The sequence below is a fragment of the Janthinobacterium psychrotolerans genome (assembly GCF_001677885.1).
GTDB classification, from domain to species: Bacteria; Pseudomonadota; Gammaproteobacteria; order Burkholderiales; family Burkholderiaceae_D; genus Janthinobacterium; species Janthinobacterium psychrotolerans.
The window spans coordinates 1-56,926 of the sequence record NZ_LOCQ01000051.1; the positions used below are offsets into that span (position 1 = coordinate 1).

A 56,926-nucleotide genomic window follows, 5' to 3' on the forward strand; every position below is an offset into this window, starting at 1 on the left:
AGCGCAGCTGGCCCGCGCCCAACGCCACAGGCCGGGCCGCAGCCGATACCGCCACCGCGCCGCATGGAGCTGATCGAGCAGCAGCCAGTACCGGGCACGAACCCGCCCGCGTACACGGAGGTGGTGACGCCTGGCGACACCGATGCCGAGTGGGCGGCTAAACAGGCCGCCTATGCCGCCGCACTGGCCAGCCATGCCGCCGCTGCGCAGCAGGATGACCAGGCCATGGCCATGTTCGACGCCGCCCTGGAGGTCGAGCGCCAGAAAGTCGACCGCATCGCCATCGCCGGCCGCGTGCCGGTCAATGTGCTGGGCGCCCAGCCTGGCGATTACATTGTGCCGGTGCAGGATGGTGACGGCATTGCCGGCATCGCCGTGCATGCGGACGATATCACCATGCCGCAGTACCTGCGCGCGGTCGGGCGTGTGATCTCGATCGAGCCGGATGGTCGGGCGTATGTGATGGTCAAGGCTGTTTAACGAATTCAACGCTCCACCACAAACCCGCGTACACGGGCTTCCTTTCCACTACCTGAAAGGCCAATATGGCTGAACCCGCATCGTCCACCGTCGGCATCGCCATCGCCGCCGGCACCATCACCCTGACCGGGTCCATCCTGGGCGTGCAGTACGACGCGCTGCTGGCCGGCCTGGCTGGTGGCCTGGTCTCGCTGTCCTACCTGCCACCCATGCGCTGGTCGCGGATTGCCAGCAGCGTGGCCGGATCGGCCCTGATCGCAGGCTGGTTCGCACCGGTGGCCAGCGTCACTGCTGGCAATTATTTTCCATTCATCAGTGCTGCCGGTGAGTCGGGCATTCGCATCGCCGCCGCCGCAGGGCTGGGCCTGTGCGCCCAGGTCATTATCCCGGCGGCCTTCGCGTGGTTGCGCAAGAAGGGAGACCTGCCATGAATATTCTGTACACCATCGACATGGCTGCGGCCGCCATCGTGCTGGCGCGCGGCCTGTTCGCCGAGCTCAATCACATGCAGCCCTGCACCAGCACCGCGATCCGCATTACCTGGATCGCGCTGACGGCCGGTGCCGCCGCAGTGCTGCTGTACGGCGTTGCGCCGGCCTGGCCCGAGGTGCTGCTCCATTGCGGCATCGCCGCGCTGGTCTGTGTCGACAGGCGCGCCTCATTCTGGAAAGGACCACCATGCAACTGAGCAAAAATTTCACCTTGGCCGAGCTGGTCGAGTCGCAGACCGCAACCCGCAAAAATATCGACAACACGCCGGCGCCGGCCGTCATCGCCAACCTCGCGCGCATCGCCGCATTGCTCGAGCAGGTGCGCGCGCTGGTCGGTGCGCCGCTCACGGTGTCGAGCGGCTACCGCTCGCCGGCCCTCAACCGCGCTATCGGCGGCGCCGCGTCGAGCGCGCACGTGCTGGGCCTGGCCGCCGATATCAGCACGCCCAAACTGTCGCCGCGCGCGCTGGCCATGCTGATACGCCAGTCTGGCCTCGTGTTCGATCAGCTGATCTACGAGGGCACGTGGGTACACATTGGCCTGTCGACGGGCGCACCCCGCAACCAGGTGCTGACGGCCAGATTCGGCGCCGGCGGCACTACCTACGTGACGGGCATCGTATGAGCGCGCTCGACACGTTGGCGGCGGGCGGCGTCAGCGGCATCTGGAAACTGGCGGCCGTCGTGATGGCCAGCCTGATGCTGGCGGTGGCCAGCGCCGCCGGCACCGGCTGGTGGCTGGCCGCTGGCGACCGCGACCAGGCGCTGGACGACCTGAAGGCAGAGCAGGGTGTCAGCGCCGAGCTGCGCGCATCGATCGCCGAGCAGAACCTGGCCGTAGACGGCATGGCCCGGGCGACGCTGTTTGCCCAGCAGCGCGGCGAGGCAGCGAAGGCCGCTGCGGCTACTGCTGGCAAGAAGTATCAGGCGGCGCAGGCGCAGCTGGCCGGCGTGCGCGCCACGACCTGCGACGAGGCGATGCCGGTCGTCAGGCATATGCTGGAGGGCGTGCGATGAAACACCATATAGCGCGACAAATTATTCCAAAAATTATTTCCACCGTGCTGCTGACCGGCTGCGCCAGCGCGCCGTCGGCGCCGGTTCGTGTCGAGGTGCCGGTGATGGTGCCGTGCATCGGCGAGCTGCCGCCGCGCCCGGCCTACGAGTTCGACAAGTTGCCGGCGACAGCAACTGATGGCGAGATCATCCTGGCGCTGGCGCGGGATTGGTCGCGTGGGCGGATTTACGAGGTGGTGCTAGAGGCTGCCATTACCGGATGTAGACTGAACGATCTGCCTACGAAGATTAATTGATGCCTATTGGAATAAATTTTCTGGTGTGATTCCTTTTTCTTTAAATAAAGACGATAGCTCGTCATATTCCTCTGTGTCCATATTCGGCAATGCATTAGGATTGTTGAGGTCTGATAATTGTTGAAATTCCTTTGGTTTTTTGTAATCTATATCAAAACTTAAAATTTTGATTATCAGTAATGCAGCTTCAAATGCCTCAATAAAAAGAAATTTAAAATTTGACGATGGGATATCAATTTTTTTGCTTGATATCGTTACACGGCTTGTTGTTTCGTGAGGTATGTTTATATGATTTATATCTTTGAAGCTCGCGGTTGCCTCATGAATTTTTATCATATTTTGACTAAGGAGGATTGAATTTTTTGTTAAAATTTCAGAATGGATTTCAAAAATTTTAAATATAAAAGAATTAAGCCTTTCTTGATATATGGGTGAGCAATCAAAATCTCCTGCTTTTGAATTTGGGTAGATGTCAGCGTAGATATCGCGATATCGATCAATATCCATATGAGGCCCAATTAAGGCAGATTTTTCTAATCCTGAAAAAAGTTTATTGCTTGCAAAAAATTTCTTCCTATTTTCTAAATATGTCACTTCATTGTCATGAAGTCTTTTAAGAAATTTTTCGAATTCTTCACGATGTTTATAGTGATTAGAGAAAATATTTTGTTTTTTTGTTAGGGCAATCTGATCGTTTGAGAGGGTGATTTGCAGGGACGTTCTTTCAATCTGTCTTTTTGTCTGCTCAGAACGATGATTCGCTGCACACAAACCCACTAAAGTAAAACCGATGGCCAAAAATGCGGCAGGGACTTTATAAAGTTCTGCAAATTTGTTGAAGCCAGTCCCGCTAAAATCAAATGGATAAGCCGTCATATTGCAAGCAATAACGACCGCGATGCTAATTGCAAAAACGGCAAATACCCCAGCACACCAGCGCACGACGGGTAAGGAAAACAAACTTTTTTCAGGCGAGAAGTCAATGTTCACAATGTTCAGAATTTAGCTATCAATAGTGCAACATACGTTGAACATTACTAATTGTCAACACCAAGCAAAATTTGTTTGCTGTACAACACGCATCAAATTGATATGCTGTATTTATGTACAGTATTTCATTATTGATCATGAGCAATTTTCGAAAGGCCCTAACTACAGTCGAGCTGGTGGAGATCCGGCTCAGCAGCGACTCGGCCGACATGCGCGCCGTGCTGTGGGAAATCAAGCGCCTGCGCGCAATCGTATCCAGGGCTGATAAGTTGGAGCGCAGCTTGGGCCCGCGTGTAGGCGCGCCCGGACTTCTCCGCGCCACATTGCGCGAGAAGCTGGACGGCTAGGCCTGGTTCGTAATGATGTCGCCACCCGAATAGATGCTCGATCATCGGATCGGCCGTGCCTGGCCGGCACTGGCAATTCGATTCCTGATCGCGGAACCTTGCAATTTTTCCGCTAAGAAATTTCTTGGCAGGAAAGTGGTATTAATTGTTTTAACTTATTGATTTAATTGAAATTGCGATTCCGGCAAGCGGCACCAAGATTCATCAGAAAGCCCGTTTATCTGCAAAGGTAAGCGGGTTTTTTGTTGTCCGTTCAAAGTTCGCCGTCTGGCCTGATGCTGCTTTCGGCCGTTTTCAAGGAGCATGACATGGCTAGAATTGCCGTTCTGGCGGGCGTCGCCCACGACATCGCCCATCATGCAGCCAGCGCGCTCAGTTACCTGTCGCCCCACCTCGCCTTGGCGCTACGCGCGGCACACCAGCCCACGACGCAGATGGACCTGCTCGATCCTGCGCCTTACCCCCGCGCTGGTCGCCGAACATCCGCCCTTGCGCAGTGCGCTGGCGGCACTGCATGTCACCGCACTACGCATATTGCAGACCCACGGTTTGCAGGTAGCCGATCTGAGGTCCATGGTGTTTCATGCCACGCCGGCGCCGTGGGACGAGCAGGGTTATGGCCTGCATACACGCATGGTTATCGTTGCGCGTAGTGGCAAGGTGTTTGATTCGGGGTGGTTGTCGTAGTGGATGCTGTCCTTCGAAGATTTTGGTGAACCGTCAGTTCAAACAGTTATGAGGATGGTTTGGTAACTTTTAGAAATTTGGTATGTAAGTGATGGTTTAAAAAACTTCTCAGTTGGAGGTGCTCCTACGGTAGCTAATGGAGCAGTTCGTGTCTAGACTGGCAGGTTGACTTTGTTGAGACGATAAAGGAAGCTTGTTGGGTTGCCGGGTTCACTCCGTCAGGTGGGTTTCACCGTCAGCGTTACGCTTAACTAAATTAAACACAGGTATATCACCATGCCCCTCCAAGAACCACTTCGCACCGAAATTGATTTGTATTGTAAGCGTGACCTTGCTGGCGATCTTCAATGGCACATAGATCAATTCTCCTTTATTGAGAACGAAGAACTCCGTAAGCGATTGGGGCGAGCATTTTATTCTGCGCGTTATGTGGCAAAATTGATGGAGGCACTGCTAGCGTCGGGCGACGAAGTTCACCCATTCATTAAATTCCAAATAATGCAATATGCCTCAATCTATGAGGCGGTCGTTGTAAATGTACTGTGGAAAAATTACGCTAATCATCCGGAAGTAATACAGTTGCAAACGCACAAGGCATACAAACCTGTTGCTGCCTTCGGGAGCCTGGCATCAATGAAATATGGGGACGAAGACATTCATACTTGCGTATATCGCAATGCTAAGACGCCAAGGAGCAGCATTCCTTTCAGAGACAAACTCGACTGTGCAGTTCGCATTGGTTTCGTCGAAGAAGCGTATGTCGAAGATATCAAGAAAACTTATGAGTTGCGAAATCTTGCTCACATTGAGACTGAGGCAGAAAAGCAAATCGAAGTTGAGATCGCTCAGGCAAAAACTGGCTACTGGCGAATCAAACCATTTTTAGAGAAAATTAACTCAGTTTTGGCTGAAGCAGAAGCGGGCTTACCCTAAGATAAAAGTCTTAGGTTGGCTTCTCGCTGGTGCTGCGTTGTTCTTCAGATTGGCTGTGCGAGGTGTTTAAGCTTTTTTTTGCGCAGTTTTTCCCAAAGGCCGAGGAATTAAATGGTCCCGCGGCTGCGCATTCAGTTGTTGATGATGGAGAAGGCTCTTGCGCATCGCAGCGCAACCATGATCCCCGCACAAATCGGGATGTGCCAAGCACCTCGCAACGCTTGTAGCCCCGCGCCAAATGACCCTATAATAATGAGAATTATTCTCAACTATGGTGACCACGCATGGCGGCATCTTCCTCCGGGCAGCCACACTTGCACACGCTGTACGCCGAGCACCACGACTGGTTGCAGGCTTGGCTGCGCAACAAGCTCGGATGCCTGTTTACCGCGCAGGACCTGGCGCAGGATACGTTCTTGCGGCTGGTGGTGCGTCCGCGCGAGCTCGATGCCGGGCAAAATCCGCGCGCGTATCTCACCACCATCGCCAAGGGGCTGGTGGTGGATCATTGGCGCCGGGCGGAGATCGAACGGGTGTGGGTGGCCGCCATGCTGGAGCGTCCGGAAGCGACCCAGCCGTCGGCCGAGTACCAGGCCATCGTGCTTGAAACGCTGGTCGAGGTCGATCGCATCCTGGCCACGCTGGCCGACAAGCCGCGCCAGGCCTTTTTGCTGGCGCAGCTGCACGAGCTGACCTATGCCGAGATCGGCATGCGGCTGGGCGTGTCCGAGCGGATGGTCAAGAAATACATGGCGCAGGCCATGTTGCACTGCCTGTCGGCCGGCGCCGACTTCCGCGCCGCGCTGGCCTGATGTCCATGCAACGCCGCCACGAGCAGGAGATACCCTACGCCACACTGGAGCAGGCCGCCGAATGGTTTGCTGTCTTCCGCTCGGGGCGGGTCGAGGACGACGAACGGCGCCGCTGGCAGGACTGGCTGGCGGCCGACGCCGGTCATCGCCAGGCCTGGGCCAGGGTGGAGGCGATCAGCGACGGCGTGGCCATCGCGCGCGAGGCGCCGCAGGCTGCCAGCGCGGCCCTGCACGCGGCCAGCCAGCTCGGTTACCGAGTCCAGCGGCGCAAGCTGCTCAAGGCCATGGCGCTGGCGGCGGTTACTGTGGGCGCGGGCTGGCAGGTGGCGCGCCAGGACGGCGTGCAGGCGCTGGTGGCGGGCCTGGGCGCTTCGCACCGCACCGGCGTGGGCGAGAGCCGCCAGGCGCTGCTGGCCGACGGCACCCGGCTCTGGCTCGATACCGATACCGTGCTCGATGTCCGCTACGACGGCAGTCAGCGCCTGCTGGTGCTGCACCAGGGCGTGATTATGGTGGAAACCCATGCCGATACTGTCTACCCGCCGCGCCCCTTGATCGTGCGCAGCCGCCAGGGCGCCATGCGTGCGCTGGGCACGCGCTTCGCGGTGCGCCAGTTCGACGGCCATACCCGGCTGGACGTGAGCGAGGGCAGGGTGGAAATCACGCCGCTCGACGCACCGGCGTCAGTGTCGGCGCGGGTAGTGGCCGCCGGCGAACAAACCAGTTTTACCCGCCACGCCATCGCCGCCGGCGGCGCGCTGGACCCGGCGCGCCAGGCCTGGACCCAGGGCATGCTGATCGCCCAGGATATGCCGCTGGCGCAGTTCCTGGCGGAGCTGTCGCGCTACCGGCCGGGCCACCTCGGTTGCGATCCGGCGATTGCCGGCCTGCGCGTGGTGGGCGCCTTTCCCCTGCGCGATACCGGCCAGGCGCTGGCCATGCTGGCGGCGGCGCTGCCGGTGCGGGTGCGATTTACCCTGCCATGGTGGGTGACGGTGGCGCCGACATAATTATTTACAAAAAGCGGTTCCCTTTTTGCCGCCTGCTTCGGAAAGCTCTGTGAAGACCGACATCCTCCTTTTCCGAAAGCCTGCCCGACTCCTATGACGCATTTCGCCTCCCGCACCCTGATCGGCCTGCTGGCCGCCACCGCCAGCCTGGCCTGCGCCGCCGACGCCGTGCCGCGCACCTATGACATTCCCGCCGGCCCGCTGAACGCGGTGATCGCCCGCTTCTCGGTGGAGTCCGGCGTGTACGTGGCCGCCGACGGCGCCCTCACCGGCAACAAGAGCAGCCCCGGCGTGCAGGCGACCCTGGCGCCGCACGAGGCCCTGGCGCGCCTCCTGGCCGGCAGCGGTCTGGAAGCGGTGCCGCAGGGCGCCGGGCGCTTCATCCTGCGCCAGGGCGCGGCGCCGCAGGCGGCAGTGCGCCCTGGCGCGGCCGCGGCCGCCGCCGCGTTGCCAACCTTGCCGGCGGTGAGCATAAGCGGCATGCGCGAAACGGCGCTCGGCCACGTGGACGGCTATGTGGCCCGCCGCAGCGCCACCGCCACCAAGACCGACAGCCGCCTGATCGACAATCCGCAGTCGGTCTCGGTGGTCACCGCCGACGAGCTGGCCGACCGCAAGGTGGAAACCCTGGACGAGGCGCTGCGCTACACGGCCGGCGTCACGCCCAACATGAAACCGTGGGCGGTCGATGAATTTTCGATGCTGCGCGGCTTCGAACTGGGCACGGCCGGCATTTTTCGCGACGGCCTGCTGACCTCGGGCCGCGCCTATGCCTCGCCGATCGAGCCGTATGGCCTGGAGCGGCTCGAAGTGTTGCGCGGCCCGGCCTCGGTGCTGTACGGCCAGTCGCCGCCGGGTGGCATGATCAATGCGGTGTCGAAGCGGCCATCGGCCAGCGCGATGCGCGAGATGGGCGTCGAATACGGCACCTACGACCGCAAGCAGATCAAGGCCGACCTGGGCGGCGTCATCGACGACCAGGGCGTCTGGACCTGGCGCGTGACGATGCTGGCGCGCGAATCGGGCACCCGGCTCGATCTCGACCGCGACGACCGCGTGTTCTTCGCGCCGGCCCTGACCTGGCAACCCGACGACAACACCCGCCTGACCCTGCTGGCCCACTACCAGCAGGACAACCAGGCCTACGCCTGGCCGAACCAGCTGCAAAACCCGGGCCTGCGCGGCCAGCCAGCGCCCAGCCTGAACATGGGCGGGCGCGACAACCGCTGGAAGCGCGAGAACTATGCCATCGGCTACGAGTTCGAGCACCGCTTCAACGACACCTGGAGCGTGCAGCAGAGCGTGCGTTATACCAAACTCGATCGCGACGAGACCAATGTGTTCCCGCGCGTGCTGCAGGCCGATGGCACCATCACGCGCCTGTTCTATCCGCGCAGCTCGCACTGGCGCGGCCTGCAGGCCGACACCCGCGTGCAGGCGGCGTTTCGCACCGGCGCGCTGGCGCACAATGTGCTCGCCGGCGTGGACTACGCCGACAACAAGACCATCGACCGCTTCCCGTATGCGATCTCGCCGATGTCCAACCTGGACGTGTACCACCCGGTCTATGGCGAGCGCCAGGCGCCGGTGGCCTCGGCCAACCCGCGCAACGAGCGCTACCCGCTCAAGCAGCTTGGCCTGTACCTGCAGGACCAGGTCAAGTGGGACCAGTTCGTGGTGACGGCCGGCCTGCGCCGCGACCGCGCCGAAAACTCGAACACCCAGGAGCTGCCGCTGGCCGGCACCTCGAAACAGACCTACGAGCAGAGCGCCAGCAAGACCACCGGCCGCGTGGGCGCGGTGTACCTGATGCCGTCGGGCTGGGCGCCGTACGTAAGCTGGTCGACCTCGTTCTCGCCGGAGATCGGCCGCGACATCAACAACAATATGCTCAAGCCGTCGAGCGGCCGCCAGCTCGAAGCGGGCCTGCGCTACCAGCCCGACCAGGGCAATGTCAGCTACACGGCGTCGGTGTTCAAGCTGCTGCGCAAGAACGTCACCACCGCCGCTTCGCAAGACCCGGATTCGCTGGTGCAGAGCGGCGAAGTGCGCTCGCGCGGACTGGAACTGGAGGCGCGCGCCGATCTGGCGCGCAACCTGAGCGTGGTGGCGCAGTACACCTATCTCGACACCGAAATCACCGAGAGCAACAACGGTGACCGCGGCCTGCCGCAGCAGAGCGCGGTCAAGCACAGCGCTTCGGTCTGGACCAGGTACCAGCACAAACTGAACGAGCGCTGGCTGGCCAACGCCGGCCTGGGCCTGCGCTACTACGGCAAGGCGCGCTCGTCGCTCGATTACGGCAACGTCAATCTCTCGAATCCCTCGTTCGGCATGATGGACCTGGCGTTCGGGCTGGAACAGGCTTCGTGGCGCTATTCGCTCAACTTCAACAATGTGCTCGACAAGCAGGTGCTGCTCGATTGCGACGGCAAGTTTTGCTACCGTAACGCCGAGCGCACCGTCAACGTGAGCGCCAGCTACCGCTTCTGATGGAGAGCAAGGCGCCCGGCCTGCGCCAGCGCATGGCCGGCCTGCACGTGTGGGCCGGCGTGCTGGCCGGCTGGCTGCTGTACGCGATCTTCATCACCGGCGGCATCAGCTACTTTCGCGAAGAGCTGACCCAGTGGCTGCGCCCGGAACTGCCGGCGCGCCCGGCCGCGCTCGACCAGGCGGCGGCAGCGCGGCAGGCGCTTGCCACCCTGGCGCGCGAGGCGGCCGGCGCCGACCGCTGGCAGTTCGACCTGCCTGGGCCGCGCAACAACGTGATCGAGGCGTCGTGGGAGCACGGCGCTGACGGCGACCGCGAACGGGTGTTGCTGTCGCCCGTAGACGGCGCCGTGCTGCACCCGCGCGCCACCCATGGCGGCGAATTCTTTTATTACTTTCACTTCTCGCTGCACTACCTGCCCGGCACGCTGGGGCGCTGGATCGTCGGGCTGTGCGCGATGATGGCGCTGGTGGTGCTGGTGAGCGGCGTGATCGTCCACCGGCGCATCTTCAGCGACTTTTTCACCTTCCGGCCCGGCAAAGGGCAGCGCTCCTGGCTCGACGCGCATAACGTCAGTTCGGTGCTGGGCCTGCCGTTTTACGTGATGATCATGTACACCGGGCTGGTGACGCTGATGCTCACCTACCTGCCGTGGGGCGCGCTGGCCGTGTTCGGCCAGCAGCAGGCCAGGCCCGCCATGGCGCAGGCGATGCAGGCGCGCTTCGACACGCCGGCGCGCAGCGGCGTGGCGGCACCGCCCGCTGCCCTGGCGCCGTTGATGGCGCAGGCCGGCGCGCGCTGGGGCGCCGGCAATATTGGCCGCGTGATCGTCACCCATCCCGGCGACGCGGCATCGCGCGTGGCGATCGTGCGGGGCGATGGCGGGCGCATCTCGGTCGCGCCGGCCTACCTGCTGTTCGATGGCGCGAACGGCGCGCTGCTGGCCGAGCGCGCGCACAGCAGCCCGGCCCTCGCCACCTGGGGCACGGCTTACGGCCTGCATCTCGGGCGCTATGCCGATCCGGCCTTGCGCTGGCTGTACTTTTTCAGCAGCATGCTGGGCGCGGCCATGGTCGCCACCGGGCTGGTGCTGTGGACGGTCAAGCGCCGCACCCGGCCCGGCGCCTCGCTGGCCTGGCTGCGATTCACGCAGGCCGGCAATGCGGCCTGCGTGGCGGGGCTCATCACGGCGGTGGCCGGCTTCCTGCTGGCCAACCGGCTGCTGCCGCCGGGCCTGGCCGAACGCGCGCAGTGGGAGGTGCACGGCTTCTTCCTGTGCTGGGCCGCCACCGCCTTGTACGCGGCGTGGCGTGGCGGCGCGGCGGCCTGGCGCGCGCTGTGGTGGCTGGCGGCGGCGCTGTGGTGCGTGCTGCCGGTGCTTGACGCCTGCCTGGCCGGCCTGCCGCAGCGCGCGCTGTTTGTCGGCTTCGACAGCGCGTTTGCCGCCACCGGCCTGCTGTGCCTTTACCTGGGCTATCGCATGCCGGTGGCCACACGCCAGTAGCGACTTGTCGCTTGCGTACGCTAGCGCCCACAGCCCGCAGCACTTTTCACGTTACGATATGTGCACGCACCGCCCCGGTGACGATGATCAAGCGACCCTGCCATGCCAACGACCACTGTTGCACCCGACGCCACGTTTTTCATCGCCCTCAATGCCGGCTCCGGCCATGACGAGACCGAGGAGCGGCGTTCGACCATCGAATCAGTGCTGGGGGCCGCCGGGCGGCGGTTTCAGCTGACGATGATCGACCAGCCCGACACCATCGACGAAGTCGCCGCCCAGCTGGCGCGGCAAGCTGCGGACGCTGGCGGGGTGCTGGTGGCGGCCGGCGGCGATGGCACCATCAACGCCGTGGCGCGCCAGGCGATCAATCATGGCTGTGCCTTCGGCGTACTGCCGCAAGGCACCTTCAATTATTTTGGCCGCACCCACGGCATCCCCGAGGATTTGAGCGAGGCGGTGCACGCGCTGCTCGCCTCGCGCTTGCATCCGGTGCAGGTGGGCATGGTCAACGAGCGCGTGTTCCTGGTCAATGCCAGCATCGGCCTGTACCCGAAGATGCTGGAAGAGCGCGAAGTGGACAAGAAACAGTTTGGCCGCAGCCGTTTTGTCGCGGCATTGTCGGCCCTGAAAACCATCCTCAGCCCGCATCGCCGCCTGCGCCTGGTATTGAATCTGGACGGAAAATTGCAGCGCATGCGCACCGCCACGTTTTTTGTCGGTAACAACCGCCTGCAGATGGAGCAGGTCGGCATTCCACCGCTCAGCGCCGCGCTGGAAGATGGCCACCTGGCCGCCGTGGCGCCGCGCACCAAAGGCAAGCTGGGCATGCTGTGGCTGATGCTGCATGGCGCGCTGGGGCAATTGGGGCGGCTGAACCAGGCCGACCAGCTGGCCACCTTCAGTTTCAAGCGCATGCAGGTGAAGGTAAAAACCTTGTCGCGGCGCCGCAAGATCAAGGTGGCCACCGATGGCGAGGTGAGCTACATGAGCAATCCGCTGGAGTTTCGCGTGCTCGACGAGCAGTTGCTGCTGTTGAAGCCCGATCCGGCGCCGGTGTCCGCGCCCCAAACTGGTCCGCTGCCTGCCTGCGCACCGGGGCTGGTCGATATTCGCTAGCGGCTTATCGACACGTCAGCAGCGGCGCCCAGCTGCAATGCTGCTTGTACCATGCACCATAAAAGACCATTGCATACTGCTTTTCGGGCAATGGCGGCAGGTGCGCTATCTGTACGTCCAGCAGCTTTCCCGTTTCAAGCTCGATCATTCCCATATTGAAAGCCGGCAGGCCGGGAGCATGCGCCACCATGTTGTCGCGCCGCCAGTAGATGGCAAGATGGCGGCCATCGGGACTTTGCCCCATGACCGAGTAGTCGATGCCGCGCAGCTCGGGCAGCATGAAAACATCGGCTGTTTTCGTATCGACCACGACATCGGCGTCATAATATAGCCGGTCATCCGACAGGCGCCGCTGCGCGCCACGCACTTCGCCCACAAAACGCGATTTCCATGCCGAACTGTCGCCACTGACGATAAACCAGCCAGCACGGTTGTCCTTCAGGTCCGCGGTGACCAGCCACCCGGCGTTCTTGCCGAGCAAATCGAGCGCCTGGAATTCGTCGATATACCCGGGCACGTCCTGCTGCCGGTATTTCTTCTCGTAGCGCAAGGCCACCTGGCCACTGTGGTGCATCAGGATCGGGTAGCTGATCTTGTCCGTGCCGCCATCTTCGAGCCGTAGCCGGCTGTATGTTGCGGTGCTGCGCCGCAGGCCGCTCGCCATGCCTGGCCGCAAGGGGGGCAAGGCGACCGCTTGTGCGCAGGAGAGCTTGCTGCGGTCCTGGCGGGCGCGGGCCAGCTCTTCGCTGTCCGTGCCTGGCCGGATATCGGCGATCAGGCTGGCGCAGATGAAGTGGTCAGGGCGCATGTAAATCTCGACCATCTTGCCACCGGCCTGTTCGACCTTCACCGGCAAGCTCACGCTGTACCAGGTGGCGCGGCCTTCGCCGGCGATCCATTCGAGCGTGATGGAACCTTCCTTTTTGAACGATCCCACGCTGCCAAAGACGCCGATTTTTTGATCCGCAATACGATCCCTGGAGACGGCATGATTGCCACTGCTCCCCAGCACGTTAGCCGAGATGACCGGCTTGCCGGAATAGTTGTAGATGGCGTAGGAGCCTTGCGTATCCGGCTTGCAGGCAGCCAGTCCCGCCGCGGCGCACAGCAACAGACCGGTGGATCGCCGGCGAACCAGGTACTTCTTGCCTGCGCCAAGGCAGCTTGAAATCACGTTCACCATAGGGCCTTTTATATGATAGGTTCAGGTATCGGCACGCGCAGCCTGGCCGGCGCGCGACAGCCCGGGGCCACCGTAACATAACTTATTCCGATGCGAGCCATCTGAAATAATTATTCGAATTTGAGTTTATTCAAGGATCAGCAGATGAACCGATGCCCAGTTTGTAACGCCGCCAATGCCGTGGATGGCGGCCCATGTGACGCATGCTCGAAGACGGCCAGCACCGCGACGGTGCAAGCGCATGCAAAGCCAGCGAAACCGGGGAACGGCGTTTTTGTCTGGGTGATTTTATTTCTGCTCATTCTGCTTGGCGTCGCCTTGTGGCCCTACATTATGTGGACACTCGCCGGTCCGATGCCATCGCTCGGATAAACGCTGTTTTCTCCAGAACGCAGGCTCTGCAAGCCAAGCACGTCTTGGGTGCGTGCGCTCACATACGCCATTGCCGTCGCCGGTTAAGGTAAGCCCTTACGGCATGCCGCTTCGCGCATGCCCCACCAGCAAAGGAGCTCACCATGGCAGCAAACCTACCAGACACCCCCCTCGACGCCAAACGCATCGCGGTATTGATGACGGACGGTTTTGAACAGGTCGAATTCACCGGACCGCGCGATTTCCTGCAGGAGCATGGCGCGGTGATCACCATCGTCTCGCCCAAGGCCAAGGGCAAGCAGGTGGTCGGCATGCATCACAAGGATGAGGGCGATTCCTTCGATATCGATCTCACCGTGGCCGAGGCGCAGGCGCGCGATTATGATGCGCTGCTGCTGCCGGGCGGCGTGGCCAATCCCGATGAACTGCGCATCGACCCGGCGTCGGTGGCGTTCGTCAAGGAATTTGCCGATGCGGGCAAACCGATTGCGGCGATCTGCCACGGCCCGTGGACGCTGATCGACGCGCAAGCCGTGCAGGGCAAGCAGATGACCAGCTGGCCCAGCCTGCAGGCGGACCTGCGCAATGCCGGTGCCGTGTGGCGCGACGAGGAAGTCGTGGTTGATGGTAATCTGGTCACCAGCCGCAAGCCGGACGATATCCCGGCGTTCAATGAGGCCTTCCTGAGCGTGCTGACGCAAGCCAGGGTGGCATAACCACGTGTGTCCGACTTTATCCAGGCCAGCGATTCCATGAGCATCTCTCCCGACCTTGAGCGCCCACGCAAAGCGGCATCGCGCAGGCTGTGGCCGGTGCTGGCCATGGCGGCGGGCGCCGTGCTGGCGTGCGCCATGGGCGTGCGAGCCTGGAGCCATTGGCTGGCGCAGCCGCTGATGGTCAAAGCCTGCAGCACCGCGCGCGGCGAGCAGTCGGAGGTGCAGCTGGACGATGGCAGCCGGCTGCGGCTCGATGGCGCCACCCGGCTCGAAGTGCGCTATTACCCGACGCACCGCGAAGTGACGCTGTTCGATGGCCAGGCCCTGTTTGCGGTTCAGGACGACGACGATCGTCCTTTCCAGGTGCGGGCCGGTCCACTGCGCGCCATGGCGCATGGCGCGCGCTTTGCCGTGCGCCATGCGCCCGATGCCGCGCACCATGAACAGGTGCGCGTCGCCGTCGAGCAGGGCAGGGTACGGGTGGACAACGTCACGGCCAAGTCCGCCGACCATGCGGTGCAGCTGGCCGCCGGCCAGCAGGTGTGGGGCAAGGCGCATGGCGTGTCGGCCGTGTCGCAGCTGGGCGCGGCCGATCTTTCCCCTTGGCTGGCCCCGCTCTTGCCTTGAATCCGAAGGGAGTTCCATCCATGTCAGAATTTTCCGCCAGCGCAAGACGTCCATATCCTGAGCAACGCTCCCGAGCCCTCGCCTGGCTACATGGTGTTTTCCGTGTGCTGGGATTGAAGCCGGCTCAGAAATAATCCCGCATCGAGCAGCACATCAGAACGCAAAACAGCTGCATCCCAAAGCGCCCCAGAAACCGGAGTGGCTCGATACCGGCACCGAGCTCTTGCGCGCCACGTCGTGCGCATGGGCATGCACGCCGCAGGCGCCCTGGCACTGGTGCTGCTGCAGCACGCCGGTCTTTTGCGGCGGCGCGTTGCGGTAGTGGCCGGCCACGTTTTTCACCGGCGACCAGTCCGGCAGCACGGGAATCGCTGGCGGCGCCAGGGTGGTGAATTCGGACTGGCCGTAGACGATCTTGCCGCCAACGATGGTCAGCACCGATTCGACCGACTTGATCGCTTCTTCGTCGATGCTGAAAAAATCCGCGCTCAAGACAGCCAGGTCGGCCAGCATGCCTTCCTGGATGCGGCCTTTTTTGTCTTTCTCGTTCGAGAACCAGGCGCTGCCGGTGGTCCACAGTTCCAGCGCCGTGTCGCGCGACAAACGCGAACCTGCGTCGTACAGGCGCAAGCCGCCGACGGTACGGCCCGACACCAGCCAGTACAGCGCCGTCCACGGGTTGTAGCTGGCCACGCGGGTGGCGTCGGTGCCGGCGCCGACCGGCACGCCCGAGGCCAGCATGCGCTGGATTGGTGGCGTCAGCTTGGCCGCTTGCGCGCCGTAGCGGTCGACAAAGTATTCGCCCTGGAAGGCCATGCGGTGCTGGATGGCGATGCCGCCGCCCAGCGCCTTGACGCGGTCGATATTGCGCGGCGTGATGGTTTCGCAGTGGTCGAACATCCAGGTCAGGCCGTCGAACGGCATGTCGCGGTTGACCTTTTCAAACACAGTGAGCATGCGGTCGATCGACTCGTCATAGGTGGCGTGCAGGCGGAACGGCCAGCGTTTCGATACCAGGTGGCGCACGACTTTTTCCAGCTCGTCGTCCATGCCGGGCGCCAGGTCGGGGCGCGGCTCCAGGAAGTCTTCGAAGTCGGCCGCCGAGAACACCAGCATTTCGCCGGCGCCGTTATGGCGGTAGTAATCATCGCCCTGGCCCGGCGTGACAATCTCGGTCCACTGCTGGAAGTCTTCCAGTTCGCGGCCCTTGTTCTGCGTGAACAGGTTGTAGGCGATGCGGATGGTCAGCTGGTTATCCTTGGCCAGCTGGTCGACCACGGCGTAGTCTTCCGGGTAGTTCTGGAAGCCGCCGCCGGCGTCAATCGCGCTGGTCAGGCCCAGGCGGTTCAGTTCGCGCATGAACTGGCGCGTGGAGTTCACCTGCAGTTCGCGCGGCAGGGTCGGGCCCTTGGCCAGGGTGGCGTACAAAATCATCGCGTTCGGTCGGGCGATCAGCATGCCGGTCGGGTTGCCCGAGGCGTCGCGCACGATTTCGCCGCCCGGCGGGTTCGGTGTGTTCTTGTCGTAGCCGACCACGCGCAAGGCGGCGCGGTTGAGCAGGGCGCGGTCGTACAGGTGCAGAATGAAGACCGGGGTGTCCGGTGCGGCCGCGTTGATTTCTTCCAGCGTCGGCATGCGTTTTTCGGCGAACTGGAATTCGTTCCAGCCGCCCACCACGCGCACCCACTGCGGGTTCGGCGTGCGCAAGGCTTGCTCTTTCAGCATGCGCAGCGCGTCGGCCAGCGACGGCACGCCTTCCCAGCGCAGTTCCAGGTTGTAGTTCAGGCCGCCACGGATCAGGTGCAGGTGCGAGTCGTTCAGGCCGGGAATGGCGGTGCGGCCATTCAGGTCGATCACGCGGCTGTCGGCTGTGCGGTGGCGCATGACTTCATCGGCGTCGCCGACGGCCAGGAACCTGCCATCGGCAATCGCCACGGCGCTCGCTTGCGGGCGGCTCTTGTCGACCGTGTGGAAGCGGCCGTTGAACAGGATCAGCGGCGCTTCTTTCGATGGCGCGCCGGGGGAAGACGGGGTGGTGTGTGCGGTCATGGTGCAGCTCCATGGTAGGTGAGGAAGGGCCGGCGCAGGCAGGAAGCGCAAGCGCGGCAGGCGATAATCTCGTTCCTCAGTGTAGCCGCGCGGGCCAGCTTGCGCACGGGCCAAAAGATCAGTTGGCCGGCCCTTTACCGGAGGCATGAACTGGACTAATGGGTGGTGCGATAGCGCGTCGCCTGTTTTACCATGCAGGCATGCCGCGCCGGGCCCGTTTTTTCAGTGCCGGCGCTTTTTTCAGCCGTTCAAAAATGCAGGGAGCATCACCATGGATCTACCACCACACAGCCGCTTGTTCGGCGCCAGCCTGGGCTTTTTGGCCGGCTATGTCGACACCCTGGGCTTTATCGCCCTGTTCGGCCTGTTTACCGCCCATGTCACGGGCAACTTCGTGCTGATCGGCGCGGCCCTGGCGGACCCGTCGCGCGTGTCGATCCTGTTGAAATTTCTCGCTTTCCCGGCCTTTGTGATCGGCGTGGCCGTCACGCGCCTGATGGTGCTGGCGATCGACCGCCGCGGCGGCGCGTCGCTGGTGCCGGCGCTGGTGCTGCAATGGGCGCTGCTGGCCGCCTTCATGGTTGTTGGCTGCCTGGCCGAACCGATCGGCAAGGATGTCAGCGACATGGCGATGATCGCCGGCCTGCTGGGCACGGCCGCGATGGGCGTGCACAGCGCCACCAGCCGGCTGCTGCTGGCGCACCTGGCGCCGACCTCGATGATGACCGGTAACGTCACGCAGATCGTGCTCGATACGGTCGATGTGCTGCGCGGCGCGGCCGACGCCACCACCACCGCGCGCTGCGTAAAAACCCTGTGGCCGCTGGTGGCGTTCGCGGTGGGGGCGATTGCCGCCGCGTTTGCCTACCTGTCGTTCGGCTTTGTCGCGCTGGCCGTGCCCCTGATCGTGCTGGGCGTGGTGATCCTGGTGCAGCGCAGCGTGCGTCCGGCCTTGCCGGCGGCTTGATCTATGTAGGGTTCGTTTCCATGCGCCGGTTCCTGTGGTGGCTAATCCTGATGCTGGCCAGTCCCTGCGGACTGGCGATCGACGCCGCGCGCGGCCTTCATCAATTGCAGCACAGCAGCTGGACCGCCAGGGACGGCGCGCCGGACGATATCTCCGTCATGACGCAGGGCCATGACGGCTTTTTGTGGCTGGGCACGCATGCCGGCCTGATCCGCTTTGACGGCTTGCGCTTCGAGCCCGTGATCGCGCGCCAGGGCAGCTACCCCGATACCGTGGTGCTGGGCATCAAGCGCGCCCGCGATGGCGGCATGTGGGTCGGCTGGCAGGTGGGCGGCATCAGCCACGTGAAAGACGGCGTGGTGCGCAATTTCGGCGAAGCGCAGGGCGTGCGCATCGGCACCGTGTGGGGCTTTGCCATCGATGGCACGGGCGCCGTCTGGGCCGCCGGCGCGGGCGGCGTGGCGCGTTTCGACGGCAAGCGCTGGCAGACCATGGGCCCTGCCCAGGGTTTTACGGCCAGCAAGGGCTCGGCGGTGTTTGCCGACCGCGATGGCCAGCTGGGCGTGTTTACCGAACGAGGGCTGTTCCTGTGGCAGCCAGGCCAGGCACGCTTCGCGCCGCCGGTCGGCAAGCTCGATCTGCGCGCCCCGCCGCAACAGGGGCCCGATGGCCGCATCTATCTGCTGGAACTGCGCGGCATCCGCATCATCGACTCGCTGGCGCAATACGAACAAGTGAATCATCCCTGGATCTACCGTGATACCAGCGGCACCAGCGGCAGCATGCTGGTCGACCGCCAGGGCACCCTGTGGTTCGACAGCCAGTACGGCCTGCACCGCACGCGCAGCAGCGGCACGCTGGCGCCGGGCGCGCTGGGCATCAGCGGCGACACCGAATCGTTTTTACCGAAAGATGGCCTCAGCAATTCCCTGGTCGCCACCCTGTGCGAAGACAATGAAGGCAATCTGTGGGTCGCCACCTATGCGGGCCTGGACCGCTTTCGCCAGGCCGCGCCGGTGGTGCTGCGCACGCGCGGCGAACCAGGCCAGCCCGAAGCGTTTCGCGAGCAGGAGCTGCTGCCCGGGCCAGATGGCGCAATGTGGCTGGCCAGGTCGGAACTGATGCCGCTGGCGCTGGTTGGCGCTGACGGCAAGGTGCTGCGTTCCTTCGAGCTGCCGTCCTTGTCGACCCTGATGATGTCGCCGCAGGGCTTGTGGGTGGCGTTGCCTGCGGGGCTGGCGCAGATCGATTCGGTCAGCGGTCGCGTGCTGCGCACGATCGCCTATCCACCCGAAGCCAGGCCGATCGGGCGCACGCGCCGCGCCGTCACTGCGCCCGACGGCAGCATCTGGGCCAGTTTCAGCGGCGGCGGCCTGTTCCAGTATCGCAATGGACAATGGCGGCGCGAACCTGCCTTGTCCTTGGAGGGACAGCGCAATCCGCTGGCGCTGCTGGTGGACGGCGCCGGGCGCGTGTGGCTGACGTATGCCGATGGCAGCGTGGCCGTGCTCGACAAGGGTGGCGTGCGGACTTACCCACTACAGTTGGGCAAGGTGCCCGCGCTGTTCGAGCAGGCGGGCCAGGTGTGGGTGGCTGGCGAGCATGGCCTGGCGCTGTGGCGCGATGGCCGTTTTACCACCTTGCGCAGTGCCGATGCCCATGCTTTTGAGGGCGTGGTCAGCCTGCTGCGCGCGCGCGACGGCAGCCTGTGGCTCAATGCCGCCGCCGGCGCCGTGCAGGTGGTGGCGAGCGAGGTGGCGCAGGCCCTGCGCGACCCCGCCTACCCGATGCGCACGCGTATTTACGACGCCAGCGATGGCGTGGCCGGCAAGATCGGCATGCTGCACAACCAGTCGATTGCCGAAGCCGGCGATGGCAAGCTCTGGTTCTCGCGCCAGAGCGTGACCTTCTGGATCGATCCGCGCCAGCCGCCCGCCACCTTGCCGGCGCCGCACGCTGAAATCAGCGCGCTGTCGGCCGAAGGCGTGCAGGTGGACGCCGGCCATGACCGCCTGCCGGCTGGCACGCGCGACCTGCAATTGACGTACAACGCCAGCAGCCTGGGTACGCCGTCGCGGCTGCGCTTTCATTATCTGCTCGACGGCTACGACCGCCACTGGCACGACGCGGGCAGCCTTCGCCATGCGCAATACACGGGCCTGGGTCCGGGCAGGTATCGTTTCAAGGTGATGGCGTTCAACGGCGACGGCGTGGCCAGCCCGGTGGCGGAACTGCCGTTCCGGGTGCTGCCCGCGTTTTACCAGACATGGTGGTTCCGGCTGTTGTGTGCACTGGCCTTGCTGGCGGCGCTGTACGCGGCGTTTCGCTGGCGCGTGCGCCGCCATGGCGCGCGGCTGCGGGCGCGGATGGAGGCGCAGCAGGCCGAGCGTGAACGTATCGCCCGCGAGCTGCACGACACCTTGTTGCAGGGCACGCAGGCGGTGATCCTGCATTTTCATAATGCCAGCATGGCCTTGCCGGCCAACGAGCCAGCGCGCGCGGCCATGCTGCGCGCGCTCGACGCGGCCGACCGCGTGCTGGAAGAGGGACGCGACCAGGTGCATCAATTGCGCACCGGTGACACTGATGATGAACCCTGGCCGGACGCCCTGCGGCGCGAAGGCGAACGCCTGGCGGCGCTGCATGGCGTCGCCTTCCGCTATCTTGAAAGCGGCAGGCCGCAGGCGCTGCCGGCCGCCGCCCGCCACGAGATCCGCCGCATCGCCGGCGAAGCGCTGCGCAACGCCTTTGTGCATGCGCGCGCCGCATTGATCGAGCTGGAGCTGCGCCATGCGCGCGCCATGGTGCAGCTCGACGTGCGCGACGATGGCAGCGGCTTGCCGCCGGCGCTGGCGTCTGGCGGCCAGGTGGCGGGCCACTGGGGCCTGCCCGGCATGCGCGAGCGCGCCGCGGCTATCGGCGCCGAGCTGGCGCTGATCACGCGCGAAGGCGGCGGCACGCACTGGCGCTTGCGCGTGCCGCTCGACTGGAAGCGGCGTTGGCTGCAGCGCTGGCGCCGCCGAAGCTGATCAGGTATCGAGGATGCCGCGCCGTAGCGCGATGGTGACCGCATGGGTGCGGTCCTTGGCGCCCAGCTTGGCCAGGATGGTGCTCATGTGGGCTTTGACGGTTTCTTCCTTGATGGACAGCAGGGCGCCCGTCTCGCGGTTGGAATTGCCCTGCGCGACCAGGCGCAGCACTTCCAGTTCGCGGTTTGACAGCACGTCGGCGCTGGCATAGCGCGCCATCTCGGCCTGGGCTTCGGGCGCGATATAACGGCGGCCCGCATGCACCGCCTGTATCGCCGCCAGCAGCTCATGGCGCAGCGAACTTTTCAGCAGATAGCCGCACGCGCCCGCCTGCACGGCGCGCCCGACCAGGGTATCGCCCTTGTAGGTGGTCAGCACGATGATGCGCGCCCGGGGGTGGTGTGCACGGATGGCGGTGATCGCGTCGAGGCCGGTCATCACCGGCATCTGCAGGTCCATCAGGGTGACGTCCGGCTGCAGCGCAAGGAACTGCTGCACCGCCTGCTGGCCATTGCTGGCCTGGCCCACCAGTTCCACTCCGGGAAACGACTGCAGCAGGGTGGCAATGCCGTCGAGCAGCAATTGATGGTCGTCAGCAATCAACACGCGTATCGCCTGGCTGTCGCTGTGCATCGTGCTGGCCGTCATGGAGGATAAATCGATCAAGAGTCGTTGGAAAATAGTGAGTGAAAGGCATTTTACATCAGCGCTTGCCGCGATGCAGCAGCGGCTTTCGGGCGCCGCTTTTGGTGCAGGAAAATCGTCCGCCTATAACTTTAGATAGTGGTGCGAAATGCTTGTCAGGCATACGATGGGCAGCAGTAACCCACCCCCACATTTTTTATTATGGATGCCATCATGACCAACCCGAAACTCGAAGTCCTTACCCCCGACAACTGCCAGATCATCTTTATCGACCAGCAGCCGCAAATGGCCTTCGGCGTGCAGTCGATGGACCGCCAGGCGTTGAAAAACAATACCGTGGGCCTGGCGAAAGCGGCCAAGGTATTCAACATTCCAACCATTATCACCACCGTTGAAACCGAAAGCTTCTCGGGCCACACCTACCCGGAACTGCTGGACGTGTTCCCGGGCAAGGACATCCTGGAACGCACCTCGATGAACTCGTGGGACGACCAGAAAGTGCGCGACGCGCTGGCCGCCAACGGCAAGAAAAAAGTCGTCGTGTCGGGCCTGTGGACGGAAGTGTGCAACAACAGCTTCGCCCTGTGCGCAATGCTCGAAGGCGACTACGAAATCTACATGGTCGCCGATGCCTCGGGTGGCACCTCGAAAGAAGCGCACGACTACGCCATGCAGCGCATGATCCAGGCTGGCGTGGTGCCGGTGACCTGGCAGCAAGTCCTGCTGGAATGGCAGCGCGACTGGGCGCACAAGGAAACCTATGATGCCGTCATGAAGATCGTCAAGGAACACTCGGGCGCTTACGGCATGGGCGTCGACTACGCCTACACCATGGTGCACAAGGCAGCACAGCGCACCACCACCGAGCATACCACCCTGGCGCCGGTTCCTGCCAACAAGTAATATCAAGCCACACGCATTACCCCCTGCTGTCTTTGCCGCCGCGCCCGATCCCGTGCGCGGCGGTTTTTTTTATCGAGAGGATTTCATCATGAAACTGTATGTGATTTCGCTGGCCGTCGGCCTGCTGGTCGGCATTATTTATGCCGTGTTGCAAGTACGCTCGCCGGCGCCGCCGGCGATCGCCCTGATCGGTTTGCTGGGCATGCTGATCGGCGAACAGATCGTGCCGAGCGTCAAGCGGCTGATGGAAGGCGAGAAGATCACCGTGTCGTGGCTGCGCAGCGAATGCGTGCCGAAGATCAGTGGCGTGGAGGCGAAGCCGACGCTGGCGGAAGTGCCAGCGCCGCAAAAGAAAGAAGATACCGCAGTTTGATCAGAAGGCGCCCAGCAAGCCCCGCTGGGACGCCACCGTCGCCGCCTCGGTGCGGCTCGAAACATTCAGTTTCGACAGGATATTATTGACGTGAAATTTCACCGTGCCCACTTCGATGCCGGCGCTGCGCGCGATCATCTTGTTGCTTTTTCCCGCCGATAAATGTTGCAGGATGTCGAGTTCGCGCCTGGACAGGCGGTTGGCGTCGATGCGCTCGGCCAGCTGGGCCGCCAGTTCGGCCGGCAGGTATTGCTTGCCGGCCGCCACCGTGGTGATGCAGTCGGTCAGCTGGTTGAAGCCCGAGGCCTTGAGCAGATAGCCGCGCGCGCCGGCGCGCAGGCCGCGGTGCACGTTTTCCTCGCCCTGGTAGGTGGTCAGGATGACGATGCGGGCGTCGGCGTCGAAAGCGCAGATATGTTCGATCGCCTGCACGCCATTCATCTCCGGCATGTTCAGGTCCATCAGCACCACGTCCGGGCGCAGGCGCTGGTATAGCTCCAGGGCCTGCTGGCCGGTGGAGGCCTGGCCCAGCAGGCGAAAGCCGGACATGGAATTGATCAGCGAGGCCAGGCCCGCCAGGATCAGCGGATGGTCGTCGGCGATCAGGATGGAGATCGGCGTATCGGTCTCTGCTTCGGTATCGTAATTGTTTTGCATGATGGTGCTTTCCTTCAGGGTGCGCCTTTGACGGCGCCGTGCGGATCGGCGCGGGGTCAGGGCGCCGGCACGGTAAAGTGGAAGATGGCGCCGCGCGTCCTGGCCGCTTCGTGCCACAGCTGGCCGCCATGGGCTTCGACGATGGCGCGGCAAATCGCCAGGCCCAGGCCCATGCCGTCCGGCCGGGTCGAATACAGGGCCTCGTAGATGCGCTGCTGCGCCTCGGGCGCGACGCCGCTGCCGCTGTCGGCCACGCTGAAATGCAGCATGGCGCCGTCGCGCCGCGACGATAGCCGCAAGGTGCGCGGATGCTCGCGATTGGCGCGCATGGCGTCGACCGCGTTCGTCGCCAGGTTCATCAGCACCTGCTGCACTTGCACGCGGTCGGCGCGCAGTGCCTGCTGGCCCAGGGTGAGCAGGCTTTCGATGGCGATGCCCTGCTGCTGCAGTTCTGTGTGCAGCAACAGCAGCACTTCCCTGGCGGGTTCGTCCGCCGGAAAGGTGGTGGGCGTGCCGGTATGCTTGCAAGCCAGGCAGCGCAGGCTGCGTATCATGTCGCTGGCGTGGCTGCCGGCGCTGGCGATAATGTTCAGGGCGTCGCGCACATGGTCCAGGCGTGGCGGGTCCTGCTCCAGCCAGCGCAGTGCGGCGCTGGCGTTCAGGGCGATGGCGGACAGTGGCTGGTTCACCTCATGCGCGATCGAGGCGGCGAACTGGCCCATGGTATTGATGCGCGCCGTGCGCGCCTGTTCGGCCTGGGCCGGTGCATGGGGCACGCTGGCATTGGCGGAGCGGGGCGTGGCCTGGTACAGGATGCTGGCCATGGTGTCAGGCAATACGACGGGTGGCGGTGCTGCGGCAGACTGAATGGGCGTTCATCGTGAAGGTCCTGTCGGTCGTTGCGGCGGATGCCGCGATCACACCGAGTATGCATGGACTTGCCGGTATCGCTGTTATACGAATGGGGGAACGGGGAGTTTTTTTGCAGCGCAGCAGAGGCGCAGGACATCGCCGGCGGGCGCCGGCGATGTTGTCAAGCAATGATCAGGACTTGATGAAGGCCAGCAGGTCTTCGTTCAGGCGATCCTTGTGGGTGGTCGGCAGGCCGTGCGGCGCGCCTTCATAGATGATCAGCCTGGCGTTCTTGATGATCCTGGCCGACGCCTTGCCCGCTGCGTCGATCGGCACGATCTGGTCGTCGCTGCCGTGTACCACCAGGGTCGGCACGGTGATTTTCTTCAGGTCGGCCGTGTAGTCGACTTCCGAGAATTCCTTGATGCAGTCGTAGGCATTCTTGATGCCGCACTGCATGCCTTGCAGCCAGAACGTGTCGCGCTGGCCCTGCGTGACTTTCGAACCGGGACGGTTGGCGCCATAGAAAGGACCCGACAGATCCTTGAAGAACTGCGAGCGGTCGGCCAGCACGCCGGCGCGGATGCCGTCGAAGACCGACATCGGCAGGCCACCCGGATTGGTTGGCGACTGCACCATTTGCGGCGGCACGGCGCCCACCAGCACGGCCTTGGCCACGCGTTTTTCGCCATGGCGGCCGATATAGCGCGCCACTTCGCCGCCACCGGTCGAGTGGCCGACCAGGGTTGCGCCCTTGATGTCGAGCGCGTCGAGCAGGGTTGCCAGGTCGTCGGCGTAGGTGTCCATGTCGTTGCCCTGCCAAGGCTGGCTCGACAGGCCATGGCCGCGGCGGTCATGCGCGATCACGCGGTAGCCGTGGCTGGCCAGGAACATCATCTGGTCTTCCCAGGCGTCGCCCTGCAGCGGCCAGCCGTGGCTGAACACCACTGGCGTGCCGGTGCCCCAGTCCTTGAAGTGAATCACGGTGCCGTCCTTGACGGTGATGCTGTTGACGGTCGGCTTGCCGGCTGCGGTGGCGGCGGGTTTGGCGGCAGCGGCGGCAGCGCCGCCGGTGGCCAGCAGGCCTGCGCCGGCGGCAACGCCAGCGACGCTGACCAGCAGTTTGCGGCGCGAGGTGATTTCTTCGGCTTCGATTTTCCTGGACATGATGTTTCCTTCAGTATGGGTTGGGGTGGGGACGGCATGAAGCAGTGTAGTGAGCGGCCTGCAAAAACACTCCTGCCAAAAGGCCAGTGGCCGCGCACTTTTTCGCCTGCCGCGCTGGCCTTTTGGCAGGCGCTGGGGGCAGGCGGGCTGCCTATGATGGAAAGTCATGGCGCGTGGCGCCTTTCCTTTCCTGGAGCAAGACAATGAAACCATCCCACTGGCTGTCAACGCTGATCGGCCCATTTACCCCCGATGCGGGCCTGCTGTTTGCGCGCGTGACGGGCGCGCTGCTGGTGCTGCATGTGCACGGCCTGCCCAAGCTGCTGCATTTTTCCGATGAACTGGCGCATATCGACGACCCGCTGCACATGGGCCGCGCGCTGACCCTGTATTGCGCGCTGTTCGCCGAACTGGTCTGCCCGGTGCTGGTGGCCGTCGGCCTGCTCACGCGCCTGGCCGCCTTGCCGTTTCTGTTCCTGCTGCTGGTGTCGATGTTCCTGGTGCACCCGGACTGGAGCATCGCCGACGGCCAGTTCGGCTGGCTGCTGATCATCGTCTTCGGCACCATCGCCGTCAGTGGCGCGGGCAAGTATTCGGTCGATGCGCACTGGCGCTCCTGAGGACGCCGGTGTCGTGCATGGCGTGACTCTTTCCATCAGGAATTTTGCTATCGCTCACTAGGTGAAGCACCGCACGGTTAGGGCTGCGCGACGCGGTTAAGGTAGCTACAACAGCTCGCTGTTGATGCTTATACCGAGACGCAGTTCTGTGTCCTCGACTGATATCCATCAACCTGGCAGCGTTTAGTCGCCTCCTGTTGCAGGAGGCGAGGAAAATCATGATTCGGTCAGGCATCGAGCATGGTTGGATTTTATTTACACTAAAAGGAAACCATCATGAACGCAAACGCAATCGACAAAGCCGCCAACGACATCAACAACACCGCCCAGGATGCCCGCAAGGACGTGCACAACGCCGTCGACAAAGCGGCCGAAAAAGCCCAGCCGATGGTCGACAAAGTCGCTGCCAGCGTACACAGCGGCGTGGACCAGGTCGGCGAAAAAATCAATGCCGTCACCGATTCCGTCAGCTCGGCATCGGAAAAGCTGATGGAACGCAGCAAGGAGTGGACCGCCGCCGCCCAGCGCGCCGGCGAAACGGGCCGCACCTACGTACGCGAACGCCCGGCCACCTCGCTGCTGGTCGCCCTGGCAGCCGGTTATGGCCTGTCGAAACTGCTCGGTGCACGCAGGTAATCACTGACGCTGTCCAGACAGTGTCTGCCATGGGCGCTGGCCCGGTTTGCCTTGATGGCGTACCGGTCCGGCGCCCATTGCTTTTGAGCCCGCAATTCCTACCCGCTTGAAACTGTTGGTCTTGTTCATTGTTTTATCCGAGTTCCCTTTGATGTCCACAGGAGATATATGGCTACCAAACAAACCCCCCCATCGGTCGATGGCGCAGGTTCCGTGTTAAGCAGCTCGGGCGGTCCGTCCGACACCACCCCGCCGCAAAGCCTGGGCAGCAGCAATGATGCGGCCGCCACCCTGCTGCGCAAGGTCGCCGCCAGCCAGGCGCTGGCCGACGCCATGCCCGGCAATCCGAATGTCGCCGGCCAGTACGGCGCGGCGGCGCGCACGCCGCAAGAGGGCGTGCATGTGTCGGCCAGCGACCCTGCCGCCACCGGCAGCACCACCGGCGAAACCACGGCCTCGCCGAAAACCGGCAATGGCCAGCCTGCGCTGGGCGCCAATGCCGGCACGGCGCCGCTGGACCGCGTGCGCGCCGACGACAGCGGCCGCGTGCTGACCACCAACCAGGGCGTGCCGGTCGGTGACAACCAGAATTCCCTGAAAGCGGGCCTGCGCGGCTACACGCTGATGGAAGACTTCATTTTGCGTGAAAAAATCACGCATTTCGACCATGAGCGCATTCCCGAGCGCGTGGTCCATGCGCGCGGTTCGGCCGCCCATGGCTACTTCGAATGCTACAAGGAACAAAGCGACCTGACGCGCGCCTCGCTGTTTGCCAAGGCCGGCAAGCGCACGCCCGTGTTCGTGCGGTTTTCCACCGTGGCCGGCGAACGCGGTTCGACCGATACGGCGCGCGACGTGCGCGGCTTTGCCGTCAAGTTCTACACGGACGAAGGCAACTGGGACCTGGTCGGCAATAATATGCCGGTCTTCTTTATCCAGGACGCGATGAAGTTCCCGGACCTGGTGCACGCCGTTAAGCCCGAGCCGCACAACGGCATCCCGCAGGCGGCCAGCGCGCATGATACCTTCTGGGATTTCGCCTCGTTGATGCCGGAAATTACCCATATGCTGATGTGGGCCATGTCCGACCGCGCGATTCCGCGCAGTTATCGCACCATGCAGGGTTTCGGCGTGCACACCTTCCGCCTGGTTAATGCCGAAGGCAAATCCGTGTTCTGTAAATTCCACTGGTCGCCGATGGCCGGCACGCATTCGCTGGTATGGGACGAGGCCGTCAAGATCAGTGGCGCCGATTCCGATTTCCACCGCCGCGACCTGTGGGAAGCGATCGAAGCGGGCGCCTATCCCGAGTGGGAACTGGCGTTGCAGGTGTTTACGGAAGAGCAGGCCGAAGCGTTCGAATTCGACGTGCTCGATCCGACCAAGCTGATTCCCGAAGAAATGGTGCCATTGACACCGGTCGGCAAGATGGTGCTCAACCGCAATCCTGATAATTTCTTTGCCGAAACCGAACAGGTGGCGTTCTGTACCGCCCATATCGTGCCCGGCATCGATTTTTCCAACGATCCGCTGCTGCAAGGGCGTATCCACTCCTATGTGGACACGCAGATCAGCCGGCTCGGTGGCGCCAATTTCCACGAGATCCCGATCAATTCGCCGATCGCACCCCTGCACAACAACCAGCGCGACGGCATGCACCGCCAGGCCATCAACCGTGGCCGCGTGGCGTATGAGCCGAACTCGCTGGCCGGCGGCGCGCCGTTCCAGGCTGGCGGCCGCGGCTTCAACAGCTTTCCGCAAGCCGCGGATGGCGACAAGGTGCGCGGCAAGCCCGAGAAATTTGCCGAGCATTATGGCCAGGCGCGCCTGTTCTTTATCAGCCAGACGCCGCCCGAGCAGGACCATATTGTCAACGCCTTCCGCTTCGAGCTGACCAAGGTGCAGACCGTGGCCATTCGCAAGCGCATCGTGGCCATGCTGCGCAATGTCGATGAGACGCTGGCGCAGCGCGTGGCCGATGGGCTGGGCCTGGCCTTGCCGCCAGCCATGCCGACGCTGGACCTGGTGCCGATTCCCGACTACGCGCCGGCGCCGTCGCTGTCGCTGACACACCGTCCGGGCAGCACCGGCATCCATACCAGGCGCGTGGCCATCCTGGTCGGCCCTGGCGTGGACGCGGCGCAGGTGCGCGACATCTACGGCGCGCTGCTGGCCGACGGCGCCGTGCCGCGCCTGGTGGGCAGCGCCCTGGGCCCGGTCGACACCCAGGCCGGCGCACCGCTGGCTGTCGAAGTGACGCTGGAAACGGCACCGGGCGTGCTGTTCGACGCCGTCGTCATCCCCGACGGCGCAGCGGCCATCGAACAACTGAGCCTGGACGCCAACGCGCTCGACTTCGTGCGCCAGCAGTACCGCCACTGCAAGCCGCTGCTGGTGATCGACGCCGGCAAGGCCCTGCTCGACAAGGCCGGCGTGCCCTTGACCTTGCCGGACGGTAGCGCCGACCCGGCCATCATCATCGCCGCCGCCGGCGATGCAAAGGCGGTGGCGGCGTTCAAGCAGGCGCTGGCCGGGCAGCGTGCATATGCGCGCGAAACGGATCCGCCGCGTGTCTGATGATGGTTTGATCATTGTGTAGATGCAGCACCAGGGGCAGATCCATCGGATCTGCCCTTTTTCTTGCCTGGTTCGGCGTTTATACATTGAAAACAATAAAAATTCCCGGCGGTGATATGCTGCTGACTGTAGCGATTGGTGCCTCCGTGCAGCAATGAAACGCGCCAGCAACCCGATCACGATAGCCGCATGGACAAGTACACACCACGAACCTGGAATCCGGGAGAACGCCCGACCTTGCCCGGTTCGCCATCGACGCCCGAACATTCGACGCCGAAGCGCGTCGCGTACTTTATCGTCGGCCTGATCGTGGCGCTGACCGGTGGCCTGGGCAATGGCCTGGTGACGGCCAACATCCTCAATCTGCAAGGCGCGCTGGGCGCCTACGCCTACCAGATGCAGTGGCTGCCGGCCGCCTATGTGATGACGATAGTGTCGATGAATCTGCTGCTGGTGAAGTTTCGCCAGCAGTTCGGCCTGCGCCTGTTTACGGAAGCGTTCCTGATCCTGTACGCGCTGGTCACCTTTGCCCACCTGTATGCGAACACCCTGTCGTCGGCGATCGCGGTGCGCGCCGCGCATGGCATGGTCGGTGGCGCGCTGGGCGTGCTGGGCCTGTACTACACCTTGCAGGCCTTTCCTGCAAAGCACCGTTTGAAAGGCGTGGTGCTGGGCCTGGGCTTTGCCCAGCTGGCGCTGCCGCTGGCGCGCATCTTTACTTCGGAACTGCTGGAACTGGGCGAGTGGCATGGCCTGTACCTGTTCGAGCTGGGCATGTGTTTGCTGGCGCTGGGCTGCGTGCTGGCCCTGAAACTGCCGCCGGGCGACCGCATGCAGACGTTCGAGCCGCTCGACTTTCTGACCTTCATTTTGTTCGCGCCGGGGGTGGCGCTGCTGTGCGCGGTGCTGGCCCAGGGCCGCACGGCATGGTGGATGGACTCGCAGTGGGTGGGCGTGTGCCTGGCCGCGTCGATACTGCTGATCGTCACCGCGCTGGCCATCGAGCATAACCGCACGCGGCCGCTGCTCAATACGCGCTGGCTGTCGACCGGCAAGATCGCCAAGCTGTTCCTGTCGGTGCTGCTGTTTCGCATCGTGCTGTCCGAGTCGACCGGCGCGGTGGGCTTCCTGCAGGCGCTGGGCCTCAATACCGACCAGATGCAGAACCTGTTCGTTGTCGTGCTGCTGGGCAGCGTGGCGGGCCTGGTGGTCAGCGCCATCACCATCAATCCGGCCACCATCCACCGCTCGCTGATGTTCGCGCTGCTGCTGATCGCCGCCGGCGCCCTGATCGACGCGCACGCCACCAGCCAGACGCGGCCCGCCAATATGTACGTGAGCCAGTTTCTGCTGGCGTTTGGCGGCACGTATTTTCTCGGTCCCACCATGGTGGCCGGCATGGGCGCCGTGATCGCCGAGCCGCGCAACCTGGTCAGCTTTTCCGTGATGTTTACCATGACGCAGAACCTCGGCGGCCTGCTCGGTGCAGCCATCGTCGGCACCATCCAGACGGCGCGCGAAAAATACCATTCCAGCTACCTGGTCGAGCACCTGACCCTGCTCGACCCGAACGTGGCCGCGCGCGTGCAGTCCGGCGCCAATGCCTATGGCGGCGTGCTGACCGACCCGGTGCTGCGCAGCGCCGCCGGCGTGGCCCGCCTGGGCGCGGCCGCCACGCGCGAAGCCAATGTGCTGGCCTATAACGATGTGTTTTTGATGATCGCCGTGGTTGCCATCGTGACCTTCCTGTGGATGCTGGTCAGCCAATGCTGGACCAGCATCACCACCGGCGCGCGGCGCCTGGTCGGTCCCGTGCACGACGCGCAGACCGCCATGTCCATCGTCCCCATTACCAATTCGGAACCGAGCAATGACAGAAAATAACAACACGCCGCCACCCGCCACGACTGTGCCAACGCCGGCTCCCGCTCCAGCCCCTGCGCCTGCCGCCGCGCCGCCCGAGCGGCGCCTGCAATGGCTCTCGACCCTGGCCTTTGCCGCCGTCGCTTTGGTGGGCGTGCTGATCGTGCTGTATGCCTGGCGCTTGCCGCCCTTTACCAGCCCCATCGTCACCACCGAAAACGCCACCGTGCGCGGCCAGGTGACGGTGATCGGCACGCAGTTGTCGGGCTATGTGGTGGAAGTGAATGTACAGGACTTCATGGACGTGAAGGCAGGCCAGCTGCTGGTGCGCATCGACGACCGCATCTACCAGCAGCGCTACGAGCAGGCGCAGGCCCAGCTGGCCGCGCAGGAGGCGGCGCTGTCGAACTGGGCGCAGCAGCGCGCCAGCTCCGAAGCGGGCATCGCGGTCAGCCGCGCCGCGCTGGCGAACGCCGAAGCGCAGGCAAAAAAGGCCAGCGCCGACCTCAATCGCGTGGAACAGCTGGTGGCCGACGGCTCGCTGTCGCAGCGCGAGTTCGACCAGTCGCGCGCCACCCAGGCGCAGATGGCGGCGGCGCTGGCGCAGGCCAAGGCCAATGTCGACATTTCGCAGCAGAGCGTGCAATCGGTGGTGGTCAACAAGCAGGCGCTGGCCGCCGCCGTGGCCAATGCCGAAGCGGCCGTCAAGGCGGCCAAGATCGATCTCGATAACACGCGCATCGTCGCGCCATCGGACGGCCAGCTGGGCCAGGTGGCGGTGCGCCAGGGCGCGTTCGTCAACTCCGGCTCGCAGCTGATGGCCGTGGTGCCGCGCCAGCTGTGGGTGATCGCCAACTTCAAGGAAACGCAGATGAACGGCGTGCAGGAAGGGCAGAGCGCCACCTTCCACGTCGATGCGCTGGACGGCGCCGTGCTGACGGGCCAGGTCGAGCGCATTTCGCCGGCCACCGGTTCCGAGTTTTCCGTGCTGCCGGCAGATAACGCCACCGGCAACTACCTGAAGATCGCCCAGCGCATCCCCGTGCGCATCCGCATCGATGCGGGCCAGGCCAACGCGCGCCGGCTGGTGCCGGGCATGTCGGTGGTGGTCAGCGTCGACACCTCGGCCGTGCTGAACGATTCGGCCGACAATCCGGCGCCGCCGCCACCGCCGAAGAAAGCCAGGCCATGATGCGTCCGTCCCTCATCGTCACGGCTTTCGCCATGGCGCTGGCCGGTTGCGCGGCCAAGGCGCCGCCGCAACCGGCGTCAAACCTGCAGCTGCCGTCAAACTGGCGCGCGCAGGCCGCCGGCGTCGGCAGCGCCCCGGTCGAGCAGCTGTGGTGGCAGGCCTTTGGCGACCCGGTATTGAGCAATCTGGTGGCCAGCGCGCTGGCCCGCAATGGCGACCTGCGCGTGGCGCGCGCCCGCGTCGAGGAATACCGCGCGCGCCTGGCGCAGGCCGGCGCCAACCATGCGCCCACCCTGTCGTTCGACGGCTCGCCGACGCGCACCCGCACCCTGGCTTCGAACGGCGCGCCGTATGTGACCAATGTTTTCCAGGCCGAGCTGCAGGCCAGCTATGAAATCGATGTGTGGGGCCGGCTGGCCAAGCTGACCGACGCGGCCGGCGAGAGCTTTCGCGCCGAACAGGCCAGCGTCGATGCGGCGGCCCTGTCGATCGCCGCCAGCGTGGCCACGGCCTATCTGAACCTGCGCGGCCTGGACGCCCAGCTGGCGCTCACGCAGGCGACCCTGGCGCTGCGCGCGCAGTCGCGCGAGCTGGCCCGCAAGCAGTTCGAAGTGGGCTACAGCTCGCAGCTGGAGTGGCAGCAGGCGCAATCGGAATACCATGCGGCGGCCGAACTGGTGCCGCAGCTGCAGCGGCAGATCTTTGAACAGGAAAACGCGCTGGCGCTGCTGGTTGGCGGCAACCCCGGCCCGATCGCGCGCGGCCTGCCGCTGCAGGACTTGAGCGCGCCAGCGGTGCCGGCCGGCCTGCCGTCGGAACTGCTGCGCCGCCGCCCCGATATCGCGCGCGCCGAGCATAACCTGGCGGCCGCCAACGCCAGCCTGGCCGCCACCCGCGACCAGCTGCTGCCGTCGTTCAAGCTGACCGCCACCGGCGGCGGCCAGGCCACCACCCTGAGCGACTTTCTGCATGCGCCGACGGCCCTGTGGCGCCTGACGGCGCTGGCGGCCGGCCCGCTGTTCGACGGCGGCCGGGTGCAGGCGCAGACCGATATCGCCGGCGCCCAGCGCGACCAGTTGGTCTACACCTATGAAAACGTGGTGCGCAACGCCTTTGCCGAAACCGAGAACAGCCTGGGGGCCATCTACCGCTTGCGCCAGCAGGCGGTGGAAAACGCCGCGCGCCGCGCCACTTCCGCCGAAACACTGCGCATCGCCCACAACCGCTACCGCAACGGCTATGCGTCCTACCTGGAAGAACTCGATGCGCAGCGCAGCTTGTACAGCGCCGACGTCGGCTTGCTGCAGCTCAAGACGCGCATCCTGGTCGCCTCGGTCGACTTGTATCGTGCGATGGGTGGCGGCTGGCAGCCTGTTCCTTAAGTCTGCGGCCATGGCTGGCCGGCAACTGCCGGTGTAAGATCGGCTTTATTGATGACCAACGGAGAAAAAAGGGCATGGAAATTTTTGGCGTAGGCTTGCATATTCTGGTCGCACTATTTTTTGCGGTCCATGCGGTGCGCAATGGGCAACCGATCTACTGGCTGCTGATACTGTTCCTGTTCCCGCTGCTGGGCAGCCTGGTGTATTTCGTCGCCATCTTCCTGCCCAATTCGCGCCTGCCGCAAGGCGCGCGCAAGGTGGCATCAAAGGCGGTGCAGGTGCTCGATCCGCACCGCGAACTGCGCGAAGCGCGCGCCGCCTACGACTACACGCCGACGGCGCAAAACCAGATGCGCCTGGCCAGCGCGCAGCTGGAAGCAGGCGACCCGCAGGCGGCGGCCGGCACCTATGAAGCATGCCTGCAGGGCGCCTTTGCCTCGGACCTGGAAATTCGCATGGGCGCCGCGCGCGCTTACCTGGAATGCGAGCGCGGTGCGGAAGCGTTGACGCACCTGGAATTCATCCGCCGCAGCGATATTCACTTCCGTCCCGAGATCGTGTCCTTGCTGACGGCGCGCGCGCTGGCGCAAAGTGGACGCCAGGCCGAAGCCAAGGCGCAATTCGATGACGCGCTGACGCGCCACGGCAGCTTCGAGGCGCGCGCCGAATACGCGATCTGGGCGCTGCAGCAGGGCGATGCCATCTTGTCGGAACGCCTGTGCCAGGATATCGACAGCGCCATGCAGCGCTGGAACAGCCACACGCGCGAGATGTATGCGCCGTTGCTGGCGCGGCTGGAGGCAGCGCGGAAATGAACCCATGACCCCAGGCGCAAGGGCTGGGGTCAGACCCGGCGGGTCTGGCCCCGGTATTTGCCGTTGACGGTGTTTTATACCCCCGGCACGATATTCTTTCCCTCGACCAGCTTGTAGGTCTTGCCATCAAACGCATACCGCGCGCGTCCATTGAGCTGGGTGATCACGCGGGGCGGATCTTCGTTTTCCTTCACTTGTACACCGGGCTTGATTTTCTGCGAGGCGCCCGTGAAGTCGACCAGCAGGTCGTCATAGGCGCCGCCATCGCGTGCGGCCGCAAAATGCCAGTTGCCGTCGACTAACCAGCAATCCTGGGTCTCGGGGCCGCATGCGCCGTCATTGTCCGAGTGCAGGTCGATGCTGCCAGCGAGCTCGGTGACGGTGTCGGCGCCAAGCTCGAACAGCGCCAGCTGGGTAATGGTGTAGCCCTGGCCCGTGTAGCCGTTGCGGATTGCCATGCCCTGCTTGCCGGCGCCCAGCATCACCCAGTGCACATCGCCCAGCTGTCCGGACGAACCCAGGGCGGTGATATTTTCCAGCCGCGTCACCACCTGCCAGGCTTCGTCGCCAGGCTTGCCCTTGGGCGCCAGGTAGAACACATTGAGCAGGCCCGGCGAGGCGTGGCTGGACTCGGCCTGGCCTTCGGTATTGGCCGTTTCCGCATTGGCGACCAGGATGGCGCGCCCGTCCGGCAGCAGCTTGTGGCTGACGGCGCTGAGCACGTAACTGAGCTTGTCGGCCTTCGCTTCCTTGCTGTCCGGGTCGCGCAGGTCGGCCAGCGCGTCTTCGCTGCCGGGGCGGTAGTGCTTGCCGAAGATGGCCAGCATCATGGCCGCTTCGAGCTTCCTGTCGCGTGCGCGCGCTTCGGGCGTTCTCATCTCGTCGTTTTTGGCGACAGCCGGTGCGCTGGCGGCAGGCGCCTCGACCGGGGCGGCGGCCACAGGCGCTGGCACAGGAGCAGGCGCCGCCGGCGCGGTGGCGGTTTTATCGGAGCAGGCGCCCAGCAGCGAGCAGGCCAGCAGCAAGGCGAGGGGGGACGATACATTCATGGGTGGGGCCGATTGCGTCATTATCAATTGGCGCAGTATGCCAGATAGACAAAAGCGATGGCGCAGGGTCCAGGCCTGGCCATCGCTTCTCTTGACTTGCAGCGTCAACGATGTTGTCGGATTACGCGGCGCGGGGCGCCGCTAATGCGACCTACGCGTGTGGTTTATCGAGCGCCACCTTGCCTTCCATCTTCGGTGCCGGGTGGCGGCGCAGCTTGTCCCTGGCACGCTTGAGCAAGTGTTCCAGGTCGTCGATGTAGGTGAACACGGCCGGCACCACCAAGAGGCTCAACAAGGTCGAGGTGATCAGGCCGCCGATCACCGTGATCGCCATCGGCGAACGGAAGCTCGGGTCGGCCCCCCAGCCCAGCGCCAGCGGCATCATGCCGGCGCCCATCGCGATCGTCGTCATCAGGATCGGCCGGCTACGCTTGTGGCAGGCGTCGACCAGGGCGTCGAAACGGTCCATGCCCGCTTCGCGCGCCAGGATCGCATAGTCGACCAGCAGGATCGAGTTCTTGGTGACGATCCCCATCAGCATGATCAGGCCGATCATCGACGGCATCGACAGCGCGCTGCCGGTGATCAGCAGCGCGACAAAGGCGCCGCCGATCGACAGCGGCAGCGCCGCCAGAATCGTCACCGGCTGCATGAAGTCCTTGAACAGCAGCACCAGCACGCAGTAGATGCACAGCACGCCGATCAGCATGGCCAGGCCGAAGCTGGCAAACAGCGAGGCCATCTCCTGCGCGTCGCCCAGTTCGGCGATTTTGACGGACGCGGGCAGGTTCTTCATCGACGGCAGCGCGCGCGCTTCCTGGTTCAACTCCCCCAGGGTGCGCGAGCCGAGTTCCACGTCCAGGGTCACGTTGCGGCTGCGGTTCAAACGGTCGATCTGCGCCGGGCCGCTTTCCATGGTGACGGTGGCGACATTGGCCAGGCGCACCGGGCCGTTCTTGCCCGGTACCGTCAGGCGTTCGATGGCCGCCAGGTCGGCGCGCACGCTGTTGGGCAGCTTCACGCGGATCGGCACCTGGCGCTCGGGCAGGTTCATTTTCGTCAGGTCGGTGTCGTAGTCGCCGGCCGTGGCCACGCGCACGGTTTCGCCTATCGACGCCGCCGTCACGCCCAGGTCCGCCGCCTTCGCAAAGTCGGGCCGCACGATGATTTCCGGGCGCACCAGCGAGGCGCTGGAGTTGACGTTGCCGATGCCGTGCAGGCCGCGCAATTCGCGCTCGACCTTTTGCGCCGCCGCCATCAGGGCCACCGGGTCTTCCGAGCGCAGCACCAGCTGCATCTTGACGCCGGTGTCGGGCGGGCCGACCGTAAAGCGCGCGCCGGGGATGTTGTCGAGCTTGCTGCGCAGCTGCGACTCCAGGCCGGCCATCGATTCCTTGCGCTCGGTGCGGTGCACGGTGGTCAAGGTCAGCACGGCGCGCCGCGCTTCGGCCGCCGCGCCCGGCGCAAAGGCGTCGCCGCTGGAGCCGCCACCGATGGAGCTGAACACGCCCTTGATGCCGGGCACCTGCATGGCCGCATTGCGCGCCTGCGCCGCCACCGCCCGGGTTTCGGCCAGGGTGGAGCCGGGCGGCAGTTCCAGGTTGATCTGCGTTTGCGCGCGGTCGGCGGCCGGCACGAAGCCGGTCGGCAGCAGCGGCACGAGCATGATGGAGCCGACAAAGAACACCAGCGAGGCGATGGCCGTGATGCCGCGATGGTTCAAACACCAGCGCATGGTGTTCAGGTAGCGCGTCATCAGCCAGCCGTCCTGCTCTTCCTTGTGCGGCAGCGGTTTCAATATATACGCCGCCATCATGGGCGTGAGCAGCCGCGCCACCACCAGCGAGGCCAGCACCGCCAGCACGGCGGTCCAGCCGAACTGCTTGAAGAACAGGCCGGGGATGCCGCTCATGAAGGCCGTCGGCAGGAACACGGCCACCAGCGCGAACGTGGTGGCGATCACCGCCATGCCGATTTCATCGGCCGCCTCCATCGCCGCTTCCATCGGCGGCTTGCCCATGCGCAGGTGGCGCGAGATATTTTCGATTTCCACGATGGCGTCGTCGACCAGCACGCCGACCACCAGCGCCAGCGACAGCAGGGTCACGGTGTTGAGCGTATAGCCGAACCAGTAGATGCCGAGGAAAGCCGGCATCACCGACAGCGGCAGGGCGGCGGCGGCCACCAGGGTGGCGCGCCAGTCGCGCAGGAACCACCACACCACCAGCACGGCCAGCAGCGCGCCTTCGTACAGCAGCTCCATCGAACCGTCGAAGTTTTCCTCGACCGGGAAGGCGTTGTCGATCGACTGCCGGATCACCACGCTGGGGTTTTCCTTTTGCAGGTCGGCCACCGCGGCGCGCGCGCCATCGGCCACCGCCACTTCGCTGGCGCCCTTGGTGCGGAACACTTCAAAGGCGACCACGGTCTTGCCATCCTGCTCGGCCAGTGCGCGCGGCTCGGCGATCGTGTCGCGCACGTTCGCCACCTGGTCGAGGCGCACATGGCGCCCGTCCGGCAGCGGGATATCGACGCGCGACAGTTCCTCCGCCGTCTTCACGGTGGCGATGGTGCGCACCGACTGCTCGGCGCCGCTGACGTCGCCGCGTCCGCCCGGCGCCTCGCGCTGCACCAGGCGCAGCTGGCGCGACACGTCCAGCGCCGACACTTTCAGCGCCGCCATGCGCGCATCATCGAGCTCCACCTGGATCTCGCGGTACACGCCGCCCAGGCGCGTGACGGCGCCCACGCCGGGCACCGTCAGCAGCCGCTTGGCGACCGTGTTGTCGACATACCAGGACAGGTCGGGCGCGTCGAGCGGATTGTCGACGCCAGCCTTCGACATGGCGATAAAGGTCAGCACCACGCGCCCGGCGGTGGAGGCCTTGGTGACGGTGGGGTCGCGCAATTCGGCAGGCATGTCGGCCTTGACCCTGGCGACGGCGTCGCGCACGTCGTTGACGGCTTCGGCGATCTGCTTTTCCAGCACGAATTCGACCGTGACGGTGGCCACGCCGTCGAGCACCTTGGTGTAGATGTTTTTCACGCCTTGCAAGGTGGCGACCGAGTCTTCGATCTTGCGCGCCACCTCGGTTTCCAGCTGGGCTGGCGCGGCGCCCGGCAGCGAGGCGCTGACGGTGACGATGGGCAGTTCGATATCCGGGAAATCCTGCACCGGATTGGCTTTGTACGCCAGCAACCCGGCCAGGGTCAGCAGCGCGAACAGCATGATGGCCGGGATCGGATTCTTGATCGACAGGGAAGAGAAATTCATGGCCCGTCCTTATTTTTTTGCCGGCGTGGTGGCCGCGGCCGGGGCGGCGGCCGGGGTGGCGACATTGCGAACCAGATCGCCGTCGTTCAGGAAGCCGGCGCCATTGACGACGATGGTGGTGTCGGCCGTGATGCCCGAGACGATCTCGATGCGGTCCGCCAGGCGCCGGCCCGGCTGCACCTTGATCTGGCTGACGCGCTGGTCGGCATTCAGGCGAAACACATAGCTGAAGCCGTCGCGCACGGCGATCGCCTGCTGCGGCACCGTCAATGCGCCCGAGGTGCCCAGTTCGAACGCGCCGCTGGCATACATGCCGGCCTTGAACGGCGCATTGCCGGCGGCGGACGCCGGCAGGTCCACATACACCAGGGCCGAGCGCGTTTGCGGGTCGACCGTCGGCGCGATCATGCGCACCTTGCCCGTCAATACGCTGCCATTGGCGGCCTTCACTTCGGCCAGCGTGCCCGGTTTCAGATTGAGCAGTTCGGCCGCCGTCACTTCGGCGCGCCACTCCAGGCGGCCCTGGCGGATCATGCGGAACAGCTCCGTGCCGGCGCCCACCACCGAGCCGACGGTGGCCGAGCGCGACGAGATCACGCCGCTGTCGGGCGCGGTGACCTGCGTGTATTTCAGGCGCAACCGCTGTGCCGCCAGTTGCGCCTTGGCTGATGCGATGCGGGCGTTGGCCGTCTGTTCGGCCGTCAGATACTGGCTGATCTGCTGGGCGCTGATGGCGCCCGTGGTTTGCAGCGAGCGGGCGCGCGCGGCGTTGGCCGACGCTTCGGCGGCATTCGCTTCGGCTTCCAGCACCGCCGCTTTCGTTTGCGCCAGGTCGGCGTTGACGGTGTCGCTGGAGAACACTGCCAGCACCTGGCCGGCGCGCACCGCCTCGCCGACATTGACGCGCACGTCCGTCAGGCGCAGGCCGTTCGACTCGCTGCCGATAAGGGCTTCCTGCCAGGCGGCCACGTTGCCGTTGGCGCTCAGCTTGATCGGCAATTTGCTCGTTTGCGGCCTGGTGGTGGTGACCGTCAGGGCCGGCTTTTGCACGGCGTTCTTGTCTTTTTCATCGGCGGCGGTGGAGGGCGCCGAATACAGCGCCACGCCGGCGCCGGCCAGGACGCAACAGGCCGCGATGGCCACGGCAAGCGGTTTGAATGTCAGTGTTTTCATGTTCTGGTCCGTCAGATGGTATGCGGGGTATCAGGGAGCAATGGCGGCCTGGCTGGCGTTCCAGCCGCCGCCGGCGGCGCGGTACAGCGCCACCCAGGCGGCGCTGCGTTCGCGCTGCAGATTGACCACGGTGTTTTCGGCGGCCAGGCGCGTACGGCGCGCGTCCTCCAGTTCGATCAGGCTGGCCAGGCCATTCTTGTAGCGCTCTTCGGTCGCCACGAACGACAGGCGATAGCCTTCGAGCGCCGTCTGCGCATGGCTGCTGCGAGCGTCCGTGCTTTGCAGGTTCAGCAGCGCTTCTTCCACTTCGCGCACGGCCTGTCGCACGCCGGCGCGGTACTTGACGACGGCTTCGTCATAGCGCGCCACGGCGGCGTCGACCTGGGCGCGGCGGCGCCCGCCGTCGAAGATGGGCAGGGTTACGGCCAGCGGGCCGATGCTCCAGGTGCTGCCGGTGATGCTCTGGCCGCCGGCGCGGATATTGCCCTTGCCGATGGACCCGGCCAGGCTCAAGCGCGGATAGCGCTGGGCTTTCGCGCCGCTCACTTCAAAGCTGGCGGCCGCCACTTCGCGCTCGGCGCTGAAGATGTCGGGCCGCTGCGCCAGCGTCTGTGCCGGCAAGTTACTGATTGCCACCGGCGCCGGCGCCACCAGCGGCGTGGCGGCCAGTCTGGCGCGCAAGGTGTCCTCCGGCATGGCCGACAGGGCCATCAGCGCCTGCACGCCCACGTCGCACACAGCCCGCTGTTCGATGGCGCGGCTGGCGCCTTCGGCGGCGCTGGCGCGCGCCAGCGCGGCATTGGCCGGCGCCTGGAAGCCGGCGTCGGCGCTCAGTTGCGTCAGGCGCGCCGAGTCGCTGCGCGAGGCGGCGTCCTGCTCGGCCACGCTTTGCAGTGCGCGGCAGGCGCGCAGGCTGTAGTACTGGTTCGCCACTTCGGCCGCCACCGACACGCGTGCGTCGTGCCAGCCGGCCTGCGCGCTGTCATAGCGCTCCTGGGCGGCGTCGCGGTTGGCGCGGTTGGCGCCAAACACGTCGATTTCCCACGAGGCCTGCAGCGCCGCCTGCGAGGTGGTGCCGCCCGGCTGGGCGGACTGCTGGCTGGTGCGCACCACGCTGCCGGTGGCGTCGAGCACGGGTCCGAGCGCCGCGCCGCTGGCCACGCGGTCGGCGCGCGACTGCACGATGCGGGTGCGGGCGGTGGCTATCGTCGGGCTCACCTGCTGGGCGTCGGTGATCAGTTCGGCCAGCAGGGCGTCGCCCTGCCGCTGCCACCAGCCGGCCAGGTCGGCCACATTGCCGTTGTGCGGCAGCGGCGCATGCCAGTTGGCGGGGGCGCTTGCCGCCACGGAGGCCGGCGGCCCCTGCACGGCGCAGCCGGCCAGCGCCAGCATCATGCTGGCGGCCAGGGCGTATTCAGACTTCCTCATGCTGGTCCTTTTGCGGTATCGATGGTTGAAATGGAGTGACGGGGTGCAGGCGGGTGCGTTCGACTTCGGCCATGGCCAGCCCATAATCGACCATGCGCGATAGCCAGGTGTCGGCGGCCTGCGGCGTGGCCATCAGCTGCGGGCGCAGCACGTGGACCACTTCGGCGCCGACCATATGCTGCAGCGCAAGCGAGGCGATCGAAAAGGCCAGCCGGTGCATGTCGTCGCTATCGGCGTCGGCGCCCAGGTGGCGCGCCAGCACGCGCGCGAACGCCTCGTGTTCGGGGCGGATATTCTGCTCGATCTCGCGCGCCCACAAGCCGGTGGGTTCCAGCATTTCGCGGCACCACAGGCGCATGACGTCGCGCGCCCGTTCGCCCTGCTGCATCGGCGCGAGCATCTGCGCATAAAACCCCTGCAGCGTCTGGCGCAGGGTGAAGTGGGGCTGGTCGAACAGGGCGATATTGCCGAGCGGGTCGCTCGACTGTTCGGCAAAGGCGGCGCGGTACAGGCCGGCCTTGTCGCCAAAATAATAGCTGATGGCGGCCGCATTGGCGCCGGCCGCCTGCGCCAGTTCGCGCGTGGAGGTGCGGGCATAACCCTGTTCGGCAAACAGGCGGATGGCGCTGCGCAGCAGGCGCTCGCGCGACTGCTCGCCGTCGGAACGCGGCTTGCGCGCCACGCAATGGCCGAACAGATTGCGCCAGCCCGGCTGGCAGGGCGGCTCGTCATCGGCCGGCGCTGTGGATGCTGGCGGTGGGGAAGAAGGTTTTCTCATGCCGGGAATTTAATCACATAACTAAAACAAATGATATAACTTAATCGTTTGATTCACTTATGGAATTCCGGGCAAAAAAAAGCCCGCGAACCTTGCGGCGCGGGCTGAATCCAAATGTTCGGAGAACGACTTGGAGGAGACAAGTACACTATAGCGCTAAAAATGGTGCAGTGCAATACCGTAGAACTACGGTGACGATTCGACCATGTTATCGAAACGCTTGTATTGCGCTGCACACATGGGCGCCATCAGTTGCGCAGCGCCAGTGTAAAAGTGCTGCCTTGTCCATAGTCGCTGTTGAAGAACAGGGCGCCGCCGATGGCGTTGGCCAGGTTCTGGCACAGGTACAGGCCCAGGCCTGCGCCTTCGGCATGGCGGGTGGAGGTCGAATCGAGCTGCGAGAAGGCCTGGAACAGCTTGGCCTGGTCTTCCTCCTTGATGCCCGCGCCGCTGTCGGTGATGCTCATTTCGGTCACGCGCGCGCCGTCTTCCTCGCGCTGGGCCAGGCGGATGCGCACGCTGCCCTGTTCCGTGAACTTGATGGCGTTGTTGAGCAGGTTGATCAGGATTTGCGTCAGCGCGCGGCGGTCGGTGTCGATCACCACCGCATGCGCTCCCGCATCGACTTCCAGCGTCAGGCCCTTTTGCTGGGCCAGCGGACGCAGGGTTTCGGCCACTTCCGCGATCAGATCGTGGCAGGGCACGGGCTCGATCGACAAGGTCAGCTTGCCGGCCTCGATCTTGGCCACGTCGAGGATATCGTTGATCAATGACAGCAGATGGCGCGCGCTGGCGCGGATGGTGGTCAGCTGTTTGTCCTGGTCGACCGTCAGCGGCCCCGGCAGCTTCATCAGCAGCGCACCCGTGAAGCCGATGATGGCGTTGAGGGGCGTGCGCAGCTCGTGCGACATATTGGCGATAAAGGCCGACTTCATGCGGCTCGCTTCGGCCAGTTCCAGGTTCTTCAGGGCGATTTCGCGGTTGGTCGTTTCCAGTTCGGCCGCATGGTGGGCCAGACGCATGTTCAGTTCGATCACCTGGCGTTCGCGCGCCTGCAGCTCGCCATTGACCTGCACCGCCTGTTCATAGGTCGAGATCAACAGGTCGAGGATCTGCTGGCGCTCGGCATTGATGAAATGCTTCTGGTCGCCCAGGTACAGCGCGATGCCGATTTCGACGTTCTGGTTCTTGCGCAGCTTCTGGTTCATCAGCATGTGGCTGATGCGGTTGAGCAGATAGTCTTCCGCATACGGCTTGCGGATGAAATTGTCGGCGCCGCACTCGATGCCGCGGATGATGTCTTTCGGGTCGTTGAGCGAGGTGACCAGGATTACCGGGATATCGCGCAGGGTCGGATCGGCCTTGATGGCGCGGCACAGGTCGTAGCCGTTCATTTCAGGCATAACGATATCGGACAGCACCAGGTGCGGCTTGCGCTCGCGGATGGCGGCCAGGGCCAGCTGGCCGTTGGCGGCCACGCGCGCGTTGTAGTGCAGCGACTGTATCAGGCGGCGCAAGCGCTCGGCCTGGGTCGGGCTGTCTTCGACGATCAGGATTTCGATTTCGTCGGGCTTGATCTGGTTGTTGGAGTCCACGGACCTCTCCTCGCTTCTAGGTATTTGAATGCCGGACACGATCAGCGGCCAGTATGGATATCCTGTGACTATATCGGATTTGGCGGGTTAAAAGTAACTTCAAAGTAACTATTTTGGTCATCCGCGCAGGCTGTCCGTGTCTCAGTTTTCACCCTGGAATTGCCCGGCGCGGTAGGTCAGCACCAGCGTGTCGCGATGGCCCGCTTCGCCGACTGGCTGGATCGGCGTCGATTCGTGGATCACGGCAGCGTCGTCGAGCAGCAGCAGCGACCATGGTTCGCTGAGGGTAAATCGCTTGCCGTTGGGGCCATCGGCTTCGAAGATGCGCGTCTCGCCACCCTTGATGGACTGGCGGTTGATCAGCAGCACGGCGACGAAATCGACGCCGTCGCGGTGCGCGCCTTCCGGCGTGGGGCGGCCGATGCCGTCGGTGGTGTCGATGCGGAACTGGTGCGCCTCGATGTACCAGGGCTGGTCTCCCTTGACCTGCGAGCACACGCCGCCCAGAGCGACGATCAGCTGGCGCCAGGCCGGCTGCGCGGCAACGGCGGCGTCCACTGGCTCGAACAGGCGGTGCATGCCGCCATGCAGGGCGTTGTATTCGACCGGCTGCCAGTGCGCGCGGTGCGGCGTCTGCGCCAGCGCGGCGCCGTTCTGCACGAAGCAGGAATGGCGCCGGCGGCGATAGCGGCCGCCATCCTTCAGGTAGTTGTCGAGCGCGAGGTCATCCCAGCTCGGTTCGAGCGCGCGCAGTGCCGCCAGGGGGCAGCCGGCCAGCGCCGCCACGTCCTGCGGACGCAGCACGGCATAGCCATCGTTGCGCAGGGCGCTGGCAAGGTGGGACGGGTCGTTGAAGATCGGTGCGGCAGTGCTCATGTCGGTGCCGGCCGCGGGGCGGCCGTTATCAGGTTGTCCAGGCAGGCATTCTAATACCTGGACGCACATCGTGTGGCGGGTGAGAGGCATTTCTTGATATGGGGGAGAGCATGCGTAGGTCGGATTAGGCGGGGCCGCCGAGGCCGCAGGCCGTAATCCGACAACATTGTTGGCGCCGAAGGTGTTGTCGGATTACGCGCAAGCGCTAATCCGACCTACTTGACAGGCAATTCCACATTTTTCTGGTCAAAGAACAGCGTCTGTATCTTCGCGCCGTCCTGCACGTTGAGGGTGTTGCGCTGGCCGGGCAAGAAGTCGCTGAGCAGGGCGTTGTGGATGCGCGCGCCGCTGGCCAGGCGCGTGCGTTCGATTTCCTGGAAGATCACCACATTGTCGGCATTGACCTTGATGCCGACCCAGTCCAGGCGCAAGCGCCTGCCGTTGGCGCCGATAATATAAAACTGCTTTTCCACGTAGCGGCGCAGCGCCGCCTCGCTGTCCTTCTGGCCCAGGTCGACCTGGCGCTGGTAGAGCTGGGTCAGCAGCGCCTCGACGTCGTGGCCGGTGTAGGTGTGGACGATCTCCGTGCTGCCGCTGGACGGGTTGTAGCTGATGTCGGCGATGCCCATATGGTAGTTATGGGCGAAGGCGGCGCCGCTGGCCAGGGCCAGCAGCGCCGTCACGCAGTAACGCCGCAGCTTCATGCCTCGCCGTCCTTGCCGCCAGCCGCGCCCTTGTTTTTCAACGGCGTATTAAAGTCGCGCATCAGGTTTTCCCTGGGCGACTTCTCGCTCTTGAACAGCTCCAGGCGCGACGGCGTGATTCTGCGCGGCCAGCTGTTGTTGCTGGTGTCGATGTCGGCCGTTTCCCAGTACGGGTCCTGCACCAGGCCGACCATCGGCTCGTCCGTGATGACGACCTTGGTGATTCTCTTCGGCGAGTAGCGCCATACTTCGGCCGGCACGCGCTCGATGTATTTCCTGCCGCTTTTCAGTTCGATCTCGAGGATCAAGGGCATCACCATGCCGCCCAGGTTGGACAGGTCGACCAGGTACAAGTGCTTGCCCTGTTTCAGCAGTTCCTTTTCCCACGGTTCCAGGCCGGCGATCGCTTCGGCATAGGCGTTGCGGTCCTTGTTGGTGACGGTGTAGTCGTCGTGCTGGTTGTAGAAATCCCTCAGCTCCGGGTGCGCGTCGACCCGGCGCGCCATGCCCTTGTTGGCGCGCTCGGTCACGGACTCCGGCTGGGCCGCCTTCTGCGATTTTTTCCAGGCTTTTTCGGTTTCCGGATTCTTGCTGCTCACGCCATATTCGCTGATGCCGTCGATGCTGATGTCGACCGCATCGGTGGTGTAGAACCAGCCGCGCCAGAACCAGTCGAGATCCGTGCCGGAAGCGTCTTCCATGGTGCGGAAAAAGTCGGCCGGCGTGGGACGCTTGAACTTCCAGCGCTGCGCATATTCCTTGAAGGCGTAGTCGAACAGCTCGCGCCCCAGAATGGTTTCACGCAGGATGTTCAGGCCCGCCGCCGGCTTGGCGTAGGCGTTGTTGCCGAACTGCAGCAGGGACTCCGAATTGGTCATGATCGGCACCTGGTCGCGGCTACGCATGTAGTCGACGATCTCGCGCGGCTCGCCCCGCGAGGCCGGGTAGTTTTCTTCCCACGCCTGCTGCGCCAGGTATTGCACGAAGGTGTTCAGGCCTTCGTCCATCCAGGTCCACTGGCGCTCGTCCGAGTTGATGATCATCGGGTAGTAGTTGTGGCCCACTTCATGGATGATCACGCCGATCAGGCCATATTTGGTACGCTTCGAATAGGTCAGCTCGCCGGTCTTCTTGTCCTTCACCGGGCGCGGGCCGTTGAACGAGATCATCGGGTATTCCATGCCGCCCACCGGGCCATTGACGGAGATCGCCGTCGGATACGGGTAGTCGATGCTGTACTTGTTGTACTGCTCGATGGTGTGCACGATGGCTTGCGTGCTGTATTTTTCCCACAGCGGATTGCCTTCCTTCGGATAGTAGGACATGGCCATCACGTCGCTGCCGCCTTTTTTGTAGCCCTGCGCATCCCAGATGAACTTGCGGCTCGACGCCCAGGCAAAGTCGCGCACATTGGCCGCCTTGAAGTGCCAGGTCTTCTGCGCGCGGCTGACCGATTTTTCGGCCGCTTCGGCTTCCTTCTGCGTGACGATGATCACCGGCTTGTCGCTGCCGCGGGCCTGCTCCAGGCGCGCGCGCTGGGCCGGCGTGAGCACCTCCTGCGGATTTTGCAGTGCGCCCGTGGAAGCGACGATATGGTCGGCCGGCACGGTCAGCTGCACGTCGTAGTCGCCAAATTCCAGCGTGAATTCGCCCGAGCCCAGGAACTGCTTGTGCTGCCAGCCGGCCGCGTCGTAATAGGCGGCCATGCGCGGGAACCACTGCGCCACCTCGAACAGGGCGTTCTTGTCTTCTTCAAAATATTCAAAGCCGGCGCGCCCGCCCAGCACCTTCTGCTCGTTGATGCGGTAGTCCCACTCGATCTGGAAGACGAAATCCTGGCCCGGTTTCAAAGGCTGGGGCAGGTCGATGCGCATCATGGTGCGGTTGATGACGTGTTTCAGGCTCTGGCCGTCCGCGCCCTTCAATGCGCGGATATTGAAGCCGCCCTGGAAGTCGCCGCGCGCCAGGATGCCGCGCAGGCCTTCGAATTTCATGGTGTCTTCACCCATGGTTTTGGCCCAGGCCTGGCGCGAGGGCGCGGTGGCCATGCGGCGCGCGTCGGAGTCCGGCTTGTAGATGTTCTGGTCCAGCTGCACCCACAGGTAGCCGAGGGTGTCGGGCGACTGGTTATGGTAGGTGACGGTGCCGCTGCCGGTGATGGTGCGCCTGGCTTCGTCGAGCGTGGCGCGGATGGTGTAGTCGGCGCGCTGCTGCCAGTAGGCGTGGCCCGGCGCGCCGGAGGCGGTGCGGTAGGTGTTCGGGGTGGGCAGCACTTCTTCGAGCTGGCGGAACTTGTCGTCGAAGGGTTCGGCGGCCAAGGCGGAAACGGTAAAGCAAAAAGCCAGGCAGGCCGCGGAGCCGGAAAGAATGCGCATGTTCACCCTGATATTGTTGTAAAGAAATAGTGGCGACTATTCTATATCCGGGGCGGCCTGTTGCTTGTATCGATTTGTAATAAAAAAAGGCGAATATCGCGCCAGCTTTTGCCATGCGCGGTACTCGCCACGTTTCACTTTATTTTGCTCGGGAAAACCGGCGATTTACTAACTTTTCATCAGGCTGGCACGCAGCTGGTCCAGTTGTTGTTTCATATCTACAACTTGGGCCACGCTGCACTGGCTGGCCGTCAGGATGGCTTCGGGCAGCAACGCCGCCTGCTCGCGCAGTTCGCTGCCGGCCGGGGTCAGCGTAATGATGACCTGGCGCTCGTCGCTGACGGCGCGCGCGCGGTTCAGCAGGCTCGCCTGCTCCATGCGCTTGAGCAGGGGCGTGAGGGTGGCCGAGTCGAGGAACAGGCGCTCGCCCACCTCGGACACGCTGAGGCCGTCGCGTTCCCACAACACCATCATCACCAGGTATTGCGAATACGTCAGCCCCAGCTTGCGCAGCAGCTTGCGGTACAGCTTGTTCATGGCAAGCGAGGTCGAGTACAGCGCAAAGCATAGCTGGCTGTCCAGGCGTGGCACCTGGTGCAGGGGGTTGTTGGTATCCATGCACACAGTATATATAGTGCGCTACTTAGTTGCAATCGATTTACAAGCGATTTGCAAGCGACTCCAGTGCTGTCAAGGCTTGCGCATCGAGCCTGAGCGCGCCAGCCGCCACGTTTTCGCGCAAATGCGCCACCGACGAGGTGCCGGGAATCACCAGCACATTCGGTGCGCGCTGCAGCAGCCAGGCCAGCGCCACCTGCATCGGCGTCGCCTGCAGGCGGGCCGCCACCTGGTTCAGGGTATCGGACTGCAGCGGCGAAAAGCCGCCCAGGGGAAAGAACGGCACATAGGCGATGCCTTGCGCGGCCAGCGTGTCGATCATCGCGTCGTCGCCGCGGTGCGCCAGGTTGTACTGGTTCTGCACGCAGACGATAGTCGTGATGGCCTGCGCTTCGGCCACTTGCGCCGCATCGACATTGGACAGGCCGATATGGCGCAGCAGTCCTTCCCGCTGCAGCTGCACCAGCGCCGCCAGCGGTTCGGCCAGCGCGGAGCCGTCCGGGCCGGCGATGCCCGGTGCGCGCAGGTTGACCACGTCGAGCACATCGAGGCCCAGGTTGCGCAGGTTGTCGTGCACGGCGTCGCGCAGCTGCTGTGGCGAGGCGGCCGGCAGCCATGACTGGTCGGCGCCGCGCACGAAGCCGATCTTGGTGACGATGGCAAGACCATCGCGATAAGGGTGCAGCGCTTCGCGGATGATCTGGTTGGTGATGTGCGGGCCGTAAAAATCCGAAGTGTCGATATGGTTGATGCCGAGCTCAATCGCCTCGCGCAGCACCGCCAAGGCGCTGGCGCGGTCTTTTGGCGGCCCCCACACGTGCGGACCGGCCAGTTGCATGGCGCCGTAGCCGATCCGGTTGAAAACGAGGCCGCTTGCGGCGGGCGTGAACTGGTCATGCGATGGCTGGTAGGTGGTCATGGCGGCTCCTGTGGGGTGATGGGATGTGATGGCAACCATGGTAGCCCCGATGGCGCTGTGTGATAATCGGGGCAATCGCGCACAGGCTGTGCGCATTTACGCACAATCCATCATGACTCCCTCCACACCTTCCATGGCCGACCTGGCCACCTTTGCCCAGGTGGCCCAGCACCAGGGTTTTCGCCAGGCGGCGCGCCTGTCGGGCCAGTCGGCGTCGGCCATGAGCGAGGCGGTGCGCCGGCTGGAGCAGCAACTGGGCATCCGCCTGCTGCTGCGCACCACGCGCAGCGTCACGCCGACAGAAGCTGGTGCGCTGCTGCTGTCGCGCTTGCGGCCTGCCTTGAACGAGGTGGCCGGCGCGCTCGACGTGCTGAACGATTTGCGCGACAGCCCGCGCGGCAGCCTGCGCCTGAACGTGCCGGTCAACGCGGCGCGCTTCTTCTTGCAGCCGATGGTGGACCAGTTCCTGCGCGCCTACCCGCACATCGTGGTCGAACTGGTGGTCGATAATAATTTCGTCGATATCGTCGCCAGCGGCTGCGACGCCGGCATCCGCTACGGCGAGCGGCTGGAACAGGACATGATCGCCATTCCGATCGGCCCGCGCACCCAGCGTTTTGCGGTGGCGGGAGCGCCTTCCTACCTGGCGCGGCGCGGCGTGCCCACGCATCCGCGCGATCTGCTGCAACATGCCTGCCTGCTGGGGAAATTCCTGAGCGGCGCGATTCCGCCGTGGGAGTTCGAGCGCGACGGGCAGGCCATCAACGTGGCGCCCGGCGGTCCCCTGATCGTCACGCCGACGGCCGCCGACATGGCGGTCAGCATGGCCGTCGCCGGCCATGGCCTGGTGTATCTGTTTGAAGAATGGCTGCAGCCGTATATCGATGCGGGCCAATTGCAGCCGGTACTGCAGGACTGGGCGAAGCCGTTTCCCGGGCCGTTTATATACTATCCAGGCCGGCGCCATTTGCCGGCGCCGCTGCGCGCGTTTATCGATTTCGTGCAGGCCAATTTTGCTCAACCGATGGTTTAGAACACCTATCAAAACCGTAGCGAGCGGCAGTGAGTTGCGGCTGAGAAGCGGAGCTGTGCGAATGCACAGTGAGCATCGGAGGCCGCAAATCGCGACGCGCAGTAGGTTTTGTTAGGTGTTTGCGTAGCGCTGGCGCAGCAGATTGAGCATCGCCACGTTCTGCTGCCACGCGTCGGCCACCGGCTGCTGCGTCCAAGGCAGCGTTTGCAAGTACGGCGCCGGGCCGAATTCGGGCGTAAACGTCAGCAGCTCGGCACCGGCCGCGCGGCGCAGCGCCACCACCGTGTCCCACCAGGCCAGGTGGGCGTCGAGCGCCTCCTTCGCTTCCGGTGCGCGAAAGTGCGCCACCTGCGGGCCCTGCGCATGGCCCACGCGCGCATGGATATGGCGCACCCGGGGCAGGGTGCGCGCCAGCGTTACTGGCTGGTCCGCCAGCAAGGATTCGCAGGCGCAGCACCAGTGCGACAGGTCGGCCGTCAGCGCCAGCTCCGGGAACCGGTCGAGGTAGGGCAGCAGCAGCATCGGATGGCCGCTGAAACGGCTGCGGTGGATTTCATGGACGATGGGCACGCCATGTCTGGCCGAGATGTCCATCGCCAGTGCGATCAGGTCGGCGTTCTGGGCGACGCTGTAGTAATCCTTGCCCGTGTGCGTGTTGACCAGCAGCGGGCGCGCCAGGCAGGCGTTTTCCAGCAGTTCGGCCAGGGCCGCGCGGTGCTGCGCAAAATCCGTATGGAACACCGTTTCCCACTGCGCGGCGATCAGCGCCAGGCCGGCGTCGGCAATGCGGCCGGTCCATTCCTCGCGCAGGGCCGCATCGAGCGGCAGCGACATTTCGATGCCGTCAAACCCGGCGTCGAGCACCTTGTCGATAAATGCGGCGGCCGGCAGGGCGTTATTGCCCCACTGCGGCGCGAAAAATTGCAGGCGCATCAGACAAAGCCCCGTACCGGCAAGGACGCGTCGCGCTGTATCCAGTTGTGCTTCGCATACTCGGTCTGGCCGTCGGTGGCGTGCAGGGTGTAGGCGTGGCGCGACACGGGCGAGCGGTTCGGCGCGCTGTAGTGCGGCAGCAGGCCGTGGAAGCAGACCAGGGCGCCGGCCTTCACTTCCAGTGGCACGGCGGTGCTGTCGTCGGGCCAGGGCGTGGCGTCGAGTTTTTCCACGCGCACCTGGTCGCCGTTGCGGATAAAGCGCTCGCGCAGCGGGCCGCGGTGGCCGCCCGGTTCGGCCCACAGGCAGCCGTTTTCCAGGGTCGCGTCTTCGAGCGCGAACCAGAAGGTGGTCACGCTGATCGGCGTGGTTTCGAAATACGTGGCGTCCTGGTGCCAGCGCACTTCGCCGCCGATGCCGGGCTGCTTGAAGATATACATCGACTGCCATACCTGCGCCTCCATCAGGCCCAGGTCGTGCGCCACTTGCGCCAGTTCGGGGTCGGCCGAAAAGGCGCGGAACACCGGGTCCAGGTCATGCATGGCGTGGCCGATCTTGTTGATCGACAGCGACTTGGCCTGTTTCAGCTGGCCGTCCGGGCCGAACGCTTCTTCTTCAAAAAAGCAGCGGATGGTGTTGTCGGAGGCGAGGAAATAATCGTTGGTGTTTTTCGCCTGGTCGCGCGTGGTAAAGATCGACTGGCTGACCGTGGGGTCGAATTCGTTGACAATCTGCTCGGCGCGCGCACGCAGGGCGGCGATTTCTTCCAGGCTTTTGAAACCGGGCAGCACCAGATAGCCGTCGCGTTGGTATTGTTCTTGTTGTGCGGTTGTCAGCATGGCGGCGGCTCCGGAAGGTGATGGAAGCCGCCATTGTAGGTTGGGCGAGGACGCCAGACAATCGGGCATCGGTTGACAGATTGTCGCCAAAACGAAGACAATCTTTGATATGGATCAATTGCAAGCGATGGAAATTTTCGTGGAAGTGGCGCAGCAGCGCAGCTTCACTGCGGCCGGCCAGCGCCTGGGCCTGTCGCGCGCCATGGTCAGCAAGACCATCATGCAGCTCGAAGACAAGCTTGACGCCCGGTTGCTGCACCGCTCGACGCGCGAAGTGAGCCTGACGGACGCCGGGCGCGCCTACCTGGCGCCGTGCATGGCCACCGTCAGCCAGGCGCAGGAAGCGGCGCGCAGCGTGGCCCATGTGGCGCAGGCGGGCGCGGCGCTGGCCGGACCCTTGCGCATCCAGGCGCCGTCCAGCTTTGGCAGCGCCTGGCTGGCCGACGCCGTGGCGCGCTTCAGCCTGCTGCATCCGCAACTGCGCGCCGAACTGTTTGTCGACGACGCCCTGCTCGACCCGATACGCCATGGCTTTGATCTGACGATACGCGTCGGCGGCATTCCCGACAGCAGCGCGCTGGCGATGCGCCCGCTGGCGCCGTGCCGCGCGGTGCTGTGCGCCAGCCCGGCCTACCTGGCGCAACACGGCGTGCCGCGCACGCCGCAGGATTTGCTGAGCCACCAGTGCCTGCATTTCAGCCACCTGACCGACGGCACGAACTGGCATTTTCAACGCGGCGAGGGAAGCGGCCTGGAAGAGATGAGCGTGCGCGTGCAGGCCGGCTTTACGGCCAATAACGGCCTGGTACTGCAGCAGGCCGCAAAGCAGGGCCTGGGCATCGTCTACAGCACCACCTTCCTTGCCTGGCGGGCCTTGCTCGACGGCAGCCTGGTGCCGGTGCTGGCGGGCTGGTCGCTACCCTTGAACTACCTGAGCGCGCTGTATCCGGCCAGCCGGCAATTGTCGCCCAAGGTGCGCGCGCTGATCGATTTCCTGGTGCTGGAGTACCAGCCGGTGCCGCTATGGGACCGCGAACTGGCGGCGGCCGGGATTGTGTAATTACGGCGCCAAACGCTGGCGTTCGCGCCGTGGCGGCGCCGGCCGCTGCAAGGCAGGGGAATTTGCCGCGCCGGTCTTGAACACCGCCATCGCCTGCGCCAGCGTGCCCGCCTGCTGCTGCATGCTTTCGGCCGCCGCCGACGATTGCTCGACCAGCGCCGCGTTCTGCTGGGTCATCTGGTCCATCTGCGTGATGGCCATGTTGACCTGCTCGATGCCGGCGCTCTGCTCGGCGCTGGCGGACGTGATCTCGGCCATGATGTCGGCCACCTGGCGCACGCTGGTGACGATTTCTTCCATCGTCTTGCCCGCTTCATCGACCAGTGCGCCGCCTTGCTCGATCTGCGTGACGGAGTCGCCGATCAGGGTCTTGATTTCCTTGGCCGCGCCCGCGCTGCGCTGGGCCAGGTTGCGCACTTCGGTGGCGACGACGGCAAAGCCGCGGCCCTGCTCGCCGGCGCGCGCCGCTTCCACGGCGGCGTTCAGCGCCAGGATATTGGTCTGGAAGGCGATGCCGTCGATGACGCCGATAATGTCGGCGATCTTGCGCGAGCTGTCCTTGATGCCGTTCATGGTGGTCACTACCTGCTCGACCACATGGCCGCCGCGTCCGGCCACGGTGCTGGCCGAAATCACCAGCTGATTGGCGTGGCGCGCGTTGTCGGCATTCTGGCGCACGGTGGAGGTGAGTTCTTCCATCGAACTGGCGGTTTCCTCCAGCGAACTGGCCTGCGATTCGGTGCGGTTCGACAAGTCGGCATTGCCGGCGGCAATTTCCTGCGAGGCCGTGTTGATGGTGTCGCTGGAACCGCGCACGTCGCTGACCATGCTGGAGAGCTTGCCGTTCATCTCGGCCAGCGCGCGCAGCAATTGACCCGCTTCGTCGCGCGCCGTGCTGGTGACGGTGGAGGTCAGGTCGCCGTCGGCCACCTGGCGCGCCAGTTGCACCGCTTTGGCCAGCGGCACCGTGATCGAGTTCGCCAGCAGCGACGCGCATACCAGCACGAACAGCACCATCAGCACCGTCAGCACCAGCATCAGGGTGCGGCTGGTTTCATAGATCTGCTGGATCTCCTGCGCGCGGCGGTTGATGTCCTCGCGTTCGAATTGCAGCAGTTCCTTGATCTTGTCGGCATAGTTTTTTGCGACCGGCGAAAATTTGATGTCGACCAGGGTCGAGGCTTTTTCCGATTCGCCCTGTTTTTTCAGCGCCAGGATTTCATCGCGCGAGGACAGGTACTGCTTGCGCAGCTCGCCCAGCTCGCCCCAGATCTTTTGTTCTTCCGGCGTATTGATGGATGGCTCGATCAGCTTTTGCAATGCCGACGAGTTGCGCGTCGATTCGGCGACATCGGCGGCAAAGAATTCGTTGAGCGAACCGTCGCTGCTCTTGGCAATGGCCAGGCTGCGGCGGATGCCGGCAAACACATTGCGGTACCAGTCGCTGATATGGCGCTCGCTGGCCAGCGGCTCGTCGAGCAACTGCCGGGTCGATTCGGCGACCGTATGCAGGCGGGCAATGCCGATGCCGATCGCCAGCAGGGAGCACAGCAGGACGACGGCAAAACCGAGCAGCAAGCGCCTGCCGATGGTGATGTTATTGATAGAGGAAAGCATGGAACTGACTCCAGGGGATGATTTTGTTCGGAATGCAGTTTGCCGGCCGGCCTGGATGGTCAGGGCTGGCGCTCGGTGGGCTGGGAGGGGGCAACACTGCGGAGCGCAGAATATAGCTCAACTACTTTCCCTAAGGAAAAGTTTATGTAATTAATATCTCATTTTGACATGCAGGTGTTGTATCGATGTTGAATGTCGGCGCAGCAGACGGCGTTTCCCTGTCTTTTGGCAGGGAAGCCGGAAGAATGAACGTGGTGGAAAACGGCTCAGACCTGCCAGGCGCCGTCGGCGTAGACTCTTTCGTCGTCGAGATACACCGCTTCGGTCACGGCAAAGATATCGACGTGGTAGCGCGCTTCCTTGCGCTTGAATTGCGGCTTGCTGTAGACGCCATGCTTGGCGCCCAGCGACAGGTGGATGCCGCACATGCGCTCGTAGGTGCCGATATCGTTGACCAGCTGCTCGCGCGTAAAGGCGCGGTTCATGCCGAAGCCCAGCTCGCGCACCCACACTTCGCCTTCGTGGGCGCGGATAATGTCCAGCATTTCCAGGAAGGCCGGCGTGGCGTGTTCGGTGCCGGTGACCCGGCCTTTTTCAATGATCAGGGTGACCGGCGTGTCCGGGCGGTTGACCATGAATCTGGTATCGCCAAAGACAAAGATGCGTACGCGGCCGTTGACCGCCTCCAGGTCTTGCGCCTCGGTAAAGACCTCGCCCAGCGGAAACTGGCCGCCGATATTGTTCATGCCGCTGTAGTCGCCGATATTGAGCTTGGCCGATTCGAATGGGGAAGCGAACACCAGTTGTTCGCCGCCGCTGTCGACCATGCCGTGGCGGGCGCGGTCGATGCGTGTTTTCAATGCATGGCCGACGCCGCGGTAATACGCGGGGTCGTAGGCCAGCGAGGCGATATAGTGCAAGCCCTGCACGCCGGGCATGCGCGACAGGTGCACGTGTTCGATCACCTTCAGGCCGCGCTTGAACAGTTCGATGCGGATGCGAAACGCTTCCAGGCGGAAGCTGGTCGACTGGATCAGCACCACCAGGCTGCCGGCCGGCAGCGCGGCAAAGGCGGCCAGGACGGCCTCTGGCGTGACGTCGTCGAAATCGATGAAGGTGGCGTCAGGCAAGGCCAGCCGGTAGGCGTCGGTCAGCACCAGGTTGAGCCAGCTGTGCTTGTCGCACACGACCAGCGCCGGTTCGTCGGGCCGGTGGCAGATGGCCATGGCCAGCAGGTCGGCCACGTTTTGCGCCGCCACTTCGGTGGCGGCGGCGCTGATGGCGTCGAGCCGGCTGGTGTCATTGTCTGGAAGCGTCATGATGGGAAAGTCGGGGCAGGTAGGCGGGAACCGTGCATTATAAGGCGCAGGCCGGCTGTCTCGCCATTGGCCATCAGAACGATACCGACCATCTGATTACCTTGTGTAGTGCTTAGGGGCAATGTATTATTTGTAAAACAGCCTGCCGCCGACAGTGGCAGTGCGACATCAACAGAGTAATGTTAAGAGTGCTGCGATGAGCTTGATTGGACAAGATATCCCGATGGAACGGCCCGATACCGACGGCCGCGCTGCCCTGCTGGTGCCCGTTACCGGCGTCAAGGAAGATGTCCTGATGACGATACGCAAGGGCGCCGCCATTGTCGGCTTCGCCAACCACGACCGTACCGTCACCGTCTATTTCGAGAGCAACCGCTTCGACGATCCCATGCTGGCCAAATGGGAACACAAGGCGCGCAAGGCCTATGACCGCCTGGTCGAGAACTCGCCCACGGTGTCAAAAATGACCACCAGCCCCGCCAACTTCGAGCAGGTCGGCTATATCAACGGCAAGGGCATCACCATCCGCCGCAT

52 protein-coding genes (1 of these 52 cut by a window edge) are annotated in these 56,926 nt (G+C 64.2%); 29 read left to right on the plus strand and 23 right to left on the minus strand.

Going from position 1 to position 56,926, the window contains the following annotated elements:
* The 6 genes from ASR47_RS27395 to ASR47_RS09010 form a co-directional block, all read left to right on the plus strand.
* Positions 1-480, plus strand: a 480-nt coding sequence (locus tag ASR47_RS27395) for a hypothetical protein (protein WP_217270548.1), incomplete at its 5' end; no start/stop codon positions are given.
* A 65-nt stretch (positions 481-545) separates the two neighbouring features.
* A complete protein-coding gene (locus tag ASR47_RS08990) occupies positions 546-911 on the plus strand; it encodes a hypothetical protein (protein WP_065307438.1) in 366 nt (121 codons plus the stop codon).
* Positions 908-1,168: a hypothetical protein gene (locus ASR47_RS08995; RefSeq protein ID WP_065307439.1), complete on the plus strand. Its 261-nt coding sequence runs from the start codon at positions 908-910 to the stop codon at positions 1,166-1,168. Before ASR47_RS08990 ends, ASR47_RS08995 begins: the two co-directional genes overlap by 4 nt.
* Complete coding sequence (locus ASR47_RS09000; RefSeq protein ID WP_065307440.1) at positions 1,159-1,596, plus strand: D-Ala-D-Ala carboxypeptidase family metallohydrolase; 438 nt, start codon at positions 1,159-1,161, stop codon at positions 1,594-1,596. The genes ASR47_RS08995 and ASR47_RS09000 overlap by 10 nt, the downstream gene beginning before the upstream one ends.
* A complete protein-coding gene (locus ASR47_RS09005) occupies positions 1,593-1,988 on the plus strand; it encodes a hypothetical protein (protein ID WP_065307441.1) in 396 nt (131 codons plus the stop codon). Before ASR47_RS09000 ends, ASR47_RS09005 begins: the two co-directional genes overlap by 4 nt.
* On the plus strand, positions 1,985-2,284 hold the full coding sequence (locus ASR47_RS09010; RefSeq protein ID WP_065307442.1) for a hypothetical protein: 300 nt from the start codon (positions 1,985-1,987) through the stop codon (positions 2,282-2,284). Before ASR47_RS09005 ends, ASR47_RS09010 begins: the two co-directional genes overlap by 4 nt.
* Positions 2,285-2,287: 3 nt before the next feature.
* Here the strand turns inward: ASR47_RS09010 and ASR47_RS26970 are convergent, their stop codons facing one another.
* Positions 2,288-3,274 (minus strand): hypothetical protein, encoded by a 987-nt coding sequence (locus tag ASR47_RS26970; RefSeq protein ID WP_150127731.1) that lies wholly within the window; start codon positions 3,272-3,274, stop codon positions 2,288-2,290.
* Between the two features lie 113 nt (positions 3,275-3,387).
* Here ASR47_RS26970 and ASR47_RS09015 point away from each other — a divergent pair, with 113 nt between their 5' ends.
* Complete coding sequence (locus ASR47_RS09015; protein ID WP_065307443.1) at positions 3,388-3,621, plus strand: hypothetical protein; 234 nt, start codon at positions 3,388-3,390, stop codon at positions 3,619-3,621.
* A 155-nt stretch (positions 3,622-3,776) separates the two neighbouring features.
* Here the strand turns inward: ASR47_RS09015 and ASR47_RS26975 are convergent, their stop codons facing one another.
* Complete coding sequence (locus tag ASR47_RS26975; protein WP_150127732.1) at positions 3,777-3,980, minus strand: hypothetical protein; 204 nt, start codon at positions 3,978-3,980, stop codon at positions 3,777-3,779.
* A 604-nt stretch (positions 3,981-4,584) separates the two neighbouring features.
* On the opposite strand from ASR47_RS26975, the gene ASR47_RS09020 reads away from it, so the two are divergent.
* The 6 genes from ASR47_RS09020 to ASR47_RS09045 all read left to right on the plus strand — a co-directional run bounded on the left by ASR47_RS09020 (position 4,585) and on the right by ASR47_RS09045 (position 12,177).
* Positions 4,585-5,241: a hypothetical protein gene (locus ASR47_RS09020; protein WP_065307444.1), complete on the plus strand. Its 657-nt coding sequence runs from the start codon at positions 4,585-4,587 to the stop codon at positions 5,239-5,241.
* Positions 5,242-5,525: 284 nt separating this feature from the next.
* Complete coding sequence (locus tag ASR47_RS09025; protein ID WP_065307445.1) at positions 5,526-6,053, plus strand: sigma-70 family RNA polymerase sigma factor; 528 nt, start codon at positions 5,526-5,528, stop codon at positions 6,051-6,053.
* 5 nt (positions 6,054-6,058) lie between these two features.
* Positions 6,059-7,063 (plus strand): FecR domain-containing protein, encoded by a 1,005-nt coding sequence (locus ASR47_RS09030; RefSeq protein ID WP_065307587.1) that lies wholly within the window; start codon positions 6,059-6,061, stop codon positions 7,061-7,063.
* A 93-nt stretch (positions 7,064-7,156) separates the two neighbouring features.
* On the plus strand, positions 7,157-9,556 hold the full coding sequence (locus ASR47_RS09035; protein WP_065307446.1) for a TonB-dependent siderophore receptor: 2,400 nt from the start codon (positions 7,157-7,159) through the stop codon (positions 9,554-9,556).
* On the plus strand, positions 9,556-11,058 hold the full coding sequence (locus ASR47_RS09040; protein ID WP_065307447.1) for a PepSY-associated TM helix domain-containing protein: 1,503 nt from the start codon (positions 9,556-9,558) through the stop codon (positions 11,056-11,058). The genes ASR47_RS09035 and ASR47_RS09040 overlap by 1 nt, the downstream gene beginning before the upstream one ends.
* A gap of 102 nt (positions 11,059-11,160) precedes the next feature.
* The gene (locus ASR47_RS09045) at positions 11,161-12,177 is read left to right on the plus strand and encodes a diacylglycerol/lipid kinase family protein (protein ID WP_065307448.1); all 1,017 of its coding nucleotides are present in this window, start codon (positions 11,161-11,163) and stop codon (positions 12,175-12,177) included.
* Between the two features lie 4 nt (positions 12,178-12,181).
* On the opposite strand, the gene ASR47_RS09050 is transcribed toward ASR47_RS09045, so the two are convergent.
* On the minus strand, positions 12,182-13,360 hold the full coding sequence (locus ASR47_RS09050; RefSeq protein ID WP_150127733.1) for a hypothetical protein: 1,179 nt from the start codon (positions 13,358-13,360) through the stop codon (positions 12,182-12,184).
* Between the two features lie 515 nt (positions 13,361-13,875).
* Between ASR47_RS09050 and ASR47_RS09055 the strand changes: the two genes are divergently transcribed.
* Positions 13,876-14,448, plus strand: coding sequence for a type 1 glutamine amidotransferase domain-containing protein (locus ASR47_RS09055; protein ID WP_065307450.1), 573 nt, complete (start codon positions 13,876-13,878; stop codon positions 14,446-14,448).
* A gap of 36 nt (positions 14,449-14,484) precedes the next feature.
* Positions 14,485-15,075 (plus strand): FecR family protein, encoded by a 591-nt coding sequence (locus tag ASR47_RS09060; RefSeq protein WP_150127734.1) that lies wholly within the window; start codon positions 14,485-14,487, stop codon positions 15,073-15,075.
* A 153-nt stretch (positions 15,076-15,228) separates the two neighbouring features.
* Here ASR47_RS09060 and ASR47_RS09065 read toward each other — a convergent pair whose 3' ends face one another.
* Positions 15,229-17,124, minus strand: coding sequence for an amidohydrolase (locus ASR47_RS09065; protein WP_065307452.1), 1,896 nt, complete (start codon positions 17,122-17,124; stop codon positions 15,229-15,231).
* A gap of 271 nt (positions 17,125-17,395) precedes the next feature.
* Here ASR47_RS09065 and ASR47_RS09070 point away from each other — a divergent pair, with 271 nt between their 5' ends.
* Complete coding sequence (locus ASR47_RS09070; RefSeq protein WP_065307453.1) at positions 17,396-18,091, plus strand: YoaK family protein; 696 nt, start codon at positions 17,396-17,398, stop codon at positions 18,089-18,091.
* A gap of 20 nt (positions 18,092-18,111) precedes the next feature.
* Entirely contained in the window at positions 18,112-21,120 is a 3,009-nt protein-coding gene (locus ASR47_RS09075; RefSeq protein WP_082988828.1) for a sensor histidine kinase, read from the plus strand.
* Here the strand turns inward: ASR47_RS09075 and ASR47_RS09080 are convergent, their stop codons facing one another.
* Positions 21,121-21,768, minus strand: a complete 648-nt coding sequence (locus tag ASR47_RS09080; protein ID WP_245714302.1) for a response regulator transcription factor — start codon at positions 21,766-21,768, stop codon at positions 21,121-21,123.
* 210 nt (positions 21,769-21,978) lie between these two features.
* Between ASR47_RS09080 and ASR47_RS09085 the strand changes: the two genes are divergently transcribed.
* Positions 21,979-22,668 carry a hydrolase gene (locus ASR47_RS09085; RefSeq protein ID WP_065307589.1) on the plus strand — a complete coding sequence of 230 codons (690 nt, stop codon included), beginning with the start codon at positions 21,979-21,981 and terminating at the stop codon, positions 22,666-22,668.
* 88 nt (positions 22,669-22,756) lie between these two features.
* On the plus strand, positions 22,757-23,041 hold the full coding sequence (locus ASR47_RS09090; protein WP_065307455.1) for a XapX domain-containing protein: 285 nt from the start codon (positions 22,757-22,759) through the stop codon (positions 23,039-23,041).
* Here ASR47_RS09090 and ASR47_RS09095 read toward each other — a convergent pair whose 3' ends face one another.
* From ASR47_RS09095 to ASR47_RS09105, 3 genes are all read right to left on the minus strand, one after another.
* Positions 23,042-23,698, minus strand: a complete 657-nt coding sequence (locus ASR47_RS09095) for a response regulator (protein ID WP_065307456.1) — start codon at positions 23,696-23,698, stop codon at positions 23,042-23,044.
* Positions 23,699-23,754: 56 nt separating this feature from the next.
* Complete coding sequence (locus tag ASR47_RS09100) at positions 23,755-24,522, minus strand: sensor histidine kinase (protein ID WP_065307457.1); 768 nt, start codon at positions 24,520-24,522, stop codon at positions 23,755-23,757.
* 220 nt (positions 24,523-24,742) lie between these two features.
* Entirely contained in the window at positions 24,743-25,717 is a 975-nt protein-coding gene (locus tag ASR47_RS09105) for an alpha/beta fold hydrolase (protein ID WP_082988829.1), read from the minus strand.
* Positions 25,718-25,920: 203 nt separating this feature from the next.
* On the opposite strand from ASR47_RS09105, the gene ASR47_RS09110 reads away from it, so the two are divergent.
* The 7 genes from ASR47_RS09110 (at position 25,921) to ASR47_RS09140 (ending at position 34,802) form a co-directional block, all read left to right on the plus strand.
* Positions 25,921-26,337, plus strand: a complete 417-nt coding sequence (locus ASR47_RS09110; RefSeq protein WP_065307458.1) for a DoxX family protein — start codon at positions 25,921-25,923, stop codon at positions 26,335-26,337.
* Between the two features lie 276 nt (positions 26,338-26,613).
* Positions 26,614-26,973, plus strand: a complete 360-nt coding sequence (locus ASR47_RS09115) for a hypothetical protein (protein WP_065307459.1) — start codon at positions 26,614-26,616, stop codon at positions 26,971-26,973.
* Between the two features lie 168 nt (positions 26,974-27,141).
* Positions 27,142-29,550 carry a catalase gene (locus tag ASR47_RS09120; protein ID WP_065307460.1) on the plus strand — a complete coding sequence of 803 codons (2,409 nt, stop codon included), beginning with the start codon at positions 27,142-27,144 and terminating at the stop codon, positions 29,548-29,550.
* 189 nt (positions 29,551-29,739) lie between these two features.
* Positions 29,740-31,434, plus strand: coding sequence for an MFS transporter (locus ASR47_RS09125; RefSeq protein WP_174551160.1), 1,695 nt, complete (start codon positions 29,740-29,742; stop codon positions 31,432-31,434).
* Complete coding sequence (locus tag ASR47_RS09130) at positions 31,421-32,605, plus strand: HlyD family secretion protein (protein ID WP_065307462.1); 1,185 nt, start codon at positions 31,421-31,423, stop codon at positions 32,603-32,605. Before ASR47_RS09125 ends, ASR47_RS09130 begins: the two co-directional genes overlap by 14 nt.
* The gene (locus tag ASR47_RS09135) at positions 32,602-33,987 is read left to right on the plus strand and encodes an efflux transporter outer membrane subunit (protein WP_245714303.1); all 1,386 of its coding nucleotides are present in this window, start codon (positions 32,602-32,604) and stop codon (positions 33,985-33,987) included. The genes ASR47_RS09130 and ASR47_RS09135 overlap by 4 nt, the downstream gene beginning before the upstream one ends.
* A 95-nt stretch (positions 33,988-34,082) precedes the next feature.
* Positions 34,083-34,802 (plus strand): hypothetical protein, encoded by a 720-nt coding sequence (locus tag ASR47_RS09140; RefSeq protein ID WP_342670535.1) that lies wholly within the window; start codon positions 34,083-34,085, stop codon positions 34,800-34,802.
* Positions 34,803-34,876: 74 nt separating this feature from the next.
* Here ASR47_RS09140 and ASR47_RS09145 read toward each other — a convergent pair whose 3' ends face one another.
* The 11 genes from ASR47_RS09145 to ASR47_RS09195 form a co-directional block, all read right to left on the minus strand.
* The gene (locus tag ASR47_RS09145; protein ID WP_150127735.1) at positions 34,877-35,851 is read right to left on the minus strand and encodes a hypothetical protein; all 975 of its coding nucleotides are present in this window, start codon (positions 35,849-35,851) and stop codon (positions 34,877-34,879) included.
* 151 nt (positions 35,852-36,002) lie between these two features.
* Positions 36,003-39,125, minus strand: a complete 3,123-nt coding sequence (locus ASR47_RS09150; RefSeq protein ID WP_065307465.1) for an efflux RND transporter permease subunit — start codon at positions 39,123-39,125, stop codon at positions 36,003-36,005.
* Positions 39,126-39,134: 9 nt separating this feature from the next.
* On the minus strand, positions 39,135-40,298 hold the full coding sequence (locus ASR47_RS09155) for an efflux RND transporter periplasmic adaptor subunit (RefSeq protein WP_065307466.1): 1,164 nt from the start codon (positions 40,296-40,298) through the stop codon (positions 39,135-39,137).
* Positions 40,299-40,328: 30 nt separating this feature from the next.
* Positions 40,329-41,726: an efflux transporter outer membrane subunit gene (locus tag ASR47_RS09160; RefSeq protein ID WP_065307467.1), complete on the minus strand. Its 1,398-nt coding sequence runs from the start codon at positions 41,724-41,726 to the stop codon at positions 40,329-40,331.
* The gene (locus ASR47_RS09165) at positions 41,713-42,504 is read right to left on the minus strand and encodes a CerR family C-terminal domain-containing protein (protein ID WP_082988830.1); all 792 of its coding nucleotides are present in this window, start codon (positions 42,502-42,504) and stop codon (positions 41,713-41,715) included. The genes ASR47_RS09160 and ASR47_RS09165 overlap by 14 nt, the downstream gene beginning before the upstream one ends.
* A 248-nt stretch (positions 42,505-42,752) precedes the next feature.
* Positions 42,753-44,099: a hybrid sensor histidine kinase/response regulator gene (locus ASR47_RS09170; RefSeq protein ID WP_065307468.1), complete on the minus strand. Its 1,347-nt coding sequence runs from the start codon at positions 44,097-44,099 to the stop codon at positions 42,753-42,755.
* A gap of 141 nt (positions 44,100-44,240) precedes the next feature.
* Positions 44,241-44,975 carry a 2OG-Fe dioxygenase family protein gene (locus ASR47_RS09175; protein WP_065307469.1) on the minus strand — a complete coding sequence of 245 codons (735 nt, stop codon included), beginning with the start codon at positions 44,973-44,975 and terminating at the stop codon, positions 44,241-44,243.
* Between the two features lie 215 nt (positions 44,976-45,190).
* Positions 45,191-45,679: a DUF6702 family protein gene (locus tag ASR47_RS09180; RefSeq protein WP_065307470.1), complete on the minus strand. Its 489-nt coding sequence runs from the start codon at positions 45,677-45,679 to the stop codon at positions 45,191-45,193.
* Positions 45,676-48,054 (minus strand): M1 family metallopeptidase, encoded by a 2,379-nt coding sequence (locus ASR47_RS09185; protein ID WP_065307593.1) that lies wholly within the window; start codon positions 48,052-48,054, stop codon positions 45,676-45,678. The genes ASR47_RS09180 and ASR47_RS09185 overlap by 4 nt, the downstream gene beginning before the upstream one ends.
* A gap of 168 nt (positions 48,055-48,222) precedes the next feature.
* Complete coding sequence (locus ASR47_RS09190; RefSeq protein ID WP_065307471.1) at positions 48,223-48,672, minus strand: MarR family winged helix-turn-helix transcriptional regulator; 450 nt, start codon at positions 48,670-48,672, stop codon at positions 48,223-48,225.
* 40 nt (positions 48,673-48,712) lie between these two features.
* Entirely contained in the window at positions 48,713-49,591 is an 879-nt protein-coding gene (locus tag ASR47_RS09195) for an aldo/keto reductase family oxidoreductase (RefSeq protein ID WP_065307472.1), read from the minus strand.
* A 112-nt stretch (positions 49,592-49,703) separates the two neighbouring features.
* Between ASR47_RS09195 and ASR47_RS09200 the strand changes: the two genes are divergently transcribed.
* Complete coding sequence (locus ASR47_RS09200; protein ID WP_245714304.1) at positions 49,704-50,624, plus strand: LysR family transcriptional regulator; 921 nt, start codon at positions 49,704-49,706, stop codon at positions 50,622-50,624.
* A gap of 111 nt (positions 50,625-50,735) precedes the next feature.
* On the opposite strand, the gene ASR47_RS09205 is transcribed toward ASR47_RS09200, so the two are convergent.
* Positions 50,736-51,557: a sugar phosphate isomerase/epimerase family protein gene (locus tag ASR47_RS09205; protein ID WP_065307474.1), complete on the minus strand. Its 822-nt coding sequence runs from the start codon at positions 51,555-51,557 to the stop codon at positions 50,736-50,738.
* On the minus strand, positions 51,557-52,396 hold the full coding sequence (locus tag ASR47_RS09210; RefSeq protein ID WP_065307475.1) for a phytanoyl-CoA dioxygenase family protein: 840 nt from the start codon (positions 52,394-52,396) through the stop codon (positions 51,557-51,559). Before ASR47_RS09210 ends, ASR47_RS09205 begins: the two co-directional genes overlap by 1 nt.
* 109 nt (positions 52,397-52,505) lie before the next feature.
* On the opposite strand from ASR47_RS09210, the gene ASR47_RS09215 reads away from it, so the two are divergent.
* Positions 52,506-53,456, plus strand: coding sequence for a LysR family transcriptional regulator (locus ASR47_RS09215; RefSeq protein ID WP_245714305.1), 951 nt, complete (start codon positions 52,506-52,508; stop codon positions 53,454-53,456).
* On the opposite strand, the gene ASR47_RS09220 is transcribed toward ASR47_RS09215, so the two are convergent.
* Both ASR47_RS09220 and ASR47_RS09225 read right to left on the minus strand, forming a co-directional pair.
* Positions 53,457-55,073, minus strand: coding sequence for a methyl-accepting chemotaxis protein (locus ASR47_RS09220; RefSeq protein WP_065307477.1), 1,617 nt, complete (start codon positions 55,071-55,073; stop codon positions 53,457-53,459).
* 266 nt (positions 55,074-55,339) lie between these two features.
* Positions 55,340-56,392 carry a M29 family metallopeptidase gene (locus tag ASR47_RS09225; RefSeq protein WP_065307478.1) on the minus strand — a complete coding sequence of 351 codons (1,053 nt, stop codon included), beginning with the start codon at positions 56,390-56,392 and terminating at the stop codon, positions 55,340-55,342.
* A gap of 223 nt (positions 56,393-56,615) precedes the next feature.
* Between ASR47_RS09225 and ASR47_RS09230 the strand changes: the two genes are divergently transcribed.
* A protein-coding gene (locus ASR47_RS09230) for a hypothetical protein (RefSeq protein ID WP_082988831.1) crosses the window boundary here: on the plus strand, positions 56,616-56,926 show its 5' portion. Its footprint extends 109 nt past the window's final position; 311 of the gene's 420 nt are visible here — the first part of the coding sequence; its start codon is at positions 56,616-56,618; the stop codon falls past the right edge of the window.

Coding starts and splice junctions, on each gene's coding strand:
- ASR47_RS09150 (WP_065307465.1), bottom strand. CDS start 39,125: ATGAATTTCTCTTCCCTGTCGATCAAGAATCCGATCCCGGCCATCATG.
- ASR47_RS09060 (WP_150127734.1), top strand. CDS start 14,485: ATGAGCATCTCTCCCGACCTTGAGCGCCCACGCAAAGCGGCATCGCGC.
- ASR47_RS09185 (WP_065307593.1), bottom strand. CDS start 48,054: ATGCGCATTCTTTCCGGCTCCGCGGCCTGCCTGGCTTTTTGCTTTACC.
- ASR47_RS09110 (WP_065307458.1), top strand. CDS start 25,921: ATGAAACCATCCCACTGGCTGTCAACGCTGATCGGCCCATTTACCCCC.
- ASR47_RS09105 (WP_082988829.1), bottom strand. CDS start 25,717: ATGTCCAGGAAAATCGAAGCCGAAGAAATCACCTCGCGCCGCAAACTG.
- ASR47_RS09195 (WP_065307472.1), bottom strand. CDS start 49,591: ATGACCACCTACCAGCCATCGCATGACCAGTTCACGCCCGCCGCAAGC.
- ASR47_RS09080 (WP_245714302.1), bottom strand. CDS start 21,768: ATGACGGCCAGCACGATGCACAGCGACAGCCAGGCGATACGCGTGTTG.
- ASR47_RS09125 (WP_174551160.1), top strand. CDS start 29,740: ATGGACAAGTACACACCACGAACCTGGAATCCGGGAGAACGCCCGACC.
- ASR47_RS09120 (WP_065307460.1), top strand. CDS start 27,142: ATGGCTACCAAACAAACCCCCCCATCGGTCGATGGCGCAGGTTCCGTG.
- ASR47_RS09075 (WP_082988828.1), top strand. CDS start 18,112: ATGCGCCGGTTCCTGTGGTGGCTAATCCTGATGCTGGCCAGTCCCTGC.
- ASR47_RS09160 (WP_065307467.1), bottom strand. CDS start 41,726: ATGAGGAAGTCTGAATACGCCCTGGCCGCCAGCATGATGCTGGCGCTG.
- ASR47_RS09015 (WP_065307443.1), top strand. CDS start 3,388: ATGTACAGTATTTCATTATTGATCATGAGCAATTTTCGAAAGGCCCTA.
- ASR47_RS09005 (WP_065307441.1), top strand. CDS start 1,593: ATGAGCGCGCTCGACACGTTGGCGGCGGGCGGCGTCAGCGGCATCTGG.
- ASR47_RS09070 (WP_065307453.1), top strand. CDS start 17,396: ATGGATCTACCACCACACAGCCGCTTGTTCGGCGCCAGCCTGGGCTTT.
- ASR47_RS09025 (WP_065307445.1), top strand. CDS start 5,526: ATGGCGGCATCTTCCTCCGGGCAGCCACACTTGCACACGCTGTACGCC.
- ASR47_RS09030 (WP_065307587.1), top strand. CDS start 6,059: ATGCAACGCCGCCACGAGCAGGAGATACCCTACGCCACACTGGAGCAG.
- ASR47_RS09045 (WP_065307448.1), top strand. CDS start 11,161: ATGCCAACGACCACTGTTGCACCCGACGCCACGTTTTTCATCGCCCTC.
- ASR47_RS09095 (WP_065307456.1), bottom strand. CDS start 23,698: ATGCAAAACAATTACGATACCGAAGCAGAGACCGATACGCCGATCTCC.
- ASR47_RS09180 (WP_065307470.1), bottom strand. CDS start 45,679: ATGAAGCTGCGGCGTTACTGCGTGACGGCGCTGCTGGCCCTGGCCAGC.
- ASR47_RS09130 (WP_065307462.1), top strand. CDS start 31,421: ATGACAGAAAATAACAACACGCCGCCACCCGCCACGACTGTGCCAACG.
- ASR47_RS09225 (WP_065307478.1), bottom strand. CDS start 56,392: ATGACGCTTCCAGACAATGACACCAGCCGGCTCGACGCCATCAGCGCC.
- ASR47_RS09000 (WP_065307440.1), top strand. CDS start 1,159: ATGCAACTGAGCAAAAATTTCACCTTGGCCGAGCTGGTCGAGTCGCAG.
- ASR47_RS09205 (WP_065307474.1), bottom strand. CDS start 51,557: ATGCGCCTGCAATTTTTCGCGCCGCAGTGGGGCAATAACGCCCTGCCG.
- ASR47_RS09200 (WP_245714304.1), top strand. CDS start 49,704: ATGACTCCCTCCACACCTTCCATGGCCGACCTGGCCACCTTTGCCCAG.
- ASR47_RS09035 (WP_065307446.1), top strand. CDS start 7,157: ATGACGCATTTCGCCTCCCGCACCCTGATCGGCCTGCTGGCCGCCACC.
- ASR47_RS08995 (WP_065307439.1), top strand. CDS start 908: ATGAATATTCTGTACACCATCGACATGGCTGCGGCCGCCATCGTGCTG.
- ASR47_RS09040 (WP_065307447.1), top strand. CDS start 9,556: ATGGAGAGCAAGGCGCCCGGCCTGCGCCAGCGCATGGCCGGCCTGCAC.
- ASR47_RS09220 (WP_065307477.1), bottom strand. CDS start 55,073: ATGCTTTCCTCTATCAATAACATCACCATCGGCAGGCGCTTGCTGCTC.
- ASR47_RS09085 (WP_065307589.1), top strand. CDS start 21,979: ATGACCAACCCGAAACTCGAAGTCCTTACCCCCGACAACTGCCAGATC.
- ASR47_RS09010 (WP_065307442.1), top strand. CDS start 1,985: ATGAAACACCATATAGCGCGACAAATTATTCCAAAAATTATTTCCACC.
- ASR47_RS09175 (WP_065307469.1), bottom strand. CDS start 44,975: ATGAGCACTGCCGCACCGATCTTCAACGACCCGTCCCACCTTGCCAGC.
- ASR47_RS09215 (WP_245714305.1), top strand. CDS start 52,506: ATGGATCAATTGCAAGCGATGGAAATTTTCGTGGAAGTGGCGCAGCAG.
- ASR47_RS09145 (WP_150127735.1), bottom strand. CDS start 35,851: ATGAATGTATCGTCCCCCCTCGCCTTGCTGCTGGCCTGCTCGCTGCTG.
- ASR47_RS09190 (WP_065307471.1), bottom strand. CDS start 48,672: ATGGATACCAACAACCCCCTGCACCAGGTGCCACGCCTGGACAGCCAG.
- ASR47_RS09115 (WP_065307459.1), top strand. CDS start 26,614: ATGAACGCAAACGCAATCGACAAAGCCGCCAACGACATCAACAACACC.
- ASR47_RS09090 (WP_065307455.1), top strand. CDS start 22,757: ATGAAACTGTATGTGATTTCGCTGGCCGTCGGCCTGCTGGTCGGCATT.
- ASR47_RS09065 (WP_065307452.1), bottom strand. CDS start 17,124: ATGACCGCACACACCACCCCGTCTTCCCCCGGCGCGCCATCGAAAGAA.
- ASR47_RS09210 (WP_065307475.1), bottom strand. CDS start 52,396: ATGCTGACAACCGCACAACAAGAACAATACCAACGCGACGGCTATCTG.
- ASR47_RS26975 (WP_150127732.1), bottom strand. CDS start 3,980: ATGATGGGCGATGTCGTGGGCGACGCCCGCCAGAACGGCAATTCTAGC.
- ASR47_RS09135 (WP_245714303.1), top strand. CDS start 32,602: ATGATGCGTCCGTCCCTCATCGTCACGGCTTTCGCCATGGCGCTGGCC.
- ASR47_RS09165 (WP_082988830.1), bottom strand. CDS start 42,504: ATGAGAAAACCTTCTTCCCCACCGCCAGCATCCACAGCGCCGGCCGAT.
- ASR47_RS09100 (WP_065307457.1), bottom strand. CDS start 24,522: ATGGCCAGCATCCTGTACCAGGCCACGCCCCGCTCCGCCAATGCCAGC.
- ASR47_RS09050 (WP_150127733.1), bottom strand. CDS start 13,360: ATGGTGAACGTGATTTCAAGCTGCCTTGGCGCAGGCAAGAAGTACCTG.
- ASR47_RS08990 (WP_065307438.1), top strand. CDS start 546: ATGGCTGAACCCGCATCGTCCACCGTCGGCATCGCCATCGCCGCCGGC.
- ASR47_RS09155 (WP_065307466.1), bottom strand. CDS start 40,298: ATGAAAACACTGACATTCAAACCGCTTGCCGTGGCCATCGCGGCCTGT.
- ASR47_RS09020 (WP_065307444.1), top strand. CDS start 4,585: ATGCCCCTCCAAGAACCACTTCGCACCGAAATTGATTTGTATTGTAAG.
- ASR47_RS09055 (WP_065307450.1), top strand. CDS start 13,876: ATGGCAGCAAACCTACCAGACACCCCCCTCGACGCCAAACGCATCGCG.